Annotated in this window: 47 protein-coding genes and 1 other RNA gene (2 of these 48 cut by a window edge); 10 read left to right on the top strand and 38 right to left on the bottom strand. The window is 61.7% G+C overall.

The genetic code is table 11. The features are described from left to right. Both HPQ64_RS09185 and HPQ64_RS09180 read right to left on the bottom strand, forming a co-directional pair. On the bottom strand, window positions 1-2,568 hold the 5' portion of the coding sequence (locus tag HPQ64_RS09185; protein ID WP_172888045.1) for an AsmA family protein. 1,563 nt of this gene lie to the left of the window's left edge; 2,568 of the gene's 4,131 nt are visible here — the first part of the coding sequence; it begins with the start codon at window positions 2,566-2,568; its stop codon lies beyond the left edge, outside the window. Between the two features lie 97 nt (window positions 2,569-2,665). Then, window positions 2,666-4,105: an FAD-binding oxidoreductase gene (locus HPQ64_RS09180; RefSeq protein ID WP_172888044.1), complete on the bottom strand. Its 1,440-nt coding sequence runs from the start codon at window positions 4,103-4,105 to the stop codon at window positions 2,666-2,668. 211 nt (window positions 4,106-4,316) lie between these two features. On the opposite strand from HPQ64_RS09180, the gene HPQ64_RS09175 reads away from it, so the two are divergent. The 5 genes from HPQ64_RS09175 (at window position 4,317) to HPQ64_RS09155 (ending at window position 8,649) form a co-directional block, all read left to right on the top strand. Then, complete coding sequence (locus HPQ64_RS09175; protein ID WP_172888043.1) at window positions 4,317-4,811, top strand: thioesterase family protein; 495 nt, start codon at window positions 4,317-4,319, stop codon at window positions 4,809-4,811. 96 nt (window positions 4,812-4,907) lie between these two features. Beyond that, a complete protein-coding gene (locus HPQ64_RS09170; protein WP_172888042.1) occupies window positions 4,908-6,551 on the top strand; it encodes a chloride channel protein in 1,644 nt (547 codons plus the stop codon). 88 nt (window positions 6,552-6,639) lie between these two features. Further along, on the top strand, window positions 6,640-7,512 hold the full coding sequence (locus HPQ64_RS09165) for an AraC family transcriptional regulator (RefSeq protein WP_172888041.1): 873 nt from the start codon (window positions 6,640-6,642) through the stop codon (window positions 7,510-7,512). An 82-nt stretch (window positions 7,513-7,594) separates the two neighbouring features. Next, window positions 7,595-8,350, top strand: a complete 756-nt coding sequence (locus tag HPQ64_RS09160; protein WP_172888040.1) for an AzlC family ABC transporter permease — start codon at window positions 7,595-7,597, stop codon at window positions 8,348-8,350. After that, a complete protein-coding gene (locus HPQ64_RS09155) occupies window positions 8,347-8,649 on the top strand; it encodes an AzlD family protein (protein WP_172888039.1) in 303 nt (100 codons plus the stop codon). Before HPQ64_RS09160 ends, HPQ64_RS09155 begins: the two co-directional genes overlap by 4 nt. Before the next feature lie 3 nt (window positions 8,650-8,652). Here the strand turns inward: HPQ64_RS09155 and HPQ64_RS09150 are convergent, their stop codons facing one another. Further along, window positions 8,653-10,467, bottom strand: a complete 1,815-nt coding sequence (locus HPQ64_RS09150) for an aminopeptidase P family protein (RefSeq protein WP_172888038.1) — start codon at window positions 10,465-10,467, stop codon at window positions 8,653-8,655. A 402-nt stretch (window positions 10,468-10,869) separates the two neighbouring features. Here HPQ64_RS09150 and HPQ64_RS09145 point away from each other — a divergent pair, with 402 nt between their 5' ends. Beyond that, entirely contained in the window at window positions 10,870-11,091 is a 222-nt protein-coding gene (locus HPQ64_RS09145; RefSeq protein WP_172888037.1) for a hypothetical protein, read from the top strand. An 89-nt stretch (window positions 11,092-11,180) separates the two neighbouring features. On the opposite strand, the gene HPQ64_RS09140 is transcribed toward HPQ64_RS09145, so the two are convergent. From HPQ64_RS09140 to pdxR, 24 genes are all read right to left on the bottom strand, one after another. Continuing rightward, a complete protein-coding gene (locus HPQ64_RS09140) occupies window positions 11,181-12,071 on the bottom strand; it encodes a 50S ribosomal protein L11 methyltransferase (RefSeq protein WP_172888036.1) in 891 nt (296 codons plus the stop codon). Window positions 12,072-12,186: 115 nt separating this feature from the next. Continuing rightward, window positions 12,187-14,613 carry an ATP-dependent helicase gene (locus HPQ64_RS09135; RefSeq protein ID WP_172888035.1) on the bottom strand — a complete coding sequence of 809 codons (2,427 nt, stop codon included), beginning with the start codon at window positions 14,611-14,613 and terminating at the stop codon, window positions 12,187-12,189. A 107-nt stretch (window positions 14,614-14,720) separates the two neighbouring features. Then, a complete protein-coding gene (locus HPQ64_RS09130) occupies window positions 14,721-16,418 on the bottom strand; it encodes an EAL domain-containing protein (protein ID WP_172888034.1) in 1,698 nt (565 codons plus the stop codon). A gap of 708 nt (window positions 16,419-17,126) precedes the next feature. Beyond that, window positions 17,127-19,307: an NAD-dependent DNA ligase LigA gene (gene ligA / locus HPQ64_RS09125; RefSeq protein ID WP_172888033.1), complete on the bottom strand. Its 2,181-nt coding sequence runs from the start codon at window positions 19,305-19,307 to the stop codon at window positions 17,127-17,129. Window positions 19,308-19,412: 105 nt separating this feature from the next. Next, window positions 19,413-21,083 (bottom strand): DNA repair protein RecN, encoded by a 1,671-nt coding sequence (gene recN / locus HPQ64_RS09120; protein ID WP_172888032.1) that lies wholly within the window; start codon window positions 21,081-21,083, stop codon window positions 19,413-19,415. Window positions 21,084-21,170: 87 nt separating this feature from the next. Then, on the bottom strand, window positions 21,171-22,028 hold the full coding sequence (locus tag HPQ64_RS09115) for an outer membrane protein assembly factor BamD (protein WP_172888031.1): 858 nt from the start codon (window positions 22,026-22,028) through the stop codon (window positions 21,171-21,173). A 192-nt stretch (window positions 22,029-22,220) separates the two neighbouring features. Further along, entirely contained in the window at window positions 22,221-23,177 is a 957-nt protein-coding gene (gene lpxC / locus HPQ64_RS09110; RefSeq protein WP_172888030.1) for a UDP-3-O-acyl-N-acetylglucosamine deacetylase, read from the bottom strand. A 323-nt stretch (window positions 23,178-23,500) separates the two neighbouring features. After that, complete coding sequence (gene ftsZ, locus HPQ64_RS09105; RefSeq protein WP_172888029.1) at window positions 23,501-25,285, bottom strand: cell division protein FtsZ; 1,785 nt, start codon at window positions 25,283-25,285, stop codon at window positions 23,501-23,503. Window positions 25,286-25,393: 108 nt separating this feature from the next. Next, window positions 25,394-26,680, bottom strand: a complete 1,287-nt coding sequence (ftsA, locus tag HPQ64_RS09100) for a cell division protein FtsA (RefSeq protein ID WP_425483815.1) — start codon at window positions 26,678-26,680, stop codon at window positions 25,394-25,396. Window positions 26,681-26,712: 32 nt separating this feature from the next. Then, window positions 26,713-27,624: a cell division protein FtsQ/DivIB gene (locus tag HPQ64_RS09095; protein ID WP_172888027.1), complete on the bottom strand. Its 912-nt coding sequence runs from the start codon at window positions 27,622-27,624 to the stop codon at window positions 26,713-26,715. Further along, complete coding sequence (locus HPQ64_RS09090) at window positions 27,612-28,544, bottom strand: D-alanine--D-alanine ligase (protein ID WP_172888026.1); 933 nt, start codon at window positions 28,542-28,544, stop codon at window positions 27,612-27,614. The genes HPQ64_RS09095 and HPQ64_RS09090 overlap by 13 nt, the downstream gene beginning before the upstream one ends. After that, window positions 28,537-29,523 carry a UDP-N-acetylmuramate dehydrogenase gene (murB, locus tag HPQ64_RS09085; RefSeq protein ID WP_172888025.1) on the bottom strand — a complete coding sequence of 329 codons (987 nt, stop codon included), beginning with the start codon at window positions 29,521-29,523 and terminating at the stop codon, window positions 28,537-28,539. Before murB ends, HPQ64_RS09090 begins: the two co-directional genes overlap by 8 nt. Beyond that, window positions 29,520-30,938, bottom strand: a complete 1,419-nt coding sequence (gene murC / locus HPQ64_RS09080; protein ID WP_172888024.1) for a UDP-N-acetylmuramate--L-alanine ligase — start codon at window positions 30,936-30,938, stop codon at window positions 29,520-29,522. The genes murB and murC overlap by 4 nt, the downstream gene beginning before the upstream one ends. Then, window positions 30,935-32,062, bottom strand: coding sequence for an undecaprenyldiphospho-muramoylpentapeptide beta-N-acetylglucosaminyltransferase (murG, locus tag HPQ64_RS09075; RefSeq protein ID WP_172888023.1), 1,128 nt, complete (start codon window positions 32,060-32,062; stop codon window positions 30,935-30,937). Before murG ends, murC begins: the two co-directional genes overlap by 4 nt. 6 nt (window positions 32,063-32,068) lie before the next feature. Beyond that, a complete protein-coding gene (gene ftsW, locus HPQ64_RS09070) occupies window positions 32,069-33,226 on the bottom strand; it encodes a putative lipid II flippase FtsW (RefSeq protein WP_172888022.1) in 1,158 nt (385 codons plus the stop codon). Then, complete coding sequence (murD, locus tag HPQ64_RS09065; RefSeq protein ID WP_172888021.1) at window positions 33,226-34,626, bottom strand: UDP-N-acetylmuramoyl-L-alanine--D-glutamate ligase; 1,401 nt, start codon at window positions 34,624-34,626, stop codon at window positions 33,226-33,228. Before murD ends, ftsW begins: the two co-directional genes overlap by 1 nt. A gap of 4 nt (window positions 34,627-34,630) precedes the next feature. Beyond that, a complete protein-coding gene (gene mraY, locus HPQ64_RS09060) occupies window positions 34,631-35,716 on the bottom strand; it encodes a phospho-N-acetylmuramoyl-pentapeptide-transferase (protein WP_172888020.1) in 1,086 nt (361 codons plus the stop codon). A 14-nt stretch (window positions 35,717-35,730) separates the two neighbouring features. Further along, window positions 35,731-39,387, bottom strand: coding sequence for a UDP-N-acetylmuramoylalanyl-D-glutamyl-2,6-diaminopimelate--D-alanyl-D-alanine ligase (locus HPQ64_RS20390; protein ID WP_246270384.1), 3,657 nt, complete (start codon window positions 39,385-39,387; stop codon window positions 35,731-35,733). A gap of 96 nt (window positions 39,388-39,483) precedes the next feature. After that, complete coding sequence (locus HPQ64_RS09045; RefSeq protein ID WP_172888019.1) at window positions 39,484-41,190, bottom strand: peptidoglycan D,D-transpeptidase FtsI family protein; 1,707 nt, start codon at window positions 41,188-41,190, stop codon at window positions 39,484-39,486. Window positions 41,191-41,198: 8 nt separating this feature from the next. Then, window positions 41,199-41,555: a cell division protein FtsL gene (gene ftsL / locus HPQ64_RS09040; protein ID WP_172888018.1), complete on the bottom strand. Its 357-nt coding sequence runs from the start codon at window positions 41,553-41,555 to the stop codon at window positions 41,199-41,201. Between the two features lie 4 nt (window positions 41,556-41,559). Next, complete coding sequence (gene rsmH / locus HPQ64_RS09035; RefSeq protein WP_172888017.1) at window positions 41,560-42,597, bottom strand: 16S rRNA (cytosine(1402)-N(4))-methyltransferase RsmH; 1,038 nt, start codon at window positions 42,595-42,597, stop codon at window positions 41,560-41,562. Next, window positions 42,594-43,055 (bottom strand): division/cell wall cluster transcriptional repressor MraZ, encoded by a 462-nt coding sequence (gene mraZ / locus HPQ64_RS09030; protein ID WP_172888016.1) that lies wholly within the window; start codon window positions 43,053-43,055, stop codon window positions 42,594-42,596. The genes rsmH and mraZ overlap by 4 nt, the downstream gene beginning before the upstream one ends. Window positions 43,056-43,481: 426 nt before the next feature. Continuing rightward, window positions 43,482-43,882: RNase P RNA component class A (rnpB, locus tag HPQ64_RS09025), an RNA gene on the bottom strand. A gap of 60 nt (window positions 43,883-43,942) precedes the next feature. Beyond that, complete coding sequence (gene pdxR, locus HPQ64_RS09020; protein ID WP_172888015.1) at window positions 43,943-45,394, bottom strand: MocR-like pyridoxine biosynthesis transcription factor PdxR; 1,452 nt, start codon at window positions 45,392-45,394, stop codon at window positions 43,943-43,945. 92 nt (window positions 45,395-45,486) lie between these two features. Here pdxR and HPQ64_RS09015 point away from each other — a divergent pair, with 92 nt between their 5' ends. Further along, window positions 45,487-46,149 carry a pyridoxamine 5'-phosphate oxidase family protein gene (locus HPQ64_RS09015; protein ID WP_172888014.1) on the top strand — a complete coding sequence of 221 codons (663 nt, stop codon included), beginning with the start codon at window positions 45,487-45,489 and terminating at the stop codon, window positions 46,147-46,149. Window positions 46,150-46,226: 77 nt separating this feature from the next. Here HPQ64_RS09015 and HPQ64_RS09010 read toward each other — a convergent pair whose 3' ends face one another. Both HPQ64_RS09010 and HPQ64_RS09005 read right to left on the bottom strand, forming a co-directional pair. Then, window positions 46,227-46,394 carry a hypothetical protein gene (locus HPQ64_RS09010; RefSeq protein WP_172888013.1) on the bottom strand — a complete coding sequence of 56 codons (168 nt, stop codon included), beginning with the start codon at window positions 46,392-46,394 and terminating at the stop codon, window positions 46,227-46,229. After that, window positions 46,387-46,623 carry a hypothetical protein gene (locus HPQ64_RS09005; protein ID WP_172888012.1) on the bottom strand — a complete coding sequence of 79 codons (237 nt, stop codon included), beginning with the start codon at window positions 46,621-46,623 and terminating at the stop codon, window positions 46,387-46,389. Before HPQ64_RS09005 ends, HPQ64_RS09010 begins: the two co-directional genes overlap by 8 nt. Before the next feature lie 111 nt (window positions 46,624-46,734). On the opposite strand from HPQ64_RS09005, the gene HPQ64_RS09000 reads away from it, so the two are divergent. Continuing rightward, window positions 46,735-47,370 (top strand): FMN-binding negative transcriptional regulator, encoded by a 636-nt coding sequence (locus tag HPQ64_RS09000; protein ID WP_172888011.1) that lies wholly within the window; start codon window positions 46,735-46,737, stop codon window positions 47,368-47,370. A gap of 81 nt (window positions 47,371-47,451) precedes the next feature. Here the strand turns inward: HPQ64_RS09000 and HPQ64_RS08995 are convergent, their stop codons facing one another. The 9 genes from HPQ64_RS08995 to HPQ64_RS08955 all read right to left on the bottom strand — a co-directional run bounded on the left by HPQ64_RS08995 (window position 47,452) and on the right by HPQ64_RS08955 (window position 55,683). Next, window positions 47,452-47,952 (bottom strand): lytic transglycosylase domain-containing protein, encoded by a 501-nt coding sequence (locus HPQ64_RS08995; RefSeq protein ID WP_172888010.1) that lies wholly within the window; start codon window positions 47,950-47,952, stop codon window positions 47,452-47,454. Between the two features lie 235 nt (window positions 47,953-48,187). Further along, window positions 48,188-48,949 carry an N-acetylmuramoyl-L-alanine amidase gene (locus HPQ64_RS08990; protein WP_172888009.1) on the bottom strand — a complete coding sequence of 254 codons (762 nt, stop codon included), beginning with the start codon at window positions 48,947-48,949 and terminating at the stop codon, window positions 48,188-48,190. Between the two features lie 5 nt (window positions 48,950-48,954). Beyond that, complete coding sequence (locus HPQ64_RS08985; protein ID WP_172888008.1) at window positions 48,955-49,656, bottom strand: J domain-containing protein; 702 nt, start codon at window positions 49,654-49,656, stop codon at window positions 48,955-48,957. Window positions 49,657-49,766: 110 nt separating this feature from the next. Continuing rightward, window positions 49,767-51,164: a class II fumarate hydratase gene (fumC, locus tag HPQ64_RS08980; RefSeq protein ID WP_172888007.1), complete on the bottom strand. Its 1,398-nt coding sequence runs from the start codon at window positions 51,162-51,164 to the stop codon at window positions 49,767-49,769. A 74-nt stretch (window positions 51,165-51,238) separates the two neighbouring features. Continuing rightward, entirely contained in the window at window positions 51,239-52,066 is an 828-nt protein-coding gene (locus HPQ64_RS08975) for a mechanosensitive ion channel family protein (RefSeq protein WP_172888006.1), read from the bottom strand. Between the two features lie 83 nt (window positions 52,067-52,149). Then, window positions 52,150-52,698 carry a winged helix DNA-binding protein gene (locus HPQ64_RS08970; protein ID WP_210260138.1) on the bottom strand — a complete coding sequence of 183 codons (549 nt, stop codon included), beginning with the start codon at window positions 52,696-52,698 and terminating at the stop codon, window positions 52,150-52,152. An 11-nt stretch (window positions 52,699-52,709) separates the two neighbouring features. Continuing rightward, window positions 52,710-54,011 carry a TRAP transporter large permease gene (locus tag HPQ64_RS08965; protein WP_172888005.1) on the bottom strand — a complete coding sequence of 434 codons (1,302 nt, stop codon included), beginning with the start codon at window positions 54,009-54,011 and terminating at the stop codon, window positions 52,710-52,712. Continuing rightward, window positions 54,011-54,568, bottom strand: a complete 558-nt coding sequence (locus HPQ64_RS08960) for a TRAP transporter small permease (RefSeq protein ID WP_172888004.1) — start codon at window positions 54,566-54,568, stop codon at window positions 54,011-54,013. Before HPQ64_RS08960 ends, HPQ64_RS08965 begins: the two co-directional genes overlap by 1 nt. Window positions 54,569-54,696: 128 nt before the next feature. Continuing rightward, window positions 54,697-55,683, bottom strand: a complete 987-nt coding sequence (locus tag HPQ64_RS08955) for a TRAP transporter substrate-binding protein (protein WP_172888003.1) — start codon at window positions 55,681-55,683, stop codon at window positions 54,697-54,699. Between the two features lie 214 nt (window positions 55,684-55,897). Between HPQ64_RS08955 and HPQ64_RS08950 the strand changes: the two genes are divergently transcribed. Next, window positions 55,898-56,584, top strand: a complete 687-nt coding sequence (locus tag HPQ64_RS08950; protein WP_172888002.1) for an MBL fold metallo-hydrolase — start codon at window positions 55,898-55,900, stop codon at window positions 56,582-56,584. A 128-nt stretch (window positions 56,585-56,712) separates the two neighbouring features. Beyond that, window positions 56,713-57,671: the 5' end (the start) of a hydantoinase B/oxoprolinase family protein gene (locus tag HPQ64_RS08945; RefSeq protein ID WP_172888001.1), read on the top strand. It continues 2,650 nt past the right edge of the window; only the first 959 of its 3,609 coding nucleotides appear in the window; the start codon lies at window positions 56,713-56,715; the stop codon falls past the right edge of the window.

Genomic DNA, 57,671 nt, shown 5'->3' with positions numbered 1-57,671 from the left:
AACATCGACGCCATTCACGAATTCGGCGCCGAAGGGGCCTTCCGGCCAGGATGATCCGTCGGAGACGGACGACCATTGATCGGAACCGAGCATCAACTCGCTCACGAAACGCATATCGAGATCGGAAAGCGCGAGGGAACCGCTGAATTTCGGCAAGAGATCCGCGACATCCCGCCTCAGATCGCCATTCACGTCCGCCCGGATGCGCGTTCCCGCCACCTCGCCGGCGATCCCGCGAAGCTGGAATACATCCCCCTCGCCATCCACGGACATGGCTACATCAACGGAAGCATCACCCGCAAGCAACGGCGGCATGCGCCCCGCGAGAAGCGCGAAGGGCGTTATATCCTCGGCCTTCAAAACGACATTGCCGGTATAGCGGTAAGGCTCGTCCGCACCGGCAGAAACCTTGCCGATGGCCAGCACCGACGCGCCATCGGCCTCCGCCCTCAACCGGGCATCGACGACATCGGCCGGAACGCCGCTCACGCCGAAGCTTATCCGTCCTTCGCCAAGGCTTGCGACCGGCAAAAGCCGAAAACCCGCCTGCTTCAGGAGCTTTGCCCCATCCGGCCCCGTCAGCATGCCCGAAATATCGATTTCCGCCTCGCGCCAGGCGTCGAGCCTGCCGTTCAGGCCGGCGCTGAGATCCACATCGCTACCGCCTGCCGTACCGGAAACTTGTAGCCGGGCCTCGGTTCCCTCGTCGTTGCCCTCGCCGGCAAACCGGAGGTCAAGGGCTGCGGGAGACAGCGCTCCGGCCGTCCGCCTCAGTGCTGAAATGGCCGGATTTTCAGGTGCGACGGTGCCGAGCAGACGCGCCAGCCCGGTCAGGTCACTCGCCTCCACATCCGCTCTCAAATCGCCCTGCGGGCTTGTTGAAAGGTCGGAAACGAAGCCTTTTGCAGAAATGCGGGCACCTGCGACGTCCCTGGCCGTCACGTCGTTGATCGTCAGCACGTCTCCCGAATAAGCGGCGTCGATCGTCACATCGCTGGCGGTGACCCCGCCAGCCGCAACGGCATCCGAATAAAGTTTCAGGACGACATCCGTTCCACTGCCGGCGAGACCGGCAAGGCCGCCCGACGCATCGGCAAGAAAAAGCCTCGCAAGCAGCGCGACCTGATCGAGATCAACACGCTCCGCATCCAGATCGGCATACAGGCTGGCGTGACCGTCGTTCTCCACCGTATAGCGGAAGGTGCCCTGCCCGACGTGTTCGGCAAGATGGAATTCCAAATCGGAGAGCGACACGCCGCTCGGGCCGGCGTCCAGCCGGCTTTGCAGGGCAAGCGGTGCCACGGGTTCGGCCAGGGCGACGCCTTTACGATACCAATCGGCGAAGCCGTTCGGCTGGTCAAGCGATGCCGCGAAACTGCCGCGAAAACTCGGGCTAGGCTCGATGTTCAAATCGCCGCGCAGGAGAATATCGCTTCGCCCAGGCAGGCGCGCCCTGAGTCCCGCGATGGTCCAGCCGGTTCCCGCCGTCTCCGCGTCGATCGTCAGATCCTGGACGATCCCTCCACCGACGACGGTGGCCGGAATATCGACGACCGCACGTCCCTTTAGCGGCAGTTGCGGCAGGCGCGGGAGTGCCGCAAACAGCCGGGAAACAGCGTCCGAAATCTCGATGGGCTCCTGCGGCCCTGCGCCGAGCATCCGGTCGATATCGATCTGCTTGGCGCGCGCCGTCACCTCGAAGCGCGGCTCATTTTCGGAAAAATGAATACTGCCTTCACCTTCAACAGAGATCGGACGCTCCTCCGGCCCGTAGCGAGCGACCAGTTCCGCAAAGGTTATTTCGGCTACATCGAGAAGATATTCGCCTTCCGCCCGCCACGCGCGGTGCCTCTCCTCTTCGGCCGTAATGGAATTCGCGGTGAAGCGCCCCTCATAGCTCGGGCGGCCATCGGCGTGCGAAAGCTTGCCGTCAAACAGGAATTCGGCCGGAATGGAAACCGGGGTGATCTGGGATTTCAGCCGAATGTCGCCAGTTTCCTGCTGGCGCCCCGTGGCAAGGCGCACGGTCGCGCGCTCGCCGGCCATCGTCGCCGTACCATCCACCTTGAAGGGGCCCAACAGCGAACGCGCGGTCACCAGCGCATCGATATCCGTAACCGTATGGCTCTTGCCGTTGCGCGCATCGATCAGCCTTGCGGTACCGTCGACGATCTCCACCTGTTCCAGCGTGACTTTTTCGGGATCGATTTCCGAAAGGACGCTTTGACGCGGGGCAGCCGTGAACCAGTCGAGCCTGCCCGCCTCGTCAAGCGAGAGGCTAAGGTTCGGCCGCTCCATGGTCATGTCCAGAACCTTGACCTCGCCCTTCAGGAGCGGAGGCAGTTCGACACGCACGACGAAACGGGACACCGCCAGAAGCGGGTCCTCGATCTCGCCTACGCGGACATCGGTGAACGTGAGCGTCGGAATGGGCAAGAGGCGCATATCCGCATCGCCGCGCACCACCACGCGGTGACCGAGCACGCGCTCGCCATAAGCCTCGAACGTTGAGCGGTAAGCCGTCCAATCGATGAAAAACGGACCGATAAGCGCTGCAAGTAGCGCCACGATGAGCGTTACGCCGACTGTAATGTAAACCGAATTCAGCGCGAACCTCCGTTCCTGCTCCGGGACCGACCCGCGTTCCGTCCGTCAAATGACCACGTCATGGCGACACGTTGTCCGAATCCCGGTCGAGTCGCACGATCTTGCCGGGATTGAGAATACCATGCGGATCAAGCGCGCGCTTGATCGTTCGCATGACATCGAGCCCGGCGCCATGCTCGCGGGCGAGATACTTCATCTTGCCCTGCCCGACGCCATGTTCCCCGGTGCATGTCCCTTCCATGTCGAGCGCGCGCCAGTTCAGCCGCTCGACGAACTCTTCCGCTTTGGCAATTTCGTCTTGACTGTCAACATCGACAAGCACGAGCACGTGAAAGTTACCGTCGCCCACGTGACCGACGATCGGCGCGATCAGGCCCATTTTCTCGATATCGCGGTACGTCTCGCCGATGCATTCTGCAAGCCGCGATATAGGCACGCAAACATCTGTGGAAACTCCCCTGGCGCCCGGGCGAAGGCCGAGTGCAGCCCAATAGGCATCATGCCGCGCCGCCCAGAGGCGGCTGCGATCTTCCGCTTTCGTAGCCCAGGAAAACTCCCCTCCGCCGCATTCGCGGGCGATCGATCCGAACAGTTCCGATTGTTCGCGCACGCTTGCGTCGGTGCCGTGAAATTCTACGAACAACGTCGGGCTTTCGGCAAGATCGAGCTTGGAATAGGCGTTGCAGGCCTTGACCTGAAGTGCGTCGAGAAGCTCAATGCGCGCAACGGGAATGCCGCACTGGATCGTCAGGATGACCGCGCTGCAGGCCGATTCCAGGTCGGGAAAGGCGCAGACCCCGCCGGCGATCGCCTCCGGTATGCCGTGTAGGCGCAGCGTCAGCTCCGTGATGATGCCAAGCGTGCCTTCCGAACCGATCAAAAGGCGGGTCAGGTCATAGCCGGCCGAAGATTTTTTCGCCCGGCCGCCCGTATGGATGATCTCGCCGTTCGCCATTACGGCGGTCAGGCCCAGAACGGCATCCTTCATGGTGCCGTATCGCACCGCATTGGTGCCTGATGCACGCGTTGCCGCCATGCCGCCGAGGCTTGCGTCCGCACCCGGGTCGATCGGGAAAAAAAGCCCGGTATCGCGCAGGTGTTCGTTGATCTGCTTGCGCGTGACACCGGCCTGGACGCGGCAATCGAGATCTTCGGGATGAACCTCCAGCACATCGTTCATTTGCGAAAGGTCTATCGAAATTCCACCGGCAGGGGCATTCACGTGCCCTTCAAGCGAAGACCCCGTCCCGAACGGTACGATCGCCACACCATGTTCGGCGCAAAGCCTCACAATTTCGGCAACCTCTTCGGTGGAACGTACGAAAGCGACTCCATCCGGCCATTGGTTCGGCAGCCAGGTCGTCGTATGGCCGTGCTGCTCGCGCAAGGCGTCGGAAGTGCTGAAACGGTCTCCGAAACGCCCGGCAAGTTGCGCGACGACAAGGTCGATCGCCGCCTGATCCCGTTCGACGGTTGCCTGCAACGAGGCGAGTGACATCTTCTTTCTCCCGGAAACAAAAAACGACGGGCACAGCGACCTACAGCGGCGCATCCCGCCGCTCCGGTTGCCACCGCGTGCCGGAGCGTTTTACGTTTATCCTCAACTCCTGCCAACTGTAGCAAAACGACGCTGCAAGGCCAAAGGGTTACGCAGATTATCCTTTCGCTTGCGGCCTTATACACCCGTCCCGGAGGAATCACGAACAATCATGCCCGAGCCATCGAAGACTTCCGCCCCGTTCGTCGGATCCATCCAGACCGTCAAGCCCGAGTGGATCGATTACAACGGCCACCTGAACATGGCCTTTTACAACGTGCTGTTCGACAATTGCGTGGACGAAGCCTTCATCGAACTGGGGCTTGGCCCGGAATACGTGAAGAAACGCAACGCCTCTTTCTTCACCGCGGAAGTGCATATCTGCTACTTGCGCGAGCTGCAGGAGGGAGACCCAGTGCGCGCGAGCGTCCAGTTGATCGATTTCGATGAGAAGCGGGCGCATTTCTACCAGGAACTGCACCACGCCGAGGAAGGCTTTGTGTCGGCAACCTCGGAGCAGATTTCCCTTCACGTCGACATGGCCCTTCGCAATGTGGCGCCATGGCCGGATGACGTGCTCGCGCGCCTGCGGGGGATGAGAGACATGCATCAAGAACTGGGGCGGCCGGAGCGGCTGGGGCGCAGTATCGGCTTGAAGAAAAAGTAGTTTCCCGCCGAAATCCGCGCTAAGCGTTTGCGCATGCAGCCATCAACCCGTCATATCGGCCTTCGCCGAAATGAATTCGCCACGCCATAACGGATCATGAGCCCGATCAAACGCACGTTCCTGCGCCAATACACAATCGCCCGGCGCTGGATCGAGCCGAATTTCCGCCTGTTCGTTTCCACACGGCTTCCGCTGATCTGGGGGCTGTCGGTGCTGGTTGGCCTTTTCGTGGCGCTTGCGGCGATCCTGTTCCGACTGGGGATCAACCTCGTTCAATTACCCTGGCTCGGCACGATGAGCGAACGTGTGGCAAGCGCTGCCGCCGGCCTGCCCTGGTGGGTGATCCTGCTTGCGCCCACAACCGGCGGCCTGATTGTCGGCATCTGGCTGGAAAAGCTGCAGCCGAAGCAACGCGCCTATGGCGTTGCCGACGTGATCGAGGCACGCGCCCATGGCGGGCGCGGCCTCGAATTCTGGCCGGGAATTTCTTCCGCCGCGCTTACCGCCGTATCGCTTGGCAGCGGGGCGAGCGCGGGGCGCGAAGGCCCGGTCGTACATCTTGGCGCAACCATCGGCATGGCGCTTTGCCGGGCGTTCCGCCTGCCGGATTCCGCGCGCCGCATCATCCTGGCCTGCGGGGTGGCAAGCGCGGTTTCGGCAAGCTTCAACGCGCCGATCGCCGGCGTTCTGTTCGCACATGAAGTGATACTCGGGCACTACGCGCTCTCCGCTTTCGTGCCGATCGTCATCGCTTCCACGCTCGGAACGCTTCTGTCCCGCCTCTGGTTCGGCGATATCGCCGCCTTCGTGATCCCGCAATATCAGATCACCTCCTACTGGGAGATACCGGCCTTCGCGCTTTTGGGGCTGACCTGCGCGGCGGTCGCCATCATCTTCCAGTTCGCGCTGATCGGCGCGGACTGGGTGGCGCGAAACATTGCGATGCCGCTGTGGCTACGCCCGGTCATTGGCGGCGCCATGGTCGGTATGATCGGCATATTCCTGCCCGAGGTTCTCGGCGTCGGCTACGAGGCGACGGACGCCGCGCTGAAGCATCAATTGCCGCTTGCGATGCTTTTCGCCCTTCTTTTCGCAAAGACGGCGGCAACGGCGGTCACGCTCGCCTCGCGCTTCGGCGGCGGCATATTCTCGCCCTCGCTCTATCTCGGCGCCATGGCGGGCGGAGCCTTCGGACTTATCGCGGCGTCCGCCTTTCCCGAGCTTGCCTCCTCGCACGGGCTCTACGCGATCCTTGGCATGGGGGCCGTTGCCGCAGCCGTTCTGGGCGCGCCCTTTTCAACGACGATGATCGTCTTCGAGCTTACGGGCGGTTACGCGCTCTCGATCGCCCTTCTCATCGCCGTTTCCATCGCCACCGGCATCACACAGGCCGTGCACGGACGCTCCTATTTCCACTGGCAGCTGGAAATGCGTGGCGTGATGCTTCAGGAGGGCTCCCACAAATGGCTGGTGCGCATCGTCCATGTTTCCGATTTTCTGGAAAAACCACCGGAAGACAGCGAGCCCGAACCCTTCGACGTCGCCTCGGGCGCACCTTATCTGCATGCGGGGGACACCCTTGAGACTGCGTTGAAGCTTTTCGACCAGACCGGCGCCGCCCGCCTGCCGGTGATCGACAGCAAAGAGGAAAAGCAGGTCGTCGGCTACGCAAGTCATGTGCGCGCGCTCAGGTATTTCAACTCCGCCCTGATCGCGGCGGAGCAGGAAGAGCACCGCTAAAGGCGGGACCGCCCCTTGAAACCGGCGAATATCGACGAGCAATTGCATCCAAGACGAACCATGCCTACTTCGTTATTGTTAGCCGGTCATGGATAACGTCACACAGGCAGAAGCATTCGCTGAAGCGCCGCTCACCCGCGGCGAACGGGCGCAATTCTGGCGCGAGGCGCGGTTTGACGGGCTGGAATGTCTGGCCGCGACCTTCCGCAAACACACCTATGCGCCCCATACGCATGAGACCTATGTGTTCGGCACCATCGAAGCCGGATGCGAGCGCTACCGAATTCGCGGCGAAATGCGCTATGCAAGCCATGGCGACATCTGCATGGTCAATCCGGACGAGGTTCACGACGGAGAACCGCACGGACCCGGATACGCCTACCGAATGAGCTATCCGAGCGTGCCGCTCATCCAGAAAATCGCCTCCGATCTTCTAGGCCGGCCGGTGACATCCGTTCCCTTCTTCCGGGCGCCGATGGCGCCCGATCCCGAGCTTGCAGCGCGCTTTTCCAGGCTCCACCGCCTGCTTGAATCGGGCGGCGGCAAGCTTGAAGAGGACGAGGCGATGCATGGCGTCTTCGCCGCCGCACTGGTTCGCTACGCAGATCTTGAACCCGTACCCGCCTTTCTCAGGCACCGCCGGGGAATTGGCGAAATCCGCGACTATCTGCACGCCAATTTCGCCGAGGACATAGACCTCGCAACATTGTCCCGCGTGTCGGGCCTCAGCCGCTCGCATCTGGTGCGGGCCTTCAAACGGGAGACCGGCCTGACCCCGCACGCCTACCTTACCGATATTCGCGTAAGGGCGGCGCGCAAGCTGCTTTCCGACGGCGCGTTGCCGGCCGATGTCGCGGCCGATTGCGGCTTTTACGACCAAAGCCACCTGAACCGCCTGTTCAAGGCGAGATGCGGCGTGACACCCGGCGCTTTCCGTGCTCCCGGCGCAATAGCCGCGTGAATCTTGCGACAAGCAATCCCGTCCAAGACCTGAAAACCGACTTGCGTGTAGTTCCCTCATCAAAATGAAGGAAACCGCAGCCATGTCCGCTGAAAGACGTCACCCCTCGACACCCTTCAGGCAAGCTACAGCCGGGGCGGTCACGATTCTGCCGATCTTCTTCGCCGTTCTTCCCATCGGCTTGCTGTTCGGTGCCGTTGCCGCCCAGAAGGGTCTGTCGCCGTTCGAAGTCGCGCTGATGAGCGCCATCGTCTTCGCCGGCGGATCGCAATTCGTCGCCATCGATATCTGGCAAGACCCCGTTTCCATCGGTGTGATGACGTTTTCCGCGCTTCTCGTGAATATCCGTCACATCCTGATGGGTGCATCTTTCGCGCCGAAGCTCAAGCGCTTCGGCAGCGGCCAGAAATACGCAGCCGCCTTCTTTCTCGTGGACGAAACCTGGGCCGTCGCCGAACGGCACGCGATGACGCAAACAATTACACCCGCATGGTACGCCGGGCTCGTGCTGCCGCTCTATGCCGCGTGGATATCTTCAACGACGACAGGTTCGATCATTGGCGCCGCACTTGGCGACCCTGCGCGCTACGGGCTCGATTTCGTGTTTCCGGCGGTTTTCATCTTCCTGGTGGCCGGATTCTGGAAAGGGCCGAAAACAGGCGCGGTCCTTGCCGCCAGCACGGTTACTGCCGTTGTCACGCACTCCTTCGTGGAAGGCGCCTGGTATATCGCCGCAGGCGCTCTTGCGGGCGTGGCGACCGCCGCTTTCACAGCGGATACGGAAGATGCCGCGCCCTGCCCTCCAGGTGCTGCCCTTGAAAGCGGAGACCCCCAATGAGCATCGAACCGACAACGCTCTTCGTCATCCTAGGCATGGCGGCCGCGACCTACTTCACAAGGATCGCAGGCTTCGTCCTGGTCAGCCACGTGCATATGGGTAAACGGCTTGAAACCGCCCTTCAGGCCGTGCCGCCCGCGGTGCTTATGTCGGTGATCGCACCGACCGCGTTTGCAAGTGGTTACGCCGAGGCCGGAGCTACCGCGATCACTGCTGTGGCCGCATTCCGCTTGCCGCTTCTTGCCGTCATCGCGGTCGGAGTAGGATCGCTGCTGGTTCTTCGCGCGGTCGTCGGGTGAAGGTCAAAGCGGGCGCGTCGCCTTCTCCAGCCATTCCCGCGTACCGCTGTCGACAAGCGGACCGACCTTTGAAAGCACCCGGCGGTGGTAGGCGTTCAGCCAATCGACCTCGGCAGGCGAAAGCAGATCTCTGACGACAAGCCGCAGATCGACTGGAGCGAGCGTCAGTGCTTCGAAGCGGTGCATGACCCTGTCGCCACCTTCGACCGGTTCGGCCTCACACACGAGTTCCAGGTTTTCGATACGAATGCCATGGCTGCCCGTCTTGTAGTAACCGGGTTCGTTCGACAGGATCATGCCGGCCTTGAGAGGCACGGTGCCCGTCTTGGCGATGCGCTGCGGCCCCTCGTGCACGGAAAGATAGGAGCCGACGCCGTGTCCCGTGCCGTGGTCGAAATCGAGCCCTGCGGACCACAGCGCGTGACGCGCCAGCGTGTCAAGCTGCGCGCCTGTCGTGCCAGCCGGAAAGCGCGCGGTCGCAATCGCAATATGGCCTTTCAGAACAAGCGTGAAATGACGCTTCTGGTCTTCCGGGACATTGCCGACCGCAATGGCTCGCGTGATATCTGTCGTCCCGTCTTCGTATTGCCCGCCGGAATCGATCAGAAACAGGCTGTTCTTCGGAATCTTGAGGGAGCTCTCGCGGCTGACACGATAGTGCGGGATAGCGGCGTGCGGGCCTGCGGCTGAAATCGTGTCGAAGGAAATCTCCTTCAACATGCCGGTTTCCACCCGAAAACCCTCAAGCGCCTCGGCGACGGCAATCTCGTCCAGTTCGACTTCCTGCACCGTGCGATCGAACCAGGCAAGGAAGCGGGCGAACGCGGCACCATCGCGCAGATGTGCGGACCTTGCACCTTCAATCTCGGTCTTGTTCTTGATCGCCTTGGGCAGGAGCACGGGATCCGGCTTTTCGACAAAGGTTCCCCCGGCATCCCTGCACGCACGGGCTATGGCCTCTCCCGCCCAATCGGGATCGAGCAGGAGGCGCCGCTTCTGGCCGCCGAGCTTGGCGACTTCCCCCAGAAGGTCTTGAGGCCCGGCGATATCGCAAAGCGCCGACAGATAGTCGCGCACGGAATTGGTGAGCTTCCGCCCGTCGATAAAAAGCGTCGGCCTGCCCTCAGCGGGTAGAAGCGCAAAGGAGAGCGGCAGGGGCGTATGCTCAACGTCCGCGCCGCGAATATTGAAGAGCCAGGCGATCGAATCGGGCTGGGTAAGCACCGCCACGTCGGCACCGGCTTTCTCAACATCCTTCGCGATACGGGCGATTTTCGATGAGGCTTCCTCGCCCGAAAATTCTGCTGGATGAAGCGTAACAGCTCCGACAGGCGGTTCGGGACGATCCTCCCATACGGTATCGACCGGGTTGCTCTCTACCGCGACAAGTTCGGCACCAGCCGCCTTGCAGGCTTTCTCAAGCCTTCTGACGCCAGACACCGTGTGCAGCGCGGGGTCGAAACCGAGTTTATCGCCCTGGTTTAGCTCCGTTTTCAGCCATTCGGCGGGCGGCGTCTCGATCAGGTGTTCGGGCTCGAAGACAGACGTATCCACCTGCTCGCGAACCTGGATCGTATAACGGCCGTCGACGAAGATCGCCGCGCGGTCGGCAAGAATCACCGCCATTCCGGCGGAGCCGGCAAATCCCGTCAGCCACTGAAGCCGCGCTTCGGACGGGGGAACATATTCCCCCTGATGCGCGTCCGCACGCGGAACGAGGAAGCCGTGAAGGCCGCGAGCGGCCAGTTCTGCCCGGAGCAATGCGGCTCGCGCGGCACCATTGGTCGGGTCGTTATCGCTATCGAAAGACTGAAACATGGGCGGACGCTAAACCGGCGATTTTGCATTGGCAATCGGCAAATGCGCAAACAGGCATCAGGAAGCGGGTCATCACACCGTTACGCCATATCGAAATGCACAGAATCGAAGCAGCTTGACCGGCAATTGCAAAGACTGCATTGCAACATAGCACTTCGCACATGCGAAAACCGCAAGCCTGTCATGCGGTTACAGGTCTACTAAACCCATCTCCGCCCGCCCATACTCTCCTACAGAGTTTGAGGGAGGAAGCTCTTATACGAAAAGAGACCTCGAGCGCTTTCCGATCGGGTTGAAGTGCCCGATCGATAAGAAATCGCTCCAGGATCAATCCCTTGAGCATATTCTTGTCGCCAAATCCGGTTCGGGTCTGGCGGAATATGCTCCAGAACGGAGAATATCATGGCTATCGCCACCACTACATCCACTTCGCTCACCGCTGGCCGCAGCACGGGCAAGAGCTTTTTCAACAGGGCCGTTGACCGTATGGTCGCTTCTCGCGAGCGTCAGGCGCGCCGCTATGTCAACGGCTACCTTCTGTCGCTCGACGATGCGACGCTGGCCGCTTATGGCTACGACCGCAAGGAACTGGAAAAGGAAAGCCGCTTCGGCTCCATCATCTGAGCGTCGCCGAAAGCTTTTTGAACTTCCCAAAAAGGGCGGGGTGCACGCACCCTGCCTTTTTTATTGCATTGTCGGTTTCCCGCCGATCATCAGGCATCCGGCAGACCGCGTACGAAAGTCAACGTCAGCCAGCCGTCATACGAGCGTTTGCGCACAAGCTTGAAGCCCTGCATGGCATAGGCGGAGACGATGCGCGGCCCGTCATGCTCCAGAAGGCCGGAAAGCACGAGCGTCGCCGGCCAGGACATACGCCGCGAAAGCGGCGCGGAAAGCTTCGTCAGCGGCTTTGCCAATATATTCGCGACGACAAGGTCGAAGGGGCCTTCCTCGCCAAAGCGCCGGTCGTCCACCCCATTGGCCGCAAACGCCTTGACCAGCGGTCCAACGCCGTTCTTTTCGGCATTCTCGCGCGTTGTCCTTACTGCGACAGGATCGATATCGGTGGCGACCACCTCCTGCTTCGTCATCATTGCGATGGCGATCGCAAGCACGCCCGTACCCGTCCCGAGATCGAGGATTCGATTGTAGGAGCGGCGGTTCAACAGTCGGTCGAGCTCGACAAGGCAGCCAGCCGTCGTTCCATGATGGCCGGTGCCAAAAGCAAGGGCCGCTTCCACCTCGATGGAATGGGCGTTGAACGGCCGCTTGTCCCGGTCATGCGAGCCATGGACGAAAAACCGTCCGGCGCGAACCGGCTTCAAACCTTCAAGGCTTTTCGCCACCCAGTTGATTTCGGGAAGTTCCTCCGCTTCGATGGGGGCGGCGAAAGCATCCGCGCCGACCCGGTCGCGCACAAGCTCCACCGCCTCTTCGGCATCCATATCGGTGATCAGGATTTCCGCAGCCCATTCGCGCCCGCCCGCCTTCGTTTCGAAGATTGCGGTCGCATAACCGTCGTCTTCAAAGGTTCGTTCGAGAATATCGTTGATCCGCTTGGCTTCGAGTTCCTCAGCCTTGATGAGAATGCGGATGGTGGGCATGGGCGTGCTTTCGGTGAGGATGATGAAGGGGCGAAATACCGGGCGCGAGGTATAACCGCTCCCGATCCCCTTTGCCAGACGGTTCGCTCAGGCGCTGCCTTGCGCCACGGCACGATCAGTGCCGCTCGACGAAACTGTCGAGAACGCGCTTGCGCCCCGCCTTGTCGAAATCGACCGTCAGCTTGTTGCCTTCGATCGATGCAATCTCGCCGTAACCGAACTTCAGGTGGAAAATCCGCTCTCCCAAGGAGAAGCCGGACGGCACATCGGACACGGATTTCGCGACGAGTTCGCCTTCTATCGTCTTCGGCCCCTGCCGGTGATTGCGTTCGGCAAACCGCGACCTGCCCTCATACCCGCCCGCTCCCGATGAACGGGCACGCTGGGCGCGCTGCCAGCCGGGCGTGGAATAAGTCGACTGGAAGGGATCGCGATTGTCGAAGCGGCTTGCGCCATATCCGCCGGCCCCATAACCGCCATAGCTGGAATTGGGCTCAATGACTTCGACCTGCTCTTCGGGCAATTCGTCAAGGAAACGAGAGGGAACGGTGGACTGCCACATGCCATGGATGCGCCGGTTGACGGCGAATGAAATCCGCGCGCGCCTTTTTGCCCGCGTCACGCCGACATAAGCAAGACGCCGCTCCTCCTCCAGCCCTGCCCGACCGCTTTCGTCAAGCGCGCGCTGGTGGGGAAAGAGCCCCTCCTCCCAACCGGGCAGGAAGACGGTGTCGAATTCAAGCCCCTTGGCCGAATGAAGCGTCATCAGCGAGACGGCATCGTCATCGACACCGGCATCGCGGTCCATCACCAGCGACACATGCTCCAGAAAGCCGGACAGCGTTTCGAAGTCGCCGACAGAGCGCACAAGTTCCTTCAGGTTGTCGAGCCGGCCCGGCGCTTCGGCCGAGCGGTCCTGGCGCCACATTTCAGTGTAGCCGCTCTCATCCAGAATGATTTCGGCAAGCTCGGTCGGTGGCATCGTCTCGACCTGCTCGCGCCAGCGGTCGAAATCGGCAAGAAGCGCCCTGATCGCCGTGCGGGCTTTTGGGCGGAGCTCCTCCGTCTGGCAGAGGATGCCGGCGGCTTCCATCAATGGAATGCGTTCCGCGCGGGCAAGGCCGTGGACGGTCTTCATTGTCGCCTCGCCCAAACCACGCTTCGGCGTATTCACGATCCGCTCGAACGCGAGATCGTCCGCCGGCTGCGCGACGCAGCGGAAATAGGCCATGGCATCGCGGATTTCCATGCGCTCGTAAAAACGCGGGCCCCCGATGACGCGGTAGTTCAGGCCAAGAGTCACGAACCGGTCTTCGAACTCGCGCATCTGGAAGGAGGCGCGAACCAGGATCGCCATGTCGTTGAGCCTGTGCCCTTTCGACTGCAGCGCCTCGATCTCGTCGCCGATGTTGCGCGCTTCTTCTTCCGAATCCCACGAGGATGCCACCATGACGCGCTCGGCGTCGGGATCGGCAAGATCGGTGAAAAGCGTTTTGCCGAGCCTGCCTTCGTTATGGGAAATCAGGTGCGAGGCAGTCGCCAGAATGTGGCTCGTGGAGCGGTAGTTGCGCTCAAGCCGGATCACCTTCGCGCCCTTGAAGTCATGCTCGAAGCGCAAGATATTGTCGACTTCCGCGCCGCGCCAGCCGTAGATCGACTGGTCATCGTCGCCCACGCAGCAGACATTCGGATTTCCCTGCGCAAGCAGGCGCAGCCACAGATACTGGGCGATGTTGGTGTCCTGATACTCATCGACCAGCATATAGCGGAAGCGCTTCTGGTATTCCGCCAGAACATCCGGATTGTTGCGGAAAAGCGTGATCGTGTGCAGCAGAAGGTCGCCAAAATCGGCTGCGTTCAGGATCGAAAGGCGCTCCTGATACTCCGCGTAAAGCTTCTTTCCCTTGCCGTTGCCGAAAGCGCGCGCCTCGCCTTCCGGCACCTGTTCCGGCGTCAGCGCCCGGTTCTTCCAGCCGTCGACGATCGAAGCGAAGGCACGCGCTGTCCAGCGCTTGTCGTCAAGCCCCTCCGCCTGGATGATCTGCTTCATCAGGCGAAGCTGGTCGTCGGTATCGAGGATCGTGAAGCTTGACTTGAGACCGGCAAGCTCCGCATGGCGGCGCAGGATCTTCACGCAGATGGAGTGGAACGTGCCAAGCCAGGGCATCCCCTCCACATTGCCGCCGATCAGATCCCCGATGCGGTGCTTCATCTCGCGGGCGGCCTTGTTGGTGAAGGTCACCGCAAGTATCTGCCCGGGATAGGCCTTTTGCTCCGAAATGATATGCGCAATGCGCGTCGTCAGAACCCGCGTCTTGCCCGTGCCCGCACCCGCCAGCACCAGTACGGGACCGTCAAGTGTCAGCACCGCCTCGCGCTGTTCCGGGTTCAACCCCTCAAGATAATCCGCGACGTCGCGCGCCCGGGTTGCAGCTGCGAGAGCCCGCGCGGCGATACCGCCACCGGACTTTGCCGCGTCTTGCGGCTCGCTATCGAAATGAGGCTCTATCCGGCCCGCCGGATCGCCGGGATGTTGAGGCATGGGGCGCTGCTTCTGCTTGTTGGCTTTCGCGCGAATCCGTTCGCGCTTTGGACCAATATAGCGAAAGCAAGCGCACTTATCAGGGGGAATGGCAAATGCGGTGAATATCAGCGTTTCAATCGCCCGAAATCGACGATATTTAGCGCCGATGCAGCAACAGGTTGCTCAGTTCCCGCAGGCCCGCTGGCGGGGTAGGACTTGAGGAACGTAACCAAAGCCTCCACCGGCATCGGCCTTGCGATAAAATACCCTTGCACAAAGGTCGCGTGCCGGTTTTTCTTCAGCATTTCAAAACGTTCCGCTGTCTCGACGCCTTCCACCACGACCCGGTGGCCCGCGGAGCCGACAAGCTCCAGCGCACGCGGCAGCATGTTTGCCCAAAGGCTTCCTTGCGGCGCCATGGAAAACCCGCGATCAAGCTTTACGCCGTCGATCGGCAGTTCGGCGAGATTGCCGATATTGGAAAAGCCGACGCCGAAATCGTCGATATAGGTGCGCACGCCCTGACGGCGAAGCCGCATCATCTCCAGCTTGATGCTCGACAGGTCGAAGCTTTCGGTTTCGACGATTTCCACGATATATCCGAGCCGTGCCGTGTCGGGCTCATGACCATCGAAAAGCGGGCGCAGAAAGTCATACTTATAGTCGCGCGGCGAAATATTGAAGGCAACCTGCAGTTCCATATCCGCCGGAAGATGTTGCGCCAATTCCTTGCGCGCTTTGCCGATGACGATTTCGGTGAGCCTGCGCGAAAGGCCGCGGTCGTTCACGATCGGCAGGAAGGTGTCCGGAAACACGAGCCGGCCATCTGCATCGCGCCAGCGCGACAACACCTCGATACCGACGATCGCACCGGTCTCCATTTGCACGACGGGCTGATAGACGCATTCAACGCGCTCAGCGGTCAGGCCGCGCACGAAGCGCTGAGGCAGCGACCAGTAGGAGCGCATGCCACGATCGGCGAGCCCACCGACGAAAAAGGCGACAATGCAGGCAAACGCCAGAAAACCGCCGATCTGGAAGGGACGCGAAGCGATCACCTCGGAAAGCGGCGCACGCGATGCGGCGCAATAAAGGCCCAACTCACCGCAATCGCGACCGTAAAACGACCACTCGGCCCAATTGAAACCGCTAATGCCGACCATTCCCGCGGCGGCGTAAAGCCCTTTGCGGCCGCTCCGCGAGATCCATCGTTTATCATCGACGCGGAAAATGATTTCGCGTGAACTTCTTCCGAAAGGTCCCTCCGGCGCGGAAATTTCCGGCATTGTCACGAGAAAACCATTGCCGCCGACTATCGTGCCGATCTCACCAGGCAGCCCCAGAGGCCCCTGAGGACGGTCGAACCATATATCGAGGTTCGCAGCGGTTTCGCTTGCCGCGAGATCCGGCGCGCCGAATTCGACCTTCCGGTCCAGTTTGCCTGCGTTCGACGTACAGGCTATCGCGCCATCCTGCGCGTAGAGGATGCTGTTTATCCCGTCCGGCAGGAAAGCAAGTTTGCGCATTCCGTCAAGAAAGGCGGGCGAACATGCTTCGGCCGTGACCTGCCGTTCCAACTGGGCGATCAACTCTATCGACCGCCTGGTGAGTTTCTCGTATTCCCCGATGCCGGCATCGTTCTGGCGGGACAGGTCGTCGCCAACCACGACCGAAAGAAGCAACCAACCGGCAATCAGCATCGCCGCGAATACGAACGCCCAGACAACTACCCGAAAGAACCGCCGGTTGCCCGAAAGTACAAAGTGTCCGGCGAATTTCGTCGCCCATCGCCCTTCGCGCCCATCCTTCCCGCCAATTGCCACTGAACGTGCGTCGCCCGGCAACGCTCCCCCCTGTATGCCTTCAGCGCTTGCAACGTGCCATCCAGTCCCGGCACCCGCGCTTGGGTTTTCGTCAACCATCCACCGCAGCGTTTAATGAAGCGTATCGGCAGTAGTGCCTATTGCATTTCGCCCAGCGCGAATTTTGCGCGAGGTGGAGCCCGCGAGGCGACAATTCATGATTGCCAATTCACCCGAGTCCTCGGTTTTCCCGAATGCAAAACTCAACAGATTGCCATTTCCGATGCGCTTTTCAGCCAACATTCTCCAAGTTTTGCCGATGGATAAGGTTTTTGCCAAAATTATTGTTCAAAAGTTATCCGTGAGCGAATCGGGATACGCTGAAATTTAAATACCGTAGCGGAATTACATTAGAGACAGGGATATAATCCTCTAAGGAGATCTTAAATATATTATCGTCCATGCAAGACATTTATCTAAAATTGTAAAATATACATAAATATATTATAATTCTTTGAAATACGATATTCTCTTAAATTAATATATAGTTCGTATAGGTTTGCCTTTAGGTTTCATAATATTTTGATGGCATCTTGAAAAAGTCTTTCCTGAAGCCAAAGCCACCACATTCCACCAGGATCGCGCGATTAGTCATTAAAAATCCGCTACGGAAAAATTAAGCGTACCCTCTTCATCACGATTACGTGAATTCTATCGCCCGCGGAACCGTTACTTCAATCCCGCCATTTCGAGCCAGGTCTCCTCGTCGACCACCTTCAGGCCAAGCTCCTGCGCTTTCTTCAGCTTCGAACCCGCGCCTGGCCCGGCTATGACGAGGTCGGTTTTCTTCGACACCGACCCGGCAACCTTGGCGCCCATGGATTCCGCCTTTGCCTTGGCTTCGTCCCGGCTCATGTGCTCCAGCGTGCCGGTAAAGACGAGCGTCTTGCCGGCAACCGGGCTCGCGCCGGCTTCGATACGCTCCATGTCAAGCGGCGTCACCTCGTTCAGCAATGCCGCGACGGCGTCCCGGTTATGGCCTTCCGCGAAAAAATCGACCACCGCTCGGGCGACCGTCTCACCTATACCATCTATGTTGTTGAGTTCCTGCCAGGCCTCTCCGGAAGTATCGCCTGCCGCTTCCAATGCTTCGGAAAATGCGCTCCAGGATCCATAATGGCGCGCAAGTAGCTTTGCGTTACCCTCTCCCACATGCCGGATGCCGAGGGCGAAGATGAAGCGGTTCAACTCGATTTCACGGCGCGCATCAATGGCGGCGAACAGGTTCGACGCCGACGTTTCTCCCCAACCGTCGCGATTCTTGAGCTTTTTGATCGGAGATTTTTCATCCCGTTCTTTCAGCGTGAAAATATCCGCCGGCTGATGAATGCCGCCTTCGTCCTTCGGCAGGGAGTAGAAAAACTCCACCTGCTTGTCGCCGAGGCCTTCGATGTCAAAGGCGTTGCGCGAAACGAAATGCTTGAGCTTTTCCATCGCCTGCGCCGGGCAGACAAGCCCGCCAGTGCAGCGGCGTACCGCATCGGGCCTCCCGGTTTTCGGGTTCACCTCGCGCACGGCATGACTGCCGCATGCCGGGCAAACGGTCGGAAACTCGTAGGGCTTCGCATCAGCCGGGCGTTTTTCAAGATCGACGTCGATGATCTGCGGAATGACATCGCCGGCGCGCTGGATCTGCACCGTATCGCCCTTGCGCACATCCTTGCCGCCGCGGATAGGCTCGCCATTCGCGCCGAGGCCCTTGATATAGTCCTCATTATGCAGCGTGGCGTTTGAGACGACGACGCCACCGACGGTGACGGGTTCAAGCTTGGCGACCGGCGAAAGCGCGCCCGTGCGCCCCACCTGGATCTCAATGTCGTTGACGATCGTGAAGGCCTTTTCGGCCGGAAACTTGTGCGCGATCGCCCAACGTGGCGCGCGGGAGACGAAGCCGAGGCGGGCCTGAAGATCGAGCCGGTCAACCTTATAGACCATTCCGTCGATATCGTAGCCGAGCGTCGCGCGCTCCTCCTCAATATCGTGGTAGGCCGCAAGCAGTTCTTCCACGCTCTCGCAGCGGATCATCCTGCCGTTGATCGCAAAACCCCACTCGCCCAAAAGCGCGACCATATCAAGCTGCGTTTCGCGCGGGACCTCGCTCATCTCGCCCCAGGCGTAGGCGAAGAAGCGCAAGGGGCGCTTCGCCGTCACATCCGGGTTGAGCTGGCGTAGCGAACCGGCAGCCGCATTGCGCGGGTTCGCAAAGACCTTGCCCCCTTGCGCCGCCATGCGCTCGTTCAGCGCCTTGAAGTCCTCGTGCGCCATATAGACTTCGCCGCGAACCTCCACGACATCCGGAACGCCATTCGGAAGCCTTTGCGGAATATCATCAATCGTTCGCGCATTGGCAGTCACGTTTTCGCCGACGGTGCCGTCACCACGCGTTGCCGCACTAACGAGCACCCCGTTTTCATATCGCAACGACAGGGAGAGCCCGTCGATTTTCGGCTCTGCCGTAACGGCAAGGCTCCCCGCCAGAGGATCAAGTTTCAGATAACGGCGCACCCTGCCCACGAAATCCCGCACATCCTCGTCGGAAAAGGCATTGTCCAGGGACAGCATCGGGATTGCGTGCGTGACCTTGCCGAAGCCTTCGGCAGGCTGCGCGCCGACCCTGAGCGACGGGCTATCCTTGCGAACCAACTCGGGAAAACGCGCCTCGATCTCGTCATTCCGCCGCTTCAGGGCATCATAGGCGGCATCGGAAATCTCCGGCTGGTCCTCACGGTGGTAGCGCTCGTCGTGATAGGCGATCGCCTTTGCCAGACGCTCCAGCTCATTGGCCGCCTCTTCCATCGTGAGATCAACAATATTGCGGCGGGACAGCTCTGTTTCGGCGGTTTCGGTCATGGCCCTGGCGAGTTTGCTTTTCGAATGCGGGGGTCTGGCAATGCACGCCAATAAATGGCCCAATCCGAACGTCTGGAAAAGCCCACGAATATTCTTGAACGGGTTTTACGCGGAAATTTCGGAAAGCAGGCTGTCGGCAGCAGCCCTTGCTTCTTCGGTAATGCGGGCGCCCGCAAGCATGCGCGCAATCTCCTCGCGGCGATGATCCTCGGCGATGCGGCTGACGCGGGTTACGACACGCTCCGGCTCCGCTTCCGCCTTGGAAATCAGGAAGTGGCCTTCCGCGCGCGCGGCCACTTGCGGCGCATGGGTAACGGTCAGCACCTGTACGTCCCGGGCAAGACGGGCAAGTCGCGCCCCGATCGCCTGCGCGACAGCACCTCCCACGCCTGTGTCGATTTCGTCGAACACCAGCGTCGGCGCGGAACCCTTGTCGGCAAGCGATACCTTCAGCGCAAGCAGAAAACGCGAAAGTTCGCCGCCGGAGGCGACCTTCATCATCGGACCCGGCCTGGTTCCGGGGTTGGTCTGGACCCAGAACTCAATATGGTCGATGCCTTCAGCCCCGCCGCCTTCGCCGTCTACCGCCTGTTCCACAATGAAACGCGCACGCTCAAGCTTGAGGTCCGGCAGCTCGCCGGCCACCGCCTCTTCAAGGGCCCTTGCCGCATTGCGGCGTTTTTCGGAAAGGGCCTCGGCCTTGACGCGGTAAAGCGCTTGCGCTTCACGCGCCGCCGCTTCAAGGCCCGCAAGCCTTTCTTCGCCGGCATCGAGCGCGGCCAGATCATCCGCCATCCGGTCCCGCAGCGCAGGCAGTTCGTCAACCATCACGTTGAACTTCCGCGCAGCCCCTCGCAACGCAAAGAGCCGCTCTTCGGCCGCCTCGAGTTCCCTGGGGTCGAATTCGGTTTCGCGCACCGCCGCCTCCAGGCCCGAGCGCGCTTCCTCCAGATTGTCGAGCGCTGCGGCAAGCGCCGCGACGGGCTCACCCAGAAGCCGGCTCGCCTGTTCCGCCTTGCGTTCAAGCCGCCGCCAGAGGCTCGACAGTTCCGTGATCGGGGAAGCGTTTCCATTTAACGCGTCATAAGCTTCGTTGAGGTCGCTTGCGATCTTTTCAACCTGCATCATTTCCGTCCGGCGGGCGGCAAGTTCGTCTTCTTCTCCCACCTGCGGATCAAGTACTGAAAGCTCTTCGACGGCGGCACGCAGGAAGTCCGCCTCGCGCCGCGCGGCTTCTATCCGCGCTTCGTGGTCGCGTTGCGCCTTGATCGCTGCGCGCATGCCCCGAAACGCGTTCGAAACGTCGTCACGGTCGGCTTCGAGGCCGGCAAACGAATCGAGAATTTGGCGATGCTCTTCCGGATCCACGAAGGCGCGCGCATCATGCTGCCCGTGGATTTCCACCAGGAGCGACCCGATCTGCCTGAGCAGGGAAACACTGACGGGCTGGTCGTTGACGAAGGCACGGCTGCGCCCGTCCGCCGACTGAATGCGGCGCAGGATCACATCCCCGTCGTCGTCGATACCGTTTTCGCGAAGCAAACGCCGGGCCGGATGGTCTCCCGCAACATCGAAGACCGCCGTGACCTGCCCCTGTGCCTCATTGTTGCGGACAAGGCCCGCATCGCCCCGCCCGCCGAGCGCAAGGGTCAATGCGTCGAGCAAAATGGATTTGCCCGCCCCGGTTTCCCCCGTCAGCACGGACATGCCGCCGGAGAACTCCAGGTCGAGGCGATCGATCAGGACGATATCGCGAATAGCAAGCGCTGCTAGCATCCAGGAGTGATTCGCTGGGACAAGAACCAGATCAAGTGATACTTGGATTCCGAGTTGCGCGCGAGCCCCTTCCTGAGCGGCCCGCGCTTAAAGAACGCTAATGCTCCCGAACGCCTTGCTGATCCAGCTTCCACCGTCGCTCTCCGGCGAATAACCGCCGGTCTGCAACAGGTTGTAGGCATCCTTGTACCACTGGCTGTCAGGGTAGTTATGGCCGAGAACGGCCGCGGCCGTCTGCGCCTCGTTGATAACGCCTAGCGCATAATAGCTTTCCACCAGCCGGAAAAGCGCTTCTTCGATGTGGCGGGTGGTCTGGTAGTTGATCACCACAGTCTTGAAACGGTTGATCGCGGCGACATAGTTGTCGCGCTTCAGATAGTAGCGGCCGACTTCCATTTCCTTGCCGGCAAGCTGGTCTTCCGTGGCGCGTATCTTCGTCTCCGCATCGCTGGCGTATTCGGAATCCGGAAACCGCTGGACCAGTTCGCCGAAGGCGGCAAGTGCGCGTTGCGTGTTCTGCTGGTCGCGCGTTACATCCGGGATCTGCTTGAAGTAGGACTGGCCGATTATATAGAGCGCGTAGGCCGAATCCGGATTGCCGGGATAAAGCGTGGTAAAGCGCTTCGCCGCGTTGATTGCTTCCGGATATTTTCCCCGGGTGTAGCTCACGTAAGCCACGTTGATAAGCGACTTACGAGCATATTCGGAATAGGGATAGTACTTGTCGAGCTCGGCGAATTTCTCGGAAGCCTCGCTGAGACGACCCTCGTTGCGCAGCGCAAGGCCCTGATTATAAAGCTCTTCAGCGGGAATATCGGTTGTCGCAAGGTCGGCATCATCCGACGTTGACGAACAGGCCGCCAGACCAAGCATCGCCACGATCATGCCAGCGCGCGCAATGCCGCGAAAAAACCGTTTGCTGGCATTGCGGCGAAGATCACTCATGTCGCGTCGTTCCGGATGCACGTTCTCAAACTCCCTGCACGCCGTCTCGAATTGAGCCGGCCGATCCGCGATCCGAAGGATGTCACGGGCGCAACGCTTGTAGCGGATTACAGAACGGTTCGCCACGTCCTGTGCAAAAGGTTTGAAGCAATTTTGTGACCGCGGCCTGCCCCGCTGTGGAATGAGCGCTTCTCAGGAAATGTTCGGCCCGAATGCCGCCGCAGAAAGGCCGCTTACCAGCTCCGCCGAACCGACCTCGCGCGCCTGCGGGGATACCGCTATCTGGAAAGCGCCCTGACCGCAGTTTTCAAACAGCTCGACAAGGATCGCATGGTTCATGCGATGCCCGCCCTTGTAGGAGCGGAAATGCCCGAGGATCGGCAGGCCGGCCAGCGCAAGATCGCCGACCGCATCCAGCGTCTTGTGGCGGACGAATTCGTCCGGCCAGCGGATGCCCTCCGGATTGACGACCTTGTCGTCAGCAATCGCCACCGAATTCTCAAGCGAAGAGCCAAGCGCAAACCCATTCGCCCACAACTTTTCAACATCGGCGACGGAACCGAAGGTGCGCGCGCGCGCCAGCTCCCGGCGGAAAACATCCGGCGTAAGATCTATATCGATGCTCTGGCAGCCGATCGCCGCGGACGGGAAGTCGATCGTCACCTCGAAACGGGTTCCATCATAGGGGAGCAACTCACACCACGCATCGCCGCTGGCGATGCGAACAGGCTTCATGATCTTTATGTATCGGCGGGACGCCGACAGGGATTTAAGGCCCACACTATCGATAGCTGAAACGAATGCCGCGGACGATCCATCCATGATCGGCATCTCCGGCCCGTCCATTTCGACAGTCACATTATCGACGCCAAGGCCACGAAGGGCGGCCATGAGGTGCTCCACCGTGGCGACGCCGCCAGCCTTCGGATCGCCGAGAACGGTGCAAAGCGACGTTGCACTCACACTCTTCCAATGGGCCGGAAATTCAACATCACGCCCGCGCGCGCCGTCCCTGCCCTGGAAAACGATGCCAGAACCGGCTTCGGCCGGATAGAGACTGACGCTGGCCGGATTTCCCGAATGAACACCGATTCCTTTCAGGGTGATAGGTTCGGCTATCGTTTTCTGCCGGTCCAAGCGTTGCACCATCTCTTGCCGCCTGTGGTTTCGCGGTCGATCCGGTAGCGCATGTCATCAGTTGTCGATTGCGCCGGCTCAAGACCGCGAGAATTAAGTCGAAGGGATCGAGCACTCTCCTTAATCAATCGTTAACGTATTGATTCGGTTAATGCTTCGAATTCGGGTGTCACCATACAGGCATGCGGGGGAATTCTGGAAATAAAGCTTTGTTACGGTTTGTAACGCTTTTAGCTGTCACAAGCCGTTGAAATATTAAATGAAATTTGCATGTCGCTACGGCAGGCGACCCGGAATGTTTCCGGGCCGCCGCCGAGGGGCGCGAGGGGGCGCTATCAGTTGGCCTGCCGACGCAGGAAAGCCGGAATTTCCAGCTGGTCCTCTTCGGACATCGGGCGCGGTTGCGGCGCCGGGCGTCCCGTCGTGTCCAGCTGGCCGCTCGCACCCTGAGCCTGCGGGCGCGGCTGGGGCGCACGAGGAGCCACCGGACGCGCTGGCGCGGCTTGCGGTTGCGGCTGACGATGGGCCGCCGGCTGGCTGGCAGGGGCATGCGCCGCCGGCTGCGAACGTGCCGGCGCCGGGTGAGCGCGTTCGGCCATGCGCGGCTCGACGGGCATTTCAGGCCGCTCGTCTTCCTCGTGGTGCTCATCGCGGCGCGACAGACCGCTCGCCAATCGGCGCAGCAGGCTCATCGGGCGACGATCCTCATGATGCTCGTGATCGTCGTGGTGATCGGCCTCGTCCTCGTAAGCACGCATCTCACGCTGGGCGACAGGCGGGAAATCCTCGATGCTCGGGATATGCACCGGCCCTTCGGCATTCTCGGCGACCGGCGGTATATAGGGAGCAGGCTGATCCGCTTCAGGAGCCGGCTGTGACAGCTGCTCCTCGATCTCTTCGATCGTGGTGGGTTCGTCTTCCATCATCTCCGGTGCAGGCTTGAACGGCTTGATCTCGACGGCGGGATCCGTCGAAGCCGCGACACCTTCCGGCTCGCCGATCTCAAGCTCGCGCTCAAGCGACTCGACCGCCCTGGCGGTGACGGAGGGGCGCTGCGGCGCCGCGACACGCGGAGCTGCCGGCTTCGGCTGTTCCTGCAAGCGCTCGGTGATCTCGGCAACGCGGGCTTCCACCGGCGACGCGGCTTCACCATTGACCTTGTCGATGCCCGTGGCGACGACCGAAACCCGTATGATACCGTCCAGGCTCTCGTCGAAGGTCGCACCCATGATGATATTGGCGTCCGGGTCCACTTCCTCGCGAATGCGAGTCGCCGCTTCGTCGACCTCGAAAAGCGTGAGGTCGTTGCCGCCGGTGATGGAGATCAGGAGGCCCCTTGCACCCATCATCGAGGTTTCGTCGAGCAGCGGATTGGCAATGGCCGCTTCCGCCGCCTGCATGGCGCGCTTTTCGCCCGAAGCCTCGCCCGTGCCCATCATCGCCTTGCCCATGCCGCGCATGATCGAGCGCACGTCGGCGAAGTCGAGGTTGATGAGACCTTCCTTCACCATCAGGTCGGTAATGCAGGCAACGCCGGAATAAAGCACCTGATCGGCCATCGCGAAGGCATCGGCAAAGGTCGTTTGCGCATTGGCGATACGGAACAGGTTCTGGTTCGGAATGACGATCAGCGTATCGACATTCTTCTGCAGTTCCTCAATACCGGAATCGGCAACGCGCATGCGCCGCGCGCCCTCGAACTGGAAGGGCTTGGTGACGACGCCGACGGTGAGAATGCCCTTCTCGCGCGCGGCGCGAGCGATCACGGGCGCCGCGCCCGTACCTGTGCCGCCGCCCATGCCAGCGGTAATGAAGACCATATGCGAGCCCGCCAGATGGTCGTTGATCTCGTCGATCACCTCTTCGGCGGCCGCCGCTCCCACGTCCGGCTGCGACCCGGCGCCAAGCCCCTCAGTCACCGCGACGCCCATCTGGACGACGCGTTCGGCGTGGTTGGTGGCAAGCGCCTGGGCGTCGGTGTTGGCGACGACGAAGTCGCAACCCTGAAGGCCTGCCTGAATCATGTTGTTGACGGCGTTTCCGCCCGCGCCGCCGACGCCGAACACCGTTATGCGCGGCTTCAGCTCCTGAATGTCGGGCATTTGCAAGTTTATGGTCATAATTTCCTCGCGACCCCTTTTGGACCCCCTTGCGGAAGCCCGAATTTCCCTCGTATCCAAAACAAACCGGCGTACCGGATTACTCCTGCCCAAGGCGGTGGCACCGCCTTAGAAACTCTCCCTGATCCACTGCCCGACACGGGCCAGATAACCCGAGCCAAGGCCCCAGCGGCGACCCAGCGTTCTTGGTTCGAATTGTTCGATCTGGGCGACCTGGGGGTAGATGAGCAGGCCGACGGAAGCTGCAAAGGCTGGGCCTTTCGCCGCTTCCGGCAGACCTGCGATGCCGAGCGGCCGTCCAAGCCGCACGTTGCGTCCGAGAATGCGCCGCGCCACCTCGCTCAAACCCGTGAGCTGGCTGGCGCCTCCCGTAAGCACGACGCGCTTTCCCACCCGCCCGGCGAAACCGGAGGCAGCCAGGCGATCGCGCACGAGTTCGAGAATCTCCTCGATCCTCGGTCGGATCACGCGCGTCAGCATGGAGCGCGGGATCTGGTTGGGAAGGTCCGTCTCCGCATCCACTGGCGGAACCGTGATGAAATCCCGGTCGTCCGCGGAACTCGGCAAGGCGGAACCCTGCAGTGTCTTGATGCGTTCGGCGTCCTGCAGGCGCGTTGAAAGCGCGCGCGCAATATCCATCGTCACGTGGTGACCACCGACCGCAAGCGCATCCAGATGCACCATCTGCCCGTCGACGAAGATCGACAGCGTCGTGGTGCCGCCGCCCATGTCGACACAGGCCACCCCAAGCTCCGCCTCGTCGTCGACCAACGTCGCCAGGCCGCTCGCATAGGGCGTTGCGACCATCGTCTCCACGTTCAGATGACCGCGGTTGACGCAAAGCTCGAGATTGCGGACCGGCGGCACTTCGGCGGTAATCACCTGCATGTCCACGCCCAGGCGATGGCCCATCATGCCGCGCGGATCGCGGATGCCGCGGTTGCCATCGAGCGCATAGGAAATCGGAAGAGCATGCATCACCGCCCGGCCTTCCGCCACATTGTGGGCGGAACCGGCAGCGAGCACCCGCTGGATGTCGGACTCCGAAACGGATTCGGAAACCATCTCCACGCCGGCGGAGAATATTTCGCTCTTCAACCGGCCGCAGCTGATGTTGGCGATCAGGCTTTCCACGGTGACGCCAGCCATGCGCTCCGCATTGTCGACGGCAAGGCGGATTGCGTGTTCTGCCGCGTCCATGTCGATGACGACGCCGCTCTTGATGCCGCGCGAGCGCTGATAGCCGTAGCCGAGTACTTCTATCGAATGAGTACGCCCCGGCATGACCGCGCTATCCTCGCGCGGGCTAAGCTTGGCGATCAGGCAGCAAATCTTGGTCGAGCCGATATCGAGCACCGAAACGATAACCGAACGCCGCGTCGGCAGCGGGCGCATGCGTGGCAGGTATATCGACGATCCGGACGACCTCATGTCTCGGCTCCGTTCGTACCGGCGCGATGTTGAGACACGACGCCCTTGCGCCGTTCCGCCGCCTCTGCGCTCAGTTTGACGATCACACGGTCATCGAGGCGCATGTCGACGGCGATGATGTCACGCGAAAGCAGGCCGCTGTCGGCATCCATCTTCGCGACATCGAGGAGCGCCTGCTCCACGCCCGTTTCCGGCAGGCGGATGGTGATGCCGTTTTCAAGGACGAGGTTCCAACGCCTGTCGGAGATCAGCCGTGCGGCGCGGACACGCGAGCGCAACTCCGGCACGACCTGGAGCTCGTTCAGGATGTTGCCCACGCGATGTTGAGCGCCATGCCCGATGACGAGAAGAAGATTGGCGTATCGCCCGTCCACGTCATCGGTGATGACCCTGCCGTCCCTGGAGATGATGGAAACGACGTCGCCACGCTGCCAGAGCGCGAAGGGTTCGCGCTCCTTGATTTTGACCTGCAGGGTGCCGGGATAAAGCTTCTGGACGGAGGCCTTCTCCACCCATGAAATATCGCTGAGGCGCTTTTGGGCGGCTTGCGCGTCGAAAAGCACCAGCGATGATTCGGACTGGATTTCCAGCGCCTCCAGGATCTGGAATTCGGTGGTCTCTCGCTGACCGGAAAGCTTTACGGCCTCGACGCGAAATCCGGCGGCAGCCGTCAGCGATTCGGTCACCAGCGTCCCGTAGCCGCCAAGCGCGATGCCGTAGGCGATGGTCGTGCCGAGGAATACAAGCGCTCCGGCGGTGCCGGTCCACACAGGAAGATCGGCAAGAATACCCGCCGCACGCCACACCGGGCGGCGGTGCAGGCGTGCCACGCCGCGACCGCGCGGAGCCAGCTCCGCCTCGATCGGGAGTACGGTATCCTTGCCGCGTTTTCCCTTCAGCGTCCGCAACTTGCGTCCTCCACCATCCAACTGACGAGCTCTTCGAACGAATGACCCGCATGTGCTGCAATCTCCGGCACGAGCGAGGTTTCCGTCATGCCGGGCTGCGTATTGACTTCAAGGCAGATAAGCTCCCCCGTGCCGTGCAGCCGGTCGTCATAGCGGAAGTCCGCACGGGTGACGCCGGCGCAGCCGAGTGACAAATGCGCCTTGAGGGTAATTTTCTGTACTTCTTGGTAAACAAAGGGTGAAATTTCGGCAGGAAGAATGTGCCGGGAGCCTCCAGGGGCATATTTCGCGTCATAATCGTAGAAGCCGTGGCCTTCCGGTATCACCTCGATAACCCCAAGCGCCACATTGCCCATCACCGCGCAGGTAAGCTCCCGGCCCGGGATGAAACGCTCCACCATCACGATATCGCCATAGGGCCAATCATCGGCATAAAGCTGTTGTGGCGGATGCGGAGCATCGTCGGGCACGATAAGCACCCCGAACGACGAACCTTCCCTAACGGGTTTGGCCACATAGGGCGGCTTGATCGCATGCGCCTTCGCCGCTTCAAGCCTGTGGACAACTTTGTGCTCTGCGACGGGTACGCCGGAAGCCTTCATCACCGCCTTGGCTTTCGCCTTGTCCATGGCAAGCGCTGACGCCATCACGCCGGAATGTGTGTAGGGAATGCCGAGGACCTCGAGAACGCCCTGAATGCAGCCGTCCTCGCCATAGGGGCCGTGCAGCGCGTTGAAGGCGGCATCGGGCTTCAGGTCTTGCAAAACGCGAGACACGTCCCGGTCGACATCGATGCGGGTGACCTGGTAGCCGCAGCGTTCGAGCGCGGCCGCGCATGCCTCGCCCGACCTCAGGCTGACGGGCCGCTCCGAAGACCAGCCTCCCATAAGAACAGCCACATGTTTCCTGGGTTCAGCCATGGGCGGCCCCTTTCTGAATTTTCTGCCTGCCGAGGAACGGCTCGATCGAAACACCTTCGGCGAAAAGACCGAGGCGCCTGATTTCCCATTCCAGCTCGGTGCCCGAATGCTCAAGAACACGCGCGCGCACCGTTTCGCCGAGACGCTCAAGGTCTTCCGCGGTTGCCTCGCCCGTGTTGATCATGAAATTGCAATGCATGTCGGACATGCGCGCCCCGCCGATCTGCAATCCCCTACAGCCGGCGGCGTCGATCACCTTCCAGGCGGACGATCCGGGCGGGTTCTTGAACGTCGAGCCGCCGGTCTTCTCGCGGATCGGCTGCGCCTTTTCGCGATGTTCGGTAACGGCCGCCATCTCCGCGCGGATAGCCTCGCTCTGCTCCGGCCTTCCCTTGAACACCGCCTCGGTAAAGATCATTTCGGACGGCGCATCGCTGCGGCGGTAGCGGTAGTTGAGATCGCCATTCTTCAGACGAACGATCTCGCCTTCACGGGAGATGCCTGTCAGTTCCACCATGACGTCTTTTGTCTCGGAACCATGCGCCCCTGCGTTCATCCGCAAGGCACCGCCGAGAGCGCCCGGAATGCCGGAATAAAAGGCAAAGCCGCCAATGCCTGCTTTCGCCGCTTCCTCGGCAAGTTTTCGGTCCGGAACGGCGGCGCCGGCACGGATAGCGCCCTCATCTTCAACGCTCACCTGCCCGAAGCCCCGCCCGCTCAAGCGGATTACGACACCCGGAATGCCGCCGTCACGCACGAGAAGGTTGGACCCAAGCCCCATCGGCAGAACGGGCACATCGCGCGGCAAGAGCCACAAGAACGTCGCGAGGTCTTCGGTATCGGCAGGCTGGAACAAAAGCTGGGCCGGGCCGCCGACGCGAAACCACGTGACAGCGGAAAGCGGTTGATTTGGCGTCAGCTTTCCTCGGATGCCCGATACGTCGAGACCGCGCTCGGCAATAAGATCGGGAAAGCTCATGCCCGGCTCCCGCTCATCAGGCTTTCAAGCTCACGCGGAAGCGCCTGCGCCCATGTGCTGATCGAGCCTGCGCCCAGGCAAACCACGTAGTCGCCGGCGGCGGCAAGCTCGGCCACCTTCGGGGCAAGATCACGCTGGTTGCCGATCAGATGGACGTTCCTGTGCCCGCGCGAACGCAAGCCTTCTGCGAGCGCGGCACTGTCCGCGCCGTCGATCGGCGCCTCTCCCGCCGCATACACGGGTGCGACGATCACGTGATCGGCGTCGTTGAAGCAACTGCAGAACTCGTCGAACAGGCTTTTCAACCGGGTATAACGATGCGGCTGCACGACGGCGATAATCTTGCCTTCCGCCGCCCCCCTGGCCGCGGAAAGGACCGCGCGGATTTCCACCGGGTGATGGGCGTAATCGTCGAAGATATCGATGCCGCCGACACGACCGGTGTTCGTGAACCTGCGTTTCACGCCGCCGAAACCTGCAAGCCCGCGGCGGATCGCGTCCGGCGTGAGCCCCAGCTTCCAGGCGACTGCGGCCGCGGCCGTGGCGTTGGAAACGTTGTGAAGGCCCGGCATCGGCAACATCAGGCTTTCGATGGTCTCAGCCTTGCCCGTCACGCGGTCGCGGATTTCGAGGGAGAAGATGGCGTTGCCGCGCTCGCTCCTGACATCGAAAAACCGTACGTCCGCCTGCCGGTTCTGCCCGTAGGTCACGATCTGGCGATCGACGACCCGTCCGACGAGCGCCTGCACCTCCGGATGGTCGAGGCACATCACGGCGAAACCGTAAAAGGGTACGTTTTCCACGAACTGCTTGAATGCGCCACGCAGCTTTTCGAAATCGCCGTAGTGGTCGAGATGTTCCGGATCGATATTTGTCACGACGGCGATATCCGCCGGAAGCTTCACGAAAGTACCATCGCTTTCGTCCGCTTCGACAACCATCCAGTCGCCTTCGCCCATACGCGCATTCGTGCCGTAGGCGTTGATGATGCCGCCGTTGATCACCGTGGGGTCGAGCCCGCCACCGTCGAGAAGTGCGGCGATCATAGACGTCGTGGTGGTCTTGCCGTGGGTTCCGCCGATCGCGATCGCCTGCTTGAAACGCATGAGCTCGGCCAGCATTTCCGCCCGGCGCACGACGGGCAGGAAACGCTCGCGTGCGGCCAAAAGCTCGGGGTTGTCGCTCTTGACGGCCGAGGAAACGACCACAACGCGCGCCTCGCCAAGGTTTTCCGCCGAATGACCGATAGAAACCTTTATACCGCGCTCACGCAGGCGCGAAACATTCGCGTTCTCGCTAAGGTCCGATCCCTGTACCGGATAGCCGAGCGTATGCAGCACCTCGGCGATGCCACTCATGCCGATGCCGCCGATACCGACGAAATGGACCGGACCGATATCCTGCGGCATTTTCATGAGTTGTCTCCTTTGTCGAAATCTTTTGCGTCCCCGCCCCTGCAAACATGCTCGGCAAGGTCCGCCAGGCGTATAACCGCGCCCGGTTCGCCTACGGATCCCGCAGCGTCCGCCGCCTTTGCCAGCCGCTCCGGCTCGTCCATAAGCTGCGCCAGTGTCTCGGCAAAACGCGCCGGAGTAAGCTCGGCTTGCGCGACCGGCCAGGCCCCGCCCGCCTTTTTCAGCACGCTCGCATTGAGCGCCTGGTCGTGGTCAAGAGCATGGGGGAACGGAACCAGGATCGCAGGCCGTCCGATAACGCCAAGCTCCGTAACGCTCATCGCCCCCGACCGGCAGACGACAAGATGCGCATCGGCGATCCTTTCCGCCATATCGGTGAAAAAGGGCGCGAGTTCGGCCTTGATGCCGATCGAGGCAAGTCGATCACGAACATTCTCTAGGTCCTCAGCGCGCGCCTGCATGGTGAGCGCCAACTGGCGGCGATGCGCGTCATCCAGCATGCCGAGCGCTTCGGGCACCATCTCTGAGAAGAAACGGGCTCCTTGAGACCCGCCGAAGATCAGCAGCCTGAATTCTTCTCCAGCCTTCGGCGCCGCATAGGCTTTCCCCATCGCAGCAAGCACTGCCGGGCGCACCGGATTTCCCGTGATGACGTTTTTTTCCGGCGCGACCGTTCCGCCGGATCCGCCTGAAAGGCCAAGCGCGACCACCTTTACCCTGCCAGCCAGCATCCTGTTTGCGCGGCCCATTACCGCATTCGCTTCGTGCAGGATCGTCGGCACACCGGCCAGAAACCCGGCGAACATCGGCGGAAAGGTCGGATAACCGCCGAAGCCGATAATCGCTTTGGGCTTTGTTCGTCGGATCAGCGAAAGCGCCTGCAGCGTGCCCCGTCCGAGCCTGAAGGCGGTGCGCATTAGCGCAAGCGGGCTGCGCCCGCGCAGGGTTTCGGATTGGATCACATGCACCTCGCGACCCGGAAACCGCTCGCCGTATTTATCGGCTCGCTCGTCGGTCGCGAGGTCGACATCATATCCGCGTCGCTCAAGTTCCGCCGCCAGCGCATAGGCGGGGAAAAGATGTCCACCGGTGCCCCCGGCGGTTATCAGGATCGTTTCGCCCATCGCCGCTCACGCGAGACTTGAAGGCTGCAGGCGGGAAACGACGACAGCATCCGTTCGCGTCGGCTGCGGCCTCTTGCGCGTAAGGGCAAGCACGAAGCCCATGGCAAGCGCCACAGAGACAAGCGACGACCCGCCGTAGGAGATGAAGGGCAGCGTCATGCCCTTGGCCGGCATCAGATTCACGTTCACCGCCATGTTGATGCAGGATTGAAGACCGAAAAGAACCATCAGACCCGATGCGGCAAGGCGGTTGAACGGGTCGGTATCGCGTCCTGCCTGTGCAAGCCCGCGCAGGACGACGAAGGCGAAAACGGCAAGCAGGATCAGGCAGACGACAATTCCGAATTCCTCCGCCGTCACCGCGAAAATGAAATCCGTATGGCTTTCCGGCAAAACGCGCTTGATCGTCCCTTCGCCCGGCCCGCGCCCGAACCAGCTGCCGGAAATGAAGGATTCGATCGCCCTGTCGACGTTGAACGTGTCGCCGGCTTCCGGGTTCAGGAAACGCTCCACGCGGCTTTGAACATGCGGCAGCAAGGCGTAGGCGGCGAAAAGTCCGCCAACGCCCAACAGCCCGAGCGGGATGATCGCAAGCCATGGCAAGCCGTTCAGGAAGAAAAGGGCCGCGAAAACCATGCTGAGCAGCATCGTCTGGCCAAAATCCGGTTGCGCTACGAGCAAGGCGACGCAGATCAGAAACAGGAGGCCCGCGAAAAGCCCGCCCGGCACTTCCCGGCGTCTTCCCGATTCCGACAGCAAAAAGGCCACGAGGATGACGAAGGCGGGCTTCAGGAACTCCGAAGGCTGAAGCGAAATGCCGCCCAGTTGTACCCAGCGCCGCGCACCTTTCACTTCCACGCCGAGGAAGAGTGTCGCCACCATGAGAGCGACCGACCCGAGGAAGACGAAAAGGGCAAGCCGGCGCACCTGGCGCGGACTGAGTGCGGAAACACCCAGCATGATCACGATTGCCGGCACGAGAAACAGGGCCTGTCGCTTGACGAAGTGATAGGTGTCGATGTTCAGCCTTTCGGCAACCGGTGGGCTAGCGGCGAAGGACAGCACGATCCCTCCGATCATCAGCACCAGAAAACCGGCCAGCAACAGCCGGTCCACGGTCCAGATCCATTCCGCAACGGGGCTGCGATCGGCACGGCTGACCATCAGGCGACCTCCTGTCCACGGGGCTTTGGCAACACGCGGCCGACGGCTTCGATGAAAGCCGCTCCCCTCAGTTCGAAATTCGCGAATTGATCGAAGGACGCGCAGGCCGGCGAAAGCAGCACCACCGGTTCGCGATGATCGTCGCTTCTTACATCGCGCGCCGCCGCTGCGACAGCGGCATCGATGGTGCCGGCGATCTCGTATTCGACCTTGCCCTGAAGCGTGTTCGCAAAATCCTCGGCCGCTTCGCCGATCAGATAGGCTTTGGCAATGCGCGGAAAATAATCCGACAGGCTTTCGATGCCGCCGGCCTTGGCGCGTCCGCCGGCGATCCAGTAGATGCGCTCAAAGCTTGCCAGCGCGCGTTCGGCCGCATCCGCATTCGTCGCCTTGGAATCGTTGACGAACATGACGCGGCCTTCGCGAGCGGCGATCTCCATGCGATGCGCAAGGCCGGGAAAGGATTTCAGGCCTTTGACGATTTCTTCACGGGCAAGTCCGATCGCCAGACAGGCCGCGATTGCGGCCGCAGCGTTCTGCGCATTATGTGTGCCGCGAAGCGCATCGATGCCGCCCAGGTCGGTAAAAGGCGTCTGCGTGCCGTCTTCTGCGACGAATAACCGTTGCCCCACGGCATAGACGCCGTCCGACACGGGATTTCGCACCGATATCCGGCGCACCGGCGTGCCCGAAAGCTCGATGCGGTCTGCTATTGCTACGGAATGACGGTCATCCACGCCCACGACCGCAAGCCCGCTCGCGGCCGCCAGCCGTTCCTTGATCGCGGCGTAGTTTTCCATCGTGCCGTGACGGTCGAGATGGTCTGGCGAAAGGTTCAGATGGATGCCGACGGACGGATCGAGCGTCGGCGCAAGGTCGATCTGGTAGGAGGAGCATTCAACCACATGGACACGGCCCCGCCGCGGCATCTCAAGGTCGAGCACGGGCGTGCCGATGTTGCCGCCCATCTGCGCATCCCGCCCGGCCTCGCGTACGATGTGGGAAATCAGCGCCGTCGTCGTCGATTTGCCGTTCGTGCCTGTCACCGCGATAAAGGGCGCATCGGGCGCGCGCCTGCGCCGCTCCCGGCAGAAAAGCTCTATATCACCGATAATTTCGATCCCGGCAGCTCGCGCGGCTTCCACGGTCCAATGCGGTTTGGGGTAGGTGAGCGGCACGCCGGGTGCGAGCAGCAGCGCATCGAAGCCCGACCAGTCGGAACGCCTGAGATCCCCGGTCGCGATACCTGCCGCCCGAGCCGCGTCCACACGCGATTCCGCGTCGTCGAACGCGGTAACTGCGGCGCCTCCCGCCACAAGGGCGCGCGCGGTCGCGAGCCCCGAACCGCCAAGGCCGAAGAGCGCGATACGTTTGTCCTTGAAGCTTTCGACCGGGATCATCGCCTCACCTCAACTTCAATGTGGCAAGGCCGATGAGCGCCAGAACCACGGCAATGATCCAGAAGCGGATCACCACCTGGGATTCCGTCCAGCCCATATGCTCGAAATGATGGTGGATCGGCGCCATCCGGAAGACACGTTTGCCGGTGATCTTGAAGGATGCCACCTGCACGATCACCGAAACGGCCTCCACGACGAATAGCCCGCCGATGATCGCCAGCACGATCTCATGCTTCGTCGTGACCGCGATCGCACCAATCATTCCGCCGAGCGCAAGCGAACCGGTATCGCCCATGAAGATCGCCGCCGGCGGAGCGTTGAACCAGAGAAAACCGAGCCCGGCCCCGATGACCGCGCCGCACAAAACCGCCAGTTCGCCGGTGCCTGGCACATGGTGGATCTGGAGATATTCGGAAAAGACGGCGTTGCCCGAGAGATAGGCGATCAGGCCGAAGGAGGTCGCCGCGATCATCACCGGAACAATGGCAAGCCCGTCGAGACCGTCGGTCAGGTTGACCGCGTTCCCGGCCCCCACCATGACGAAGGCCGCGAAGGGAATGAAGAAGATGCCGAGGTTGATCGCAAGGTCCTTCAGGAAAGGAAAGGCGATGGATGTGGCGAAGGGATCCGTGTCGAGAAGCGTCACGCAATAGGCGGCTATACCGGCAATCAGGAATTCCACGGCGAGCCGGTACCGCCCGCCGAAGCCTGTATGGCTCGACTTGGTAACCTTGAGATAGTCGTCATAGAGGCCGATGAACCCGAAACCCACCGTCACACCCAGAACGATCCAAGTGTAGGGATTGGCAAGGTTCGCCCACAGAAGCGTTGCAACGATCATGCCTGAAAGGATCATCAGGCCCCCCATCGTGGGCGTGCCTTTTTTCGTGAGCAGATGGCTTTGCGGGCCGTCGGCACGTATCGGCTGACCGTGTCCCTGCCGGATGCGCAGCGAGGCGATGATTTTCGGACCGAAGAGCGCGATGAACAACAGGGCGGTCATGATCGCGCCGCCCGTCCTGAACGTGATGTAGCGAAACACGTTGAAGGCCGAGAACTGATCCGCCAGATCTCCGAGCAAATAAAGCATAAGTCTCGTTCACCTCACTCCGCGGCTTCGTCAGCGGCGGGAAATTCCTTCATGAGCGCTTCCACAAGCGGGCCCATTTTCGTTCCGAGCGATCCCTTGATCATCACGACATCACCGTTGCGCATGTCACCGAGAAGCAGCGGGCGCAAGCCGCCGGCGTCCTCCGAATAGGCGCCGCGCATGGCCGCCGGCAGGGTTTCCCAGAGCGCATGCATATGAGGCCCGGCGCAATAGACCGTATCCACTTCCGCATCAACGATCGGATCGCGCAATTCGGCGTGCAAAGCGTCCGACATTTCTCCGAGTTCACGCATGTCTCCAAGCACGGCAATCCGCCGTCCCGGCCGTTTGACCGGTGTTTCGCCCAGAAGGCGCAAGGCGGCGCGCATCGACGCCGGGTTGGCGTTGTAGCTTTCGTCGATCAGCGTCAGCGCCCCGTCGGGCAGGGTCAGCTTTGTCTGTGCGCCCCGGCCCTTCGGCGCGCGCATGTCGGTCAGCGCAAGGCCCGCAAGCGCAAGGTCCGCTCCAACCAGCTTGGCGGCCGAAAGCACGGCAAGGCTGTTTTTCACGTAGTGCAGGCCCGGCGCACCGACCTTATAGGTGATTTCCTCGCCAAGGACGGTCGCCGAAATGCAGGTGCATCCCGTTTGCGAGGATATCTTGTCAGCCTTGGCGTTCGCCGGCTGGTCGACGCCGAACGTGCAGATCGTCCGTACGCCCGCCATTCTCGCGTGGAACTGGAGAAGATCGAACTGGTCGTTGTCGCGATTTAGGATCGCGATCCCGTCAGGTTCGAGGCCTGCGAAGATTTCCGCTTTCGCCTCGGCAATCTTTTCCACCGACCCGAAGAACTCCAGATGCACGGGCTGCACGGTGGTGATGATCGCGACATGCGGGCGAACCATCTGCGTCAGCGGCGTGATTTCGCCGGCGTGGTTCATGCCGATCTCGAAGACACCGAAATCCGTATCTGCAGGCATCCGCGCCAGCGTCAACGGCACGCCCCAGTGGTTGTTGAAGGATGCGACGGAGGCATGCGTGCGCCCGGATCTCGAAAGCGCAAGCCTCAGCATCTCCTTCGTGCCCGTCTTGCCGACGGAACCGGTCACCGCGACGATCTGCGCCCTGGTGCGCTGCCGTGCTGCCCGCGCCAGGCGCCGAAGGGCCTCAAGCGGATCGGCAACGGCGACGATCGGTCCCCCACGGGGCATTTCCTCTATCTTTTTATGCGAAACGACGGCGATGGCCGCTCCCGCCTTGATTGCATCACGGACGAAATCATGGCCGTCGAAACGATCGCCGTCGATGGCGAAAAACGCCTCGCCGGGCTCAATCGTGCGGCTGTCGATGGATATTCCCGTGACCTCGGGCGCGGGATCGCCCACGGCTATGCCACCGACAGCATTCAGGAATTCCTTGAGCGTCCAGAGCGCTCCCGTGTCGGCGTGGTCCGCGACCACGGGAACGTCGAAGGGGTCCACCGGCTCTTCGGACGCTCCGGCCTCCCTCTCCGGCGGAGCCTCGTCAGCGCCCGACAATGCGCTTTCAAGGGCCTCATCCGCGCGCAGGACCGGCGCTTCGTCCTGCCCTGCCGCTTCTGCATCGGCCGCATCCGCATTATCGCGATGGCTTTCCGCGTTGTTGTCAACCTCCGCCTCCGGCAGCACGTCTTCCTCGATCGGCCTTACACCATCATCCACCGACGCTTCCTCGGCATCCGCAGTGGCGTCAGCGCTTTCTTCCCGTTCTGTATCCGGCTGGCCGGTCGCGTCGATCTCTCCGAAAAGCTCTGCTTCCATCGCGGAAAAATCGACCAGATCCGAGGAGGATTGATCCGTCTCCTCTGGCAGGGCATCCGGCTTTTCGGCCTCCCAGACCAGCGGTTCATCCGTGGCGGCAGCGCCCTCGCCGACAGGTTCCGGCTTGCCCCCCTTGGAGGCCTTTTGCACGATTTCTCCGAAAATGGCCTTCAACTCGTCATCGCCGATGGAAAGGGCGCGCTCGGCTTCCTTGTCCGTTTGCGGTGCTTCGGCGGCTAGAGCGCTTGTGCTGAAAGCGGGATCGCTTTCGTGATCGGAATTCGCTCCAGCATCGATGTCCTGAGCATATTCCTGTCGCGAAATCCGATCCCGATTTTGCGGGGTATGCTCTAGGCCCTCGCCAATATCGGCGGCAGCGGCCGCCTCGTTCATCCCCTTGTCCATGCCGTCGGCCTCCCGGGCAAGCGCCTTGCCGATCGCCTCGTGATCGGAAAATTCAAGCACCGTTTCGCCCACGATCTGGCCGGTTTCATGACCCTTTCCGGCAACGCAGAGAACATCACCTTCTTCAAGCAATGAAATCGCCGTGGAAATGGCCTCGCCGCGATCGGCGATCTCGATCGCTCCGGGTGCGCCTTCCATCACCGCTTCGCGGATCTTGGCGGGCTCTTCGCTTCTCGGATTGTCGTCGGTAACGATGACGACATCGGCGTTGTCGAACGAAGCTTTGCCCATGAGCGGGCGCTTGCCGGGGTCGCGGTCCCCGCCTGCCCCGATGACGACGAAAAGCCGACCGCTCGTGAACGGCCTCAGCGCCTGCAGGGCGTTTTCCAGTGCATCCGGCTTGTGCGCGTAATCGACAACGACAAGCGCGCCATTCGCCTTGACGCCAACCCGCTCCAGCCGCCCGGTCGCGCCTTCAAGGTTCTCGAGAGCCTTGAGCGCATCGTCGCGGGGAACGCCCGCCGCAATCGCAAGGCCGGCGGCGATCAGCGCATTGGAGGCCTGGAAGCGGCCTGCAAGCGGCAATCGCACCTCACGCATGCCATCGGGCGTGGAAAGTGTCAGGATTTGGTCGAAGCCTTCCTGGCGGTTATCCTCAAGACCGAGAGCCTCCCCGCCTTTGCCGACGGTCAAGATCGTCTGCCCCCGGGAGCGGGCGACGTCAATCACACGGTCCGCGTAGGGCGCCGACGGTTCGAGCACGACGATCCCATCGTCCGGCAATACCGTGTCGAAGAGGCGAAGCTTCGCCTGAAGGTAGCTTTCCACATCAGGGTGATAATCGAGATGATCGCGTCCGAGATTCGTAAAACCGGCGGCCTTCAGCTCCACACCGTCCAGGCGACGCTGGTCGAGCCCGTGGCTGGAAGCTTCCATCGCCGCGTGGGTGATGCCGTCATCGGAAAGCCGGGCAAGGTCGCGATGAAGGTTCACCGGGTCCGGCGTGGTCAGGCCCCCATAGATCTCGCCGCGGGAAGTCACCGTGCCGATCGTGCCGAGGCTTGCCGCCTCGAAGCCGCAAGCCGAGAATATCTGGCGCACGAAAACGGCGACCGACGTCTTGCCGCTGGTGCCGGTGACGGCGACCATCACATCAGGCTGGTGACCGTAGAACTTCGCCGCCATCAGCGCCAGCGTTCGGCGCGGATCCTCGCTGACGATGACCGGATGCCCGGCGGCATTGGCGCGTACGGCCTCGATATCGGCGTCTTCGCCAACCAATACGGCAGCGGCGCCCGCTTCCACGGCCGCCTTGACGAATGCCGTTCCGTCCGCCTTCGCGCCTTTGAGGGCGGCAAAAAGGAAGTCCGGCTTCACTTGCCGGCTGTCGGCCGTGAGGCCACGGATCGGCACGCCACCGTCTTGTGGCGTGATCGGCAGATCGCCGGCTATGTCCTTAAGCTGCATGTCATGCGCCAATGTCCGTTGTGCGTCGTCGAATGAGAAAACCTCGGGTCTGGCTGCGACCCCGCCCGCAGGATTCTCACGCCGGTGTTACCGGTCTTAATAAGAAATCGAGATCGTGTCGCCCCCTTCTCCGAATTTCGGCAAAACGCCAAGCATGGGCGCGATGCGCCGGATGATCGCCCCCGCCGTCGGCGCCGCGTTCAAACCGGCGGTCGCGCCGATGCCCTCGCGTTCGGGTTTCGGCTCGTCGAGAACCACGAGGACGACATAACGCGGCTCATCCATCGGGAAGGCCGAAAGGAAGGAATTCCGCCGCTTGTTGGATACATAGCGGCCGTTTTCGATCTTCTCCGCGGTGCCCGTCTTGCCGCCAACGAGATATCCTGGAACCTCTGCGCGGCGCCCGGAACCGGACAGGACATTCAGTCGGAAGAGATAGCGCATGACGGCACTCGTGCGCTTTGTGACGACCTGCTCCGCCAGGGCCTCGGCGGTTGCCTGGTCGCGGGGGAAGAACGTCGGCGGAATCAGGCGCCCTCCATTCAAGAGAGCGGCTGCGGCAACGGCGGTCTGCATCGGCGTGACCGAGATACCGTGGCCGAAGGAGATCGTCATCGCCTCCAGTTCGCGCCAGCGTTTCGGCAGAAGGGGCGTTGCGATTTCAGGCAGTTCCGTGTCCAGCTTCGATGTCAGTCCGACACGCTTCAGGAAGCTCTGCTGCTCCTCGATCCCGGCGGCAAGCATCATTTTCACGGTGCCGATGTTCGAGGAATAGATGAAGATTTCCGGCACCGAGAGGATACGGTTCTTGCCGTGGAAATCGTTGATCGTGCGCCCACCCGCCCGGATCGGGCGCGTGGCGTCGAAGCTGTCTTCCACCGTCACCTTGCCACTGTCGAGCGCCATTGCCACGGTAAAGCCCTTGAATACCGACCCCATCTCATAGACGCCGGCCGTCGCCCGGTTCAGTTTGTCCTTGTCTAGTGCATCACTGCGGTCGTTGGGGTCGAAGTCCGGCAGCGAAGACATGGCGATCACTTCGCCCGTCTTGATATCGAGCACGATACCGACCCCGGCAATCGCCTTGTAACGCTCCATCGCCTGGCGCACTTCGTCGCGCACGACATGCTGAGCACGTAAGTCTATCGAAAGCTTGACCGGCTCCAGCGCCTCTTCGGAGGCAAAGCCCGCGGCCTGAAGGTCCCTTAGCCAAGCCCGGTCCACGGCAAGCTCCATGCCAGCGATACCTTCATTGTCGACATTGACGATGCCTGTGACATGGCTTGCGGTCGGTCCGCCCGGATAGAACCGGCGGTTTTCCTCCAGGAATCCGATGCCCGGAATGCCGAGATCGTGGATCTTCTGTCGTTGGCCTGGGGTAAGCTCGCGCTTCAGCCAGATGAAGCCGGCGTCACTGGCAAGACGTTTGCGCACGGTCGGGTTGCGCAGGTCCGGAAAGACGCTGGAAAGGCCCTCGATCGCCTCGTCGACGTCGATGATCTTGCGCGGCTCGGCGTAAAGCGAGGCGGTCTTGATGTCGGTCGCCAGGATTTCGCCGTTCCGGTCGACCAGGTCCGGACGGGCCGCTGCGATCGAATCCTGGGCGGAAATATAGGCGGACGCCTCTCCCGTTTCCGCAAGCCCGAGCATGACCAAACGCGTCGCGATCATCGCGTAGACGGTGGCGAAGGCGAACATCGTGAGCCAGACACGCGACTTGACGGACCTGCTCGGTACCGGCAGAGCGCGGGGCCTGACGATGCGATGTTGCAGGAAAGACTTTGGTTCGGCAGACGGCGCCATGCTTTCCCCTACTGGATTGACGGGACGTCGCCGGCGTAACCGCCGAGCGGGCTATCGGATTTCACTGGCTCAAGGTCGACCGGCTTCACCGGAAGGTTCTCAAGCAACGTGATCTGCTCGGCTGTCAACGGCTCAAGCTCGAGATAGGCATTGTACCTCTCGACGAGACCCTGCAGCCGGTCTGGGCGGTTGAGAAGGCTCCATTCCGCCTTCAAAAGCTGGATCTGCTCGCGTTCCTCGGCGATCTGCTGCTTCAGGGCGGCCACTTCCTCCGCCGAAAGTTCCGCAGCGTGCTTCATGTCGAAGACGGTGGCGGCGGCGATCAGAACGACGAGGACGAAGACGAGATTTAGATAGCGTGTCATTGCCTCATCCCCTCAAGCCTGAAATATCTGCCAGACGCGGCACGCCCAGCGCCTCGGCGTTGGTCCCGCGGGCCGGCGCATCAAGCCTGCGCCCTGCCCTGAGGCGCGCTGAGCGGGCACGCGGGTTGCGGCGGATTTCGTCTTCACCCGGTTCCCGGGCCCCCTTGACCACCAGTTCGAACGTCGGCGGCGGCACCTCCTGCTCCGGCATGTGCCGGGAACCGCCGGCACGCGTACGCGTCCGTTCGGCGAGGAAGCGCTTGACGATGCGATCCTCGAGGCTGTGGAAGGTGACGACGACGAGGCGCCCGCCGGGGCGCAACACCCGCTCAGCCGCGCCAAGCGCCTCGGCCACTTCCTCCAGTTCCCCGTTGACGTAGATCCTGAGCGCCTGGAACGTGCGCGTGGCCGGGTGGATCTGTGCTTTCTTGGGCGAACGCCCGACAACCTTTTCCACCACGGCGGCAAGATCGGCCGTGCGCTCGAACGGCTGGTCCGTTCTGCGCCGGGCTATGGCTGAGGAAACCGCCGATGCGCGCTTTTCCTCGCCGAGCAATCCGATAACCCTGGTGAGATCCTTCTGCGGTAGATGATTGACCACATCCGCCGCCGTTGGCCCATGCTGTCCCATGCGCATGTCGAGCGGCCCGTCGAAGCGGAACGAGAAGCCCCGATCGGCCTGATCGAGCTGCATGGAGGAGACACCGAGGTCGAGCACGACACCGTCGACAGCATTTTCGCCGAGCGTTTCCAGATGGCTCTCCAGATTGGAAAACCGCCCCTCGACGAGCCTGAGCCTGCCACCCACGGCCTCGACCAGCGCCTGGCCCGCGGCAATGGCGTGCGGGTCGCGGTCGATGGCGATGACATTGGCGCCCGCTTCAAGGATAGCCTTCGTGTACCCCCCAGCCCCGAAGGTGCCGTCCACGATCGTCTCATTCTTTTGCGGAGAAAGGGCGGAAACGACCTCCGCCAGCATGACCGGCACATGCGGGGCTTCGTTTACGGGGCCGCTCGCCCCGTTTTCGGCCGGCGCGATCATTTCGCAGCCTCGGTCACGGCCGGCTTGCCGCCGAGAACGGCAAGCGCATGTTTCATGGCCTCCGCCTGATGGGCACGGAAGCGCTCCGGTTCCCAAATCTGGAATTTGTAGCCCTGACCGACGAATGTCACCTTGTCCTTCACGCCTGCGTGCTCGCGGATCATATCGGAAAGCATCACCCGGCCGTCGCCGTCGATCTTCAGCGTTTCGCTCGCCCCATAGAGCGCGGTCGACAGCGCGTCGTGATCGAGCGTCAGCGTGTCGAAGCCCTCCAGGCGCCGCTGTATCTGGTCGACGAGCTTGTGGCCGCCCGCATCCACGGCCGGCTGGAACAGCGAAGGAAAACAATAAAGCCCCTCGAAACCGTCGCGCGTGAGCTCCTGGCGAAAGGGAGCAGGAACGGAGACACGGCCCTTCGCGTCGAGTCGATTGGTGTAATGCGACACGAAGCCGGCCATCGAACTCCTCGCCCCATCGCCCGGCGTCTGTCGCCTGGCGCCCGATATCTCCCTCCGGCCGATACGAAGAAGCCGCGAATTGAATGCAACACGCCCGCCAGCGCGGGCGCCGCTTCGGCCATCCCCGGCGCCATGGCGCCTTGCTTACTTCGTTACGTCCTGGGATATCTTGGGATAACATGGGCAAGCATGGGCGTCAATGGAATCCAATGGTTTGCGCCCCCTCCTCGGCATGGTTTCCACGCCGTAAACCGGTTATGCACAATTAAGCTTAAGATTGGGTTTCCAGCCGCGACGGCTCTTCGACACGCCTTTCCGCGGCGGTTCGAGCGCGCAAACCTTTCGTTACGGAACTTCAGAAACTCCGGAAGCCACCCCTTGAAGCGGCGTCAACCCGCTGCAACCAATTGACGAATTCGGAAATTTGATGCCAGCCGGCCTGTAAGCCGGATTCTGTATGGCCGGCGGTTTCCCGCCTGCGTGACGGCCATTCATCTGGGACGCGCGTTACCGTGCGCCTCCTGCAACCTACCCGGGCGGCTGGCCTGGAAATCGGCCGGGCGCGAACCCGCGCCGCCCCTATTCGGTCTTGCTCCCGGTGGGGTTTACCGTGCCGCTTCCGTTACCGGTCGCGCGGTGGGCTCTTACCCCACCCTTTCACCCTTACCCCGGCGCCTTTCGGCGTGTGCGGGGCGGTTTGCTTTCTGTGGCACTTTCCCTGGGGTTGCCCCCGCCGGGCGTTACCCGGCACCGTATTTCCATGGAGTCCGGACTTTCCTCCCCCGCGGCGTTTCCGCGCTAGCAGGAGCGGCCGTCCAGCCGGCTGGCAAGAGACAGGTAGTTTCAGGCTGATAGCGCGTCAAGGTACTTCGCGCCACCGAACGGCTTCATCCGGTGCCGACCGCCTCAGCGAGCGCTTTAACGCCGGCATCTATATCCGCTTTGCTTGCATCGGCGAAGCCGATCACAAGCCCGTTGAGGCGCGCTTTGAGGCCATAGCCCGAAAGAGCGGCGAGCATGAAGCCCTTCGACACCATTTGCTGGACAACCGCCCGATCGTCCACATCGGGTGGCAGGCGCGCGACCAGCTGAATGCCGCCAACCGGAAAATCCACCGAAATTCTGTTTCCAAGGCCTTCGCGAAGGCGCTCCACAAGCAAGCGTCCGCGTGCCTCGTAAGTCTCGCGAATGCGTTTCAGATGGGCGCGGTAGTGGCCGCTTTCGATGAAATCGGCAAGGGCGGCCTGCGTGTGGACATTGCCGAGCAGACCCGAATTTCGCTGCGCTATCGCGATCCTATCGGTCAGGTTTTCAGGCACGACCATATAGGCGATGCGAAGGCCGGGAAGCATGCTCTTGGCGAAGGTTCCGAGATAGATCACCTCATCGCCGCTTCCAAGGCCCTGAAGCGCGGCGATTGGCCGGCCGGAAAAAAGGAATTCGCTGTCGTAGTCGTCTTCAAGGATAAGCGCGCCGGCCTCGCGCGCCCGGTCTATTAGCTGCAGCCTGCGTTCCAGCGACATACGATAGCCGTAGGGATATTGATGCGACGGCGTGACATAGATCAGTTTCGCAGGCTCGCTACCTTCTACGCGGGAAGGATCTGCGCCCTCGCTGTCGACGGGCAATGGCTCGATCCTGAGCCCAGCGGATGCGAAAGCCGCGCGGGCGCCCAGATAGCCCGGCTCCTCCAGCCAGGCGCAATCGCCCGGCTCGCTCAGGATCTGCGCCAGCAAATGCAGACAGCCCTGCGCGGTGGGCAGAAGAAGGATCTGCTCCGGCTTCGCGCGCACCCCGCGTTCGCGCGTCAGATACTCCGCAAGCGAGCGTCTTAGCGGCGGATAGCCCGCATAATCTTCATAAAGCAGCGCTCCGCCGGAAACATGGCGGGCGGCACGCCTGAGCGCCCTCGCCCAGTCGTCACGCGGAAAACAGTCCTCTGCCGGAGCGCCGGGCTGCAGCCGGCCTTGCCGAAGCAGCGGATCCGCGTAGGCATCGCTGCGTACGTCCCGGCACAAATGTTCGCCACGGCTTGAAATCTTCGGCGCACGGGTTTTCGCCTGCAGCTCGCGCTGCGCCACATCGAGCGCGCCCAGTTCCGCAACACGCGGGCGCGCACCGGGCTTTACAGCGATGATGCCCTCCGCCGCCAGCAGCTCATAAGCCGCGTTCACCGTATTGCGCGATACGCCAAGCTGTCGGGAAAGCTCCCTGCTCGAAGGCAGCGGCGCATCGGCGGCAAGGCGTCTCTCGCCCACGGCGGCGCGGATTTTCCGGTAAATCTGCTCGGGTAGCGGCAGCCCCGCGCCCCTGTCCAGATCCAAAATGCCGGCAAGCATCAAGTGGTCTTCTCCAAATCCCGTAAACTGGACCTTCAATGGAACCAGTTCATGGCACATTTTGCCAGCGAACAACAGGAGAAACACGTGACATGAACACCGCCGCAAGGCTGAAGCCGCCTTTCGCCCGCGTGCGAAACACCAAACGCGCGGACTACGACCGGGCGGCGATAGACGCCATTCTTGACGCTGCGATCACCGCGCATGTCGGCTTCGTCTCCGACGGCCGGCCGATGGTCATCCCGATGATCTTCGCCAGGAAGGGCGACACGATCTATCTGCATGGCGCAAAGGCAACAAGGATTATCAAGCGGATCGACGAGACGGCGCCGCTTTGCCTGACCGTTACCCATGTCGACGGTCTCGTGGTCGCCCGTTCCGCCTTCCACCATTCGATAAATTATCGCTCGGCCGTCATTCACGGCACGGCGCGCCATGTGAGCGACCGGGCGGAGAAGGAAGAGGCCCTGATCCTGATCACCGAGCATCTTCTGCCGGGGCGTTGGGAAGAAGCGAGGCCGATGACGGAAAAGGAATTGAAGGCGACCGGCGTCATCGCGCTTGATATCGAGGCTGCCAGCGCAAAGATCCGCCAAGGCCCGCCGGTCGACGACGATGAGGATTACCAGCTTCCCGTCTGGGCTGGAGTCGTGCCGGTCACGACGGCCATCGGCGCGCCGGTCGAGGACAACAGGCTGGCGCCCGGCACCGAAATACCCGCTTCGCTTGCCGCGGCGGCGCGGAAGCTGCGCTGAGACAGCGTGCATCGCCCCAAAGCCAGCGCACTAACCCGCTCACCGGGTTTGGCTTCCTTCATTCTCAAGGAATTCTGTCACAATCCGTCTGTCGACTTGTGGGGCTTATTGTGAGGCGAACCGTGGCCATTGGAGTATTTGTTCACAATAATCGATGCGGCACCGACCAGAAGCACAAAGACTAAAGGCCAGGCAAAGAGAACGAACCGGTCGTTTTCATTGATGAAATTGATGAATTCACTCATCGTCCAGCCTTCCCAGTGCATTACGGCCGATCACATGAAGCGAAAAGCCCAATACCATGACCCACATAGATAAATAGATCGTCGGCCAGTTCGCTTCAATGCCACCGTTTTGTCCAAGGTACACGATGTTGAGTATTGGAACAAATCCACCGGTAACGGTAAGACCGGCAGCGCAAATGTTCAAATAACCCGACGTCAATTTGATTTTCTCTTTTTGTGCCTCAGTCATCAAATGCCCTTAGCTTATCTATTGATCAAAATACATTTCAACCTTAATGCGAAATCGGGCTGCGGGAAAACTAAAGTTTCCAGATCAGGCACCGCGAAACGGAGCATGCAGATGTACACACGCGAAACATCCCGCGAAACACGCCCCGAAGTCCTGAAAGGCGCGATACGCGACATTCATTTCGCAATGCTGGTTACGCCGGCGGACGGCGAGATCTTCTGTTCCCATCTGCCCATGATCCTTGTCGAAGACGATGAAGGGGTACGGCTGGAGGGGCATCTAGCGCGGGGTAATCCGCATTGGCGCGCGCTCGAAGGGCCCATGCCGTCGCTCGCCGTCTTTCACGGTCCTCAGGCCTATATCTCGCCGTCCTGGTACGCGACGAAGCGCGAATCCGGAAAGGTCGTCCCCACATGGGCCTATGTCGCGGTCCATGCGCATGGGAGCTTGAGCGCGATCGATGAACCGCCGCAGCTTCTCGACCACCTAGCGCAGTTGACGGACAGGAATGAGGCGGGGCGGAGCGACCCGTGGTCGCTGGAAGATGCGCCCGACGGCTTCATCCCGGCCCTGTCTCGCGGGATCGTGGGGGTAAGGCTTTCCGTCGAGCGGCTTGAGGGATCATGGAAACTCAACCAGCACCGCTCGGATGCCGATCGTATCGGCATGATCGAAGGCCTGCGCGGCGAGGAAGATCACATGTCCCGGCGGCTTGCCGACCTTGCCGCCGGATCGCTCGAAGGCTGATGGGCGCTCGCGTCATTACCGCCGGACGCAACGGAGAGGCGTGCCGGCCCAGGCGAAATAACGGAATGGGCCGGCATCGCATCAGCTTGAGGACAGTATTCGCTTGACCTTGGAGCAATAGTTCCTGCTCACGGGGTTCATGCGCTTGGCGTAGTGGCCGGCGTTATAGCGCAAGATCGTCCCGCAAAGGTCGCCGCCAGCTCTTTCATGTGCGCCGGCAAGATATTTCATGCCGTATTCCAGGTTAGTCTTCGGGTCGTAAAGGCCTTTCGTGGAGCCCTTGTAGCCAACGCCGCGCGCCGTGGCGGGCTTGATCTGCATGAGCCCGACTTCGCCGGCGCTGCCGCGCGCCTTGGGGTCATAGTTGCTTTCCACCTGTACGACGGCATGTGCCAGTTCCTCCGGGACGCCATGCTTCTTCGCACTCGTGCGGATCATTTCGTCGTATTTCGCAGCCCTTGCATTTTCAAGGATTGCGGGGTTGACGGTGGTGGTGGAAATTTGCGCCGACTGGCAGGCGCCTGCGGAAAGCGCAAGCATAACCACCGCGGCGGCGCGGACCGCGCGTCGTGTAGAATTCATTCAGACGACCTTTTTCAATTTTTGCTGATCTGAGGCCGCGGGGTATGAAGGCCGTCTGAGACCAAAATCCGGCGCTTCAAATCACGAAATGTTACAAAAACAAAAGGTATTTGCCAGGTTTTCGTCACATTCATGCCGGTCAAAGCATCAAATATGGCGAGATCGCCGCATATATGGCGATGCTGCATCGCAGCATTGACGAAATTCCGACACCGCCAAGGTTCATTCAGCCTTGTCAGCCGAGCCTGGGAAGCGCCGAAAGCAGGCGGTGCAAGGTGGCGATCGTCGACATGTCGGCAATGCCGTCCACGCGTTCCGGGCGAAAGTGCCGCTGAAACGCCGTCACCGCATGGACCGTCTTCCGGTCGAACACACCGGTCACGGCGATATCGTAGCCGTAGAGCCCGAGCATGGATTGCAGCGCCTCGACAGGCTGACCCTCTTCGCCTTCCTGGAAATAGCGCCCGCTTCCGGTCGGTTCAGGCTCCACCCAGTGTCCCACGCCTTCACCCGCAAGCCGCGCCCAGGGGAACAGTTCTCCCGGGTCTTCCTTGCGATCCGGTGAGACGTCTGAATGGGCAAGCACCCGCTCACGCGGGATACCGTGGCGCTGGCATATATCGCGGCAAAGTCCGGTGACTGCCGCCACCTGGGCATCGGGAAACGCGCGATAGCCGAATTCGTGGCCCGGATTGACGATCTCAATGCCGATGGAGCGGGAGTTGATGTCCCTCTCGCCCTTCCAGAAAGCCTTGCCGGCGTGCCAGGCGCGCCGCGCCTCTGGCACGCTTTGCAGGATCGTGCCGTCCTCGTCGACGATATAATGCGCCGAAACCTCCGAGCGCGGATCGCAAAGCCGTCGGATCGCGAGATCGCCCGACTGCATGCCCGTATAGTGAAGAATGATCATGTCGACCGGCGCATCGCCGCGCCGTTCACTGTGGTTCGGCGAAGGCTGCAGCCGCGCCAGCAGCGACGTATCGGTCTTCACCGCCATTGCCGTCATATCCTCCGTTCGGCCGAAATTTGCCTGTAGGCATCGTTCAGCGCGGCAAGACGGTCGCTGGCGATCTTCACGAACTCCTCCGGCACGCCGCGCGCGATCAGCCGGTCGGGGTGTGTTTCCTGCACGAGGCGGCGATATTGCGCCTTCACCTCAGCGTCGCTCGCTTGCCTGTCGATGCCGAGCGCCACATAAGGGTCGCCTCCGCCACGGGTATGCCGGGCGAGGATCTGGTTGAAGGCTCGCTTGTCCAGCCCGAAGATTTCCGCGACATCGCCGAGGTAGGCGATTTCCGCCTCATGTACCACGCCGTCCGCCTTGGCTATGTGAAAGAGCCCGTCGAGAATATCCGTCAGCGTTTCGCTGTCCTGCGGAAAGAGGCTCGCGATCCGTTCCGCGTATGTGCGGTATCCTGCAACATCCTGCTTGGCCAGATTGAAGAGGCGGGCAACATTCTTTTCCTCGCCCTTCGGAATTTCGAACAACTCGAGGAAGGCGATCTCTTCATCCCCCGTCACCACGCCGTCGGCTTTCGCCATTTTCGCCGAAAGCGCGATCATCGCGACGGTGAAGGCGATCGATCGCCGCCCTTCCCGGCCGTCGCCCATGGTCGCCACATATTGCACGATACGGTCGACGATCCCCGCGCCGCCGGCGGAAATCTGCTGAACGACCGCGCTGATCCTTGACCAGATGTTCATGCCGGGGACCGCTTCTCGTAACCGGTCGGGGTTGGCCGCAATCGAATCTCGACGCGGACGATGACCATCCGGCTCTTAACTTCCTCGACCGTAATGGTCAAATTCGAGGTTCAGTCCCGTCCCGTCATATTCGCGGGCACGACGACCCGATCGAATTCCTCCGCGGAGACATGGCCAAGGTCGAGAGCCGCCTCGCGAAGCGTCATCCCGTGGTGATGGGCGTGATGGGCGATTTCCGAGGCCTTGTCGTATCCGATCACGGGGGCAAGCGGCGTCACCAGCATCAGCGATTCCTCGACGAACCTTTCGATCCGGGCCTCGTTCGCCGTCATTCCCCTGACCGCGAACTCGGTGAAGGCCAGCATGCCGTCGGCCAGCATGCGCGCGCTTTCGACGACGTTATAGCCCATCATCGGCTTGTAGACGTTCATCTCCAGCATGCCGCCGGCACCCGCGATGCCCGTCGCGACATCGAGACCCATGACCTGGGCAGAAAGCATCGCCAGCGCCTCGCACTGCGTCGGGTTCACCTTGCCTGGCATGATGGAGGAGCCGGGCTCGTTCGCGGGAAGTTCGATCTCCGCGAAACCCGCTCTCGGCCCGCAGGACAAAAGGCGGATGTCGTTTGCGATCTTGTGGAGCGAGACGGCAAGCGTGCGCAGGGTGCCCGAGGCCATCACCATGGCGTCATGCGCACCCATGACGGTGAACTTGTTTTTCGCCGAGACGAAGGGCAGCCCGGTATCCTTCGCCAGATAATCCGCCACCTTGTCGCCGAAACCCTTCGGCGCGTTGACGCCGGTGCCGAGCGCCGTTCCGCCGATGGCGAGCTTCATCAGCCCGCCAAGCGCAAATTCCAGCCGCTCCACGTTATCGTCCAGCATGCCGACGTAGCCCGAAATCTCCTGGCCGAGGGTCATCGGCACGGCATCCTGCATGTGCGTACGGCCGATCTTGACGATATCGGCCCAGACCTCCGCCTTCTCGTCAAGCGCGTCGCGCAGCACCTTCACCGCCGGGATCAGGCGGTCCGCGATCATCCGCGCCGAGGCCACGTTGATTGCGGTCGGGAAAACGTCATTGGAGGATTGGGACATGTTCACATGGTCGTTGGGGTGAACCGGGTCCTTGGAACCCATCACGCCGCCCGCCATCTCGATCGCCCGATTGGAGATCACCTCGTTGACGTTCATGTTCGATTGCGTGCCCGACCCGGTCATCCAGACGTGCAAGGGGAATTGATCGTCGAACTTGCCCGAAAGCACCTCCTCGGCGGCTGCGACAATGAGGTCGGCCCGCTCCTTGTCGAGCTTGCCGAGATCGGCGTTCGCGCGCGCCGCCGCCTTTTTTATCAGCGTCAGCGAATGGACGACTTCAAGCGGGATGATCTCGCGGCCGATGGCGAAATGATGGAGCGAGCGCTCTGTCTGCGCACCCCAGTATTTGTCGGCGGCCACTTCTACCGCCCCCATGGAATCCGTTTCCTTGCGGGTCTTCTCACTCGACATGGCAGCACCCTCTCAAATGACGACGGCCGGGACGTCCCGGCCGCACTCGTTCAACGGACAAGAAAGCCGAGAGCCTATTCGGCGGCATCGGCCAAGCGATGCACCACCCTTTGCGGATAGGGAATGGTGATGCCTTCGGCGTCCATCCGCTCCTTGACCGCCCGCGTCATGTCCCACTTGAGGTCCCAGTAGTCGCCAGCCTCGCACCAGATGCGGATGACGAAGTCGACCGAGCTTTCGCCAAGGTTCGAAACCGCGACCAGCGGCGCCGGATCGGCCTTGCAGCGGCTGTCCGCCTTGATCAGATCCTCGACTGCCGCCTTCGCCTTGCCGATATCGTCTTCATAGGCAATGCCGAGCGCAAGATCGAGACGGCGCGTTGGATGGTAGGAATAATTGACGATGGACGCCCCCCAGACCTGACCGTTCGGAACGATGATCTGCACGTTGTCGGGCGTCGCCAGTTCCGAAGTGAAGAGCGAGACGTCTTTCACCGTTCCCGCCTGGCCCGCGACCTCGATGTAATCGCCCACCTTGAAGGGGGGGAACAGCAGCAGCATCACACCGGCGGCCACATTCGAAAGCGTTCCCTGCAGCGCAAGGCCGATGGCAAGGCCCGTGGCACCCAGAACGGCGATGAGGCTCGCCGTCTGCACGCCGAACTGGTTCAAAACGGCGATCACCGTGACGGCAAGTACGGTGTATTTCACCAGGCTTGAAAAAAAGCCCTGCAGCATCGGGTCGACGCTTGAGCGGGCGAGACCCTTTCTGGTGAAGGCCGCGATCCTGCCGGCGATGAAAAGACCGATGACAAGGATCGCGATGGCACCGATCACCTTCAGCCCATAAAGAGCCACCAGCTCGACCACCCGGTCGATCAACCCGTTCACCTGCTCGTTCATGCGCCTCTCCCCGGTTTCAACCGGAAGAAAGTATCGTTAGGTCACGGGAGATTGGCAAGGCGGCACGACAAGCGTGCTCGCGATTACATCGCCGCCGCAGCTCTCGCCGCCTGATCATAGTGCCCGGAAACGGAGCGCAGCGTTGCGGCGAGCTTTGAAAGTTCCGTCTCGTCCATACCGAGCCCCTTGACGGGTTGGACCAGCAGCGCCTCCCTCAAGCGGCGGTATTCCATGCAGATCTTCTCACCGTCAGCCGTGATCTCCACCGTCTTTTCCTTGCCCCGCTTGCCGGATTTCACGAGCCCCGCCTTCTCCAGTTTCTTGAGCGCATAGGTCACGGTATAGGTGTCCTCGATGTTGAGGACGAGGCAGATGTCGGCCAACGTCTTCGGCCTGTCGCGGTGGTTGACGGTATGCAGCACCAGCGTGTCGAGCGGGCTCATGCCCGCTGCTCCAGCGGCTGCCATGCAGCGCACCATCCAGCGGTGATAGGCGTTCACCATCATCGTAACGGCGAATTCCACTTCCGAGAGCGCGGGCATCGCGCCGGACGCCAGATGTGCGGCGGAAACGACCGGCCCTACTGTCGTCGCGCCGCCTGCCTCTCCCGTTCCGGCCCCTTCCTTAGGCATGGTATCCCCCGTCAATTGGAGAGCATCGTTTGCGGCAGCCAGGTCGCCAACCCCGGAAAGGCGACGATCAGCGCGACCGCCAGGATCATGATCAGGAAGAAGGGCAGCGCCATGCGCGCGATCTGGAAGATGTTTCGCCCCGTCATCGCCTGCAGCACGAAGAGGTTGAAACCGACCGGCGGCGTGATCTGGCTCATCTCCACCACGAGCACGAGGTAGATGCCGAACCATATCAGGTCGAGGCCGGCGGCCTCCACCATCGGCAGGATCACGGAGGTGGTGAGCACCACGACCGAAATGCCGTCGAGAAAGCAGCCGAGCACGATAAAGAATAGCGTAAGCGCGGCCAGCAGCGCGTAAGGCGAAAGATTCATCGAACCGATCCACCCGGCAAGCTCACGCGGAATGCCGGTAAAACCCATGGCGACGGTGAGCATCGCAGCACCCGCCAAGATGAAGGCGATCATGCAGGAGGTGCGCGTCGCGCCCAGCAGCGCATCGGTGAAGCTTGCCTTCGTCAGCGTGCCGTACCACCAGGAAAGGAACAGTGACAACAGCACGCCAACGGCGGCCGCTTCCGTCGGCGCGGCAAGGCCTGCGTAAATCGAGCCGATGACGCCGACGATCAGCAATATGATCGGCAGCAGGCCGCGTGTCGCGATAAGCCGCTCCATGAAGGGGATCGCGGGGTCGGCTTCCGGCATCTTCGCACGGTTGATGAGGGACCACGCGATAACGTAGCCCATGAACAAGAGGCAGAGCATGGCGCCCGGCAAGACACCGGCGATGAAAAGCCGCGCGATCGACTGTTCGGTCGCAGCCCCGTAGACGATCAGAATGATCGATGGCGGAATGAGCAGGCCCAGCGTGCCGGAACCCGCAAGCGTGCCGATGGCAAGCCGCTCGTCATAGCCGCGTTTAAGAAGTTCGGGCAGCGCCATCTTGCCGATGGTCGCCGTGGTGGCGGCGGAGGAACCGGAAACGGCCGCGAAGATGCCGCAGCCGATGATGTTCACATGAAATAGCCTGCCCGGCAGGTTGCGCATCCAGGGCGAAAGGCCTGCGAACATGTTTTCCGACAGCTTGGAGCGAAACAGGATTTCGCCCATCCAGATGAACATGGGAAGCGCGGTAAGGTCCCATGAGTTCGCGGCCCCCCAAACGGTCGTCATCAGCACCGGACCCGACGGGGCGGAAACGAAATACATGGCGAACAGCGCGCAGGCGGCAAGCGCCACCGACACCCAGAGCCCGAGCGCGAGCGAGACAAGCAGGACAACGCCGAGAAGCGGTGCGAAAAGCGAAAGATCCATCAGTCCGCCCCCTCGATGCCCTTGCCCTGTTCGGCAAGCACATAGCTCGGCGTACCGCCGGAAAGCTGGACGATCAGGTCGTCCAGAATGGAAACCGCGAAAACGATCAGCCCGAGCGCCATGACGGCCTGGGGTATCCAGAGCGGGATCGGGATGATGCCGAAGGAAAGCTCGTTGAACTGGTAGCTGTCGAGCGAGAGCAGCACGGCATACCAGGAGAAGTAGCCGATCAGCGCGAGCCCAAGCACCAGCACCAGCGTTTCCATGACCTTCCTGAGGCCTGCCGGCGCATGGGATATCGCCAGCGACACGCGGATATGAACGGCGTGGCGCAAAGTGGAGGCGAGCGCCAGGAAAGATGCGCCGACGAGCAGGAAGCCCGCGATTTCGGCCAGTGACGGCACGAGGAAGCCGACGGCCTCGAAGCCGAGGAACTTGAGCGTGCCATCGGCAATGCGGCCCATGACCTGCAAAAGCACGAGAGCCGCGATGATGACGAGGCAGCTTGCCGCCATCATTTCGGCAAGCGCGTAGACGCGGGTGAGTATCGGGCGCATCTCGACCAATCGGAGGTTTGGAATTCGGGATAGCCGCCCCGCCACTCGCGCGCTATTTCGAGCGTGCGACCGGGCGGGTCAAGCTCCGCAAGCAAAAGGGCCGGTTCTGGAAACCGGCCCTTTGTCGATCAGTTTCTGTAGGCGTCGATCACGGCAGCGCCCTCGTCGCCGGCCGAGGCCTTCCATTCCTCGACCATCGTCGCGCCGATTTCGGCGAAGCCGCCCATCAGTTCGTTGCTCGGATCGACAACGGTGATGCCGTTGTCGGCGAGTACCTTGGTCTTGTCCGCCGTTTCGGCCTTTGAGGCTTCCCAGCCGCGCGTTTCCGCTTCCGCCGCGGCCTTCAGCACGACGTTTTTCTCGTCTTCGGAAAGCGCATCGAAGGCTGCCTTGTTGACAATCACCATGTTCTTGGGCAGCCACGCCTGGGTGTCGTGGTAGTGGGAGAGGAAGTCCCAGGCTTTAGTGTTGGCGCCCGTGGAAGGCGAGGTGATCATGGCGTCCACCCGGCCGGTGGAAAAGGCGGTCGGGATGTCCGGCACCTCGACCTGTGTCGGAACGGCGCCGGCAAGCTGCGCGATCTGTTCGGTCGCGGCGTTATAGGCGCGGAACTTGACGCCCTTCAGGTCGTCGAGCGACTTCACTTCCTTCTTGGCGTAGATGCCCTGCGGCGGCCACGGCACGGCGAAAAGAAGCTGCAACCCCTGCTCTTCCAGTTTCTTCTCAAGAAGCGGGCGCGAGGCGTCGTAAAGCTTTTTAGCATCGTCATAGGAGGTTGCCAGGAAGGGCACGGAATCGAGCCCGAAGATCGGATCCTCGTTGGAAAGGCGCGAAATCAGCACCTCGCCGATCGGCGCAAGGCCCTTGCGCACGGCGTTCTTGATCTCCGGATGCTTGAAGAGCGAACCTGCGGAATGGATCTGTATCGTCAGCGATCCGCCGGTCGCCTCGCCGACGTCTTCGGCAAATTCGGCGATATTCATCGTGTGGAAGTTGTTGTCGCCATAAGGCGTGGGCATGTCCCACTTGGTTTCGGCGAAAGCGGCGGTCATGGTCCCGGCGGCGAAGGCAACGGCCGCGGCACCTGCCATGAGAGTCCGTCTGGTAAACGTCATCGTGGAATCCCCTCTTTATTTTGCGTTTGGCTTGCCGGATGCTTTCCGGGTGCGCCTCATGATGCCACCGGGAAAGCCTATGCGCAGTTTTTACTAACGTCAACGATTTATCGACAAATTGTCGCTATTAGCCGCGTTCGCCTCGGAGCAATAGGATGGCAGTGGCTTTGCCCGGGTACCTCGGATACACCCGCAAACAAGGAAACACCCGCCCGTGACCCCGCAATATGATGTCCTCGTCGAAGGTTCGAGCCTCGCCTTCCATGGCGGTTTTTTCGGCATCTCCTCCATCGTTCTCGTCACCTCCGGCAAAACGCGGGCGCTGTTCGACTGCGGGCACGGCGTCACGCGAAAGCTCCTTTTGAACGCGCTCGAAGCACGCGGCCTTGCGCCGAAGGACATCGATCTTCTGATCCTGTCCCACGGCCATTTCGACCATGTCCTGAACCTTGATCTCTTTCCGGGCATTCCCGTCATCATGAGCCAAACCGAGCGGAACTACGTCGAAGCCCCCTTCGACAACGATTGGGTCACCCCGCGCATCCTGCCCATGCTGCTTGAGGGCCGGGAGTTGCGCCTGACCGACGGCGAGGAGGAAGTTCTGCCCGGCGTGACCGCTTTCCCCACGCCCGGTCACGCGCCGGGGCATATCTCGCTGGAGCTTCCCTCGCCCGAAGGCCCGGTGGTGCTTGCCGCCGATGCGCTCAAGACCGCGCGGGAGGCTTCCACCTGCGTCCCCGATCTCGAGTTCGACCCTGAAAAACGCGGTGCCGCCTCCATGCGTGAGGTGCTGAAGCGCGGGCGCATTATTGTACCGGGCCATTTCCCGACCATCCGCACGGACGAGAGCGGCAGGCTCTCCTGGACCGGCGTTCAGGAGATGCCTCTCCTTTTCCGATGAGCGGGCTTTTCTAACGTTGACATTTTATCGATAATTTATCAGTGTGAGTGCCACGACGGATCGGCCCGCGCGCGAATGAGACGGCATTGTCCAGGCAGCGCAGGCCATGCAACGGGACGGAGCACATCATGGGAACGGCGAATTCTGGAGCCAAGTGGGACTTCTGGATCGATCGCGGCGGCACCTTCACGGACATCGTCGCCCGTACGCCGGAGGGGGAAATCAAGGCCCACAAGGTGCTTTCCGAAAACCCGGAAGCCTATCGCGACGCCGCGATCCAGGGCATCCGCGACCTGATGGGCATTGCCTCGGGCGAGCGGATCCCGGCAGAAAAGATCGCTACCGTGAAGATGGGCACCACCGTTGCCACCAACGCGCTTCTGGAGCGAAAGGGCGACCGCACGCTTCTGGTCATCACCAAGGGCTTCCGCGACGCACTGGAGATCGGCTATCAGGCCCGGCCCGATATCTTCGCAAAAGAGATCATCAAGCCGGAACTCCTCTACGAGCAGGTCGTGGAGGTGGACGAGCGCACCCGCGCCGACGGCACGGTCGAGGCCGCGCCCGACCTCGACGCCGTTCGCAAGGATCTGAAAGCAGCTTATGACGACGGCATCCGTTCCCTGGCCATCGTCTTCATGCATGCCTACGCCTTCCCCGAGCACGAAAAGCAGGTTGCGGAAATCGCCCACGAGGTCGGCTTCCCGCAGGTTTCCGTCAGCCATGAGGTTTCGCCGCTGATGAAGCTCGTCGGGCGCGGTGACACTACGGTCGTCGACGCCTATCTCTCGCCGATCCTGCGCCGCTACGTGGAGCAGGTTGCCGGCGAACTTCAGATCGAAGGCACCGGCTGCCGGCTGATGTTCATGCAGTCATCCGGCGGATTGACCGCCGCCGATCTCTTCCAGGGCAAGGATGCGATCCTGTCCGGTCCCGCCGGCGGCGTCGTCGGCGCGGTCGAAACGTCGAAAATGGCGGGTTTTGAGTCCGTCATCGGCTTCGACATGGGCGGCACGTCGACCGACGTCTCCCATTACGACGGCGATTTCGAGCGAACCTTCGAAACCGAAGTCGCCGGCGTTCGCAT

Origin of the sequence: Hongsoonwoonella zoysiae (assembly GCF_013266695.1) — a bacterium.
GTDB lineage: Bacteria > Pseudomonadota > Alphaproteobacteria > Rhizobiales > Stappiaceae > Hongsoonwoonella > Hongsoonwoonella zoysiae.
Note: the sequence above shows the minus strand (reverse complement) of the source record. Positions and strands in the feature narration are given on the sequence as shown.

Coding starts and splice junctions, on each gene's coding strand:
- HPQ64_RS09150 (WP_172888038.1), bottom strand. CDS start 10,467: ATGTTTCAGTCTTTCGATAGCGATAACGACCCGACCAATGGTGCCGCG.
- HPQ64_RS08960 (WP_172888004.1), bottom strand. CDS start 54,568: ATGCGCCCGATACTCACCCGCGTCTACGCGCTTGCCGAAATGATGGCG.
- HPQ64_RS08985 (WP_172888008.1), bottom strand. CDS start 49,656: ATGAACATCTGGTCAAGGATCAGCGCGGTCGTTCAGCAGATTTCCGCC.
- ftsA (WP_425483815.1), bottom strand. CDS start 26,680: ATGCGCCCGCTGCCGACGCGGCGTTCGGTTATCGTTTCGGTGCTCGAT.
- fumC (WP_172888007.1), bottom strand. CDS start 51,164: ATGTCGAGTGAGAAGACCCGCAAGGAAACGGATTCCATGGGGGCGGTA.
- ftsZ (WP_172888029.1), bottom strand. CDS start 25,285: ATGACCATAAACTTGCAAATGCCCGACATTCAGGAGCTGAAGCCGCGC.
- HPQ64_RS09155 (WP_172888039.1), top strand. CDS start 8,347: ATGAGCATCGAACCGACAACGCTCTTCGTCATCCTAGGCATGGCGGCC.
- murC (WP_172888024.1), bottom strand. CDS start 30,938: ATGAAAATGCCGCAGGATATCGGTCCGGTCCATTTCGTCGGTATCGGC.
- HPQ64_RS09170 (WP_172888042.1), top strand. CDS start 4,908: ATGAGCCCGATCAAACGCACGTTCCTGCGCCAATACACAATCGCCCGG.
- murG (WP_172888023.1), bottom strand. CDS start 32,062: ATGGGCGAAACGATCCTGATAACCGCCGGGGGCACCGGTGGACATCTT.
- recN (WP_172888032.1), bottom strand. CDS start 21,083: ATGCTAGCAGCGCTTGCTATTCGCGATATCGTCCTGATCGATCGCCTC.
- HPQ64_RS09090 (WP_172888026.1), bottom strand. CDS start 28,544: ATGGCTGAACCCAGGAAACATGTGGCTGTTCTTATGGGAGGCTGGTCT.
- HPQ64_RS09160 (WP_172888040.1), top strand. CDS start 7,595: ATGTCCGCTGAAAGACGTCACCCCTCGACACCCTTCAGGCAAGCTACA.
- lpxC (WP_172888030.1), bottom strand. CDS start 23,177: ATGGTGCAACGCTTGGACCGGCAGAAAACGATAGCCGAACCTATCACC.
- HPQ64_RS09145 (WP_172888037.1), top strand. CDS start 10,870: ATGGCTATCGCCACCACTACATCCACTTCGCTCACCGCTGGCCGCAGC.
- HPQ64_RS08975 (WP_172888006.1), bottom strand. CDS start 52,066: ATGAACGAGCAGGTGAACGGGTTGATCGACCGGGTGGTCGAGCTGGTG.
- pdxR (WP_172888015.1), bottom strand. CDS start 45,394: ATGCTTGCCGGCATTTTGGATCTGGACAGGGGCGCGGGGCTGCCGCTA.
- HPQ64_RS20390 (WP_246270384.1), bottom strand. CDS start 39,387: ATGCAGCTTAAGGACATAGCCGGCGATCTGCCGATCACGCCACAAGAC.
- HPQ64_RS09165 (WP_172888041.1), top strand. CDS start 6,640: ATGGATAACGTCACACAGGCAGAAGCATTCGCTGAAGCGCCGCTCACC.
- HPQ64_RS09015 (WP_172888014.1), top strand. CDS start 45,487: ATGAACACCGCCGCAAGGCTGAAGCCGCCTTTCGCCCGCGTGCGAAAC.
- mraZ (WP_172888016.1), bottom strand. CDS start 43,055: ATGGCCGGCTTCGTGTCGCATTACACCAATCGACTCGACGCGAAGGGC.
- HPQ64_RS08970 (WP_210260138.1), bottom strand. CDS start 52,698: ATGCCTAAGGAAGGGGCCGGAACGGGAGAGGCAGGCGGCGCGACGACA.
- HPQ64_RS09140 (WP_172888036.1), bottom strand. CDS start 12,071: ATGCCCACCATCCGCATTCTCATCAAGGCTGAGGAACTCGAAGCCAAG.
- HPQ64_RS08955 (WP_172888003.1), bottom strand. CDS start 55,683: ATGACGTTTACCAGACGGACTCTCATGGCAGGTGCCGCGGCCGTTGCC.
- ligA (WP_172888033.1), bottom strand. CDS start 19,307: ATGACCGAAACCGCCGAAACAGAGCTGTCCCGCCGCAATATTGTTGAT.
- HPQ64_RS09180 (WP_172888044.1), bottom strand. CDS start 4,105: ATGTCACTCGCCTCGTTGCAGGCAACCGTCGAACGGGATCAGGCGGCG.
- HPQ64_RS09000 (WP_172888011.1), top strand. CDS start 46,735: ATGTACACACGCGAAACATCCCGCGAAACACGCCCCGAAGTCCTGAAA.
- murB (WP_172888025.1), bottom strand. CDS start 29,523: ATGAGCTTTCCCGATCTTATTGCCGAGCGCGGTCTCGACGTATCGGGC.
- HPQ64_RS09005 (WP_172888012.1), bottom strand. CDS start 46,623: ATGACTGAGGCACAAAAAGAGAAAATCAAATTGACGTCGGGTTATTTG.
- rsmH (WP_172888017.1), bottom strand. CDS start 42,597: ATGATCGCGCCGGCCGAAAACGGGGCGAGCGGCCCCGTAAACGAAGCC.
- ftsW (WP_172888022.1), bottom strand. CDS start 33,226: ATGGTCAGCCGTGCCGATCGCAGCCCCGTTGCGGAATGGATCTGGACC.
- murD (WP_172888021.1), bottom strand. CDS start 34,626: ATGATCCCGGTCGAAAGCTTCAAGGACAAACGTATCGCGCTCTTCGGC.
- mraY (WP_172888020.1), bottom strand. CDS start 35,716: ATGCTTTATTTGCTCGGAGATCTGGCGGATCAGTTCTCGGCCTTCAAC.
- ftsL (WP_172888018.1), bottom strand. CDS start 41,555: ATGACACGCTATCTAAATCTCGTCTTCGTCCTCGTCGTTCTGATCGCC.
- HPQ64_RS08965 (WP_172888005.1), bottom strand. CDS start 54,011: ATGGATCTTTCGCTTTTCGCACCGCTTCTCGGCGTTGTCCTGCTTGTC.
- HPQ64_RS08995 (WP_172888010.1), bottom strand. CDS start 47,952: ATGAATTCTACACGACGCGCGGTCCGCGCCGCCGCGGTGGTTATGCTT.
- HPQ64_RS09135 (WP_172888035.1), bottom strand. CDS start 14,613: ATGCCTCAACATCCCGGCGATCCGGCGGGCCGGATAGAGCCTCATTTC.
- HPQ64_RS09045 (WP_172888019.1), bottom strand. CDS start 41,190: ATGGCGCCGTCTGCCGAACCAAAGTCTTTCCTGCAACATCGCATCGTC.
- HPQ64_RS09175 (WP_172888043.1), top strand. CDS start 4,317: ATGCCCGAGCCATCGAAGACTTCCGCCCCGTTCGTCGGATCCATCCAG.
- HPQ64_RS08990 (WP_172888009.1), bottom strand. CDS start 48,949: ATGGCGGTGAAGACCGATACGTCGCTGCTGGCGCGGCTGCAGCCTTCG.
- HPQ64_RS09010 (WP_172888013.1), bottom strand. CDS start 46,394: ATGAGTGAATTCATCAATTTCATCAATGAAAACGACCGGTTCGTTCTC.
- HPQ64_RS09115 (WP_172888031.1), bottom strand. CDS start 22,028: ATGAGTGATCTTCGCCGCAATGCCAGCAAACGGTTTTTTCGCGGCATT.